The following is a 56,793-nucleotide window of genomic DNA, read 5'->3' as shown; positions in this document are numbered from 1 at the left end:
GCCGAACATCTGGCCGGGGCCGAGGATCGCCAGCAGGTTCTCGCGGCCGTCGGCGGAGGTGCGGCCGAGCTTCACCTTGCCGTCGAGGCAGATGTAGAGCCGGTCGCCGGAGTCGCCCTCGTGGAAGAGCACGTCACCGCGGCGCAGCCGGGTCTCGCTCATCGACGCCCGCAGGGCCGTGGCCGCCTCGTCGTCCAGCGCACTGAAGAGCGGTGCTTGGCGCAGCACGTCGTTGTCCACGGATCCTCCTCGTCGTTGCCTGACGCTCGTCAGACACTCGCAATCCTACTCAGTGCGATTGGTCACAGCGAAAAGGAGGGCTCGACACGGGGGTGTGTCGCCCAGCACACTGTGCGGTTCGTCCGGCCGTCTAGTCTGACTCCGTGCCCGCCCCCGAGACCCGCACCGGCCTGGTCCGCCGTGCCCGCAAGATCGACCGGGTGCTCGCGCAGACCTACCCCGAGGCCCGGTGCGAGCTCGACTTCGACGACCCGTTCCAGCTGCTCGTGGTCACGGTTCTCTCCGCGCAGACCACCGACAAGCGGGTCAACGCGGTGCGTCCCACGCTGTTCGCGGCCTACCCCGACCCCGCCGCCATGGCGGCCGCCGAGCGCGGACACCTGGAGCAGATCGTCGGCCCGCTGGGGTTCTTCCGGGCCAAGACCGAGGCGCTGCTCAAGCTCAGCCAGGCCCTCGTCGAGCGGTACGACGGCCAGGTGCCGCCGCGGCTGGCCGACCTGGTGACGCTCCCCGGCGTGGGCCGCAAGACCGCCAACGTGGTGCTCGGCAACGCTTTCGACGTCCCCGGCATCACCGTCGACACCCACTTCGGGCGGCTCGTGCGCCGCTTCGGCTGGACCGACGAGACCGACCCGGTCAAGGTCGAGCACGCGGTCGGCGAGCTGTTCCCCAAGCGCGACTGGACGATGCTCAGCCACCACCTGATCTGGCACGGCCGGCGCATCTGCCACGCCCGCAAGCCCGCCTGCGGCGCCTGTCCGGTCGCGCGCTGGTGCCCGGCGTACGGCGAGGGACCGACCGACCCCGACGAGGCCGCGAAGCTGGTCAAGACCGAGGGCCGGGCGTGAGGGGCCGTGTCGTTGCCGCGCTCGCCGCGGCGCTGCTGCTCTCCGCGCCGGTGTTGGCCGCCTGTGGCGACGACGGCGTCGCCCCACCGGGGGAGGCGAAGGTCGACGTCGACACCCCCGAGCTGCGCGAGCTCAAGGCCGCGGCCGGCGTCGAGGACTGCGCGCCCGGCACCGGGCAGCCGGTCGAGCAAGGGCTGCCGGAGGTGACGCTGGCCTGCTTCGGCGGCGGGCCCGACGTCGACCTGGCCGCCCTGCGTGGGCCGCTGGTGCTGAACTTCTGGGCGGCCTGGTGCGGCCCGTGCCGCGAGGAGATGCCGGTGATCCAGGCGTTCCACGAGCGGTTCGGCGACCGGGTCACGGTGATGGGCGTCGACTACAACGACCCGCAGCCGGAGCGGGCGATGCAGCTGGTGGGCGAGACCGGGGTCACCTACCCGCTGCTGGCCGACCCGCAGGAGCGGGTCGGCGGCTCGGGTTCCTTCGCGTTCCGCGGGCTTCCGCTGACGGCGTTCGTCGACGCCGACGGCCAAGTCGCCGGCATCGACGCGGGGGAGATCGAGTCGGTCGACGAGTTGGTCGACCTGGTGGAGCGGCACCTGGGCGTGGCCCTGTGACCGGCTCCACCGGAGGGCACCCCGGTCTGCCCGACTGGCTGCAGCCGGTGGCCGAGGCCGTCGACCGGATCGAGGCCGAGCACCTGACCCGGTTCGTGCCGCCCGAGGGCGCCGACGTGCGCCGCGGTGCGGTGCTGATGCTGTTCGGCGAGGGTGAGCGCGGCGGCGAGCTGCTGCTCACCGAGCGGGCCCACGACATGCGCTCCCACCCCGGCCAGGTGTCGTTCCCCGGCGGTGCGCTCGACCCGGGCGAGGGAGTGGTCGAGGCGGCGCTGCGCGAGGCCGAGGAGGAGGTCGGCGTGGTGCCGTCCTCGGTCGAGGTGTTCGGAGAGCTGCCCGAGCTGTGGCTGCCACCGAGCAACTTCGCGGTCACCCCGGTGCTCGGCTGGTGGCGCGAGCCGGGCCGGGTCGACGTGGTCAGCCGAGCCGAGGTGCACGCGATCCACCACGCGCCGATCGAGGAGCTGCTCGACCCGGAGCACCGGGTCACCGTGCGGCATCCCCGCGGCTACCGCAGCCCTGGCTTCCTGATCGGGCCCGAGAACGACGTCATCCTGTGGGGCTTCACCGGCGGCATCATCGCCCGGCTCTTCGACTTCCTCGGCTGGACCCGCCCCTGGGACGACACCCGGGTGCGCGACCTGCCGGAGTACATGCTCGCCGGCGACTCCCCGGCGCAGCGGGCCGCACGCTCCGGCATGCTCGACATCGAGGAGCCCGAGGGCCGCCAGGGGGGACCTTCGTGAACCTTCTCGACTGGCTGCTGCTCGTGCTGGTCTCCGCGTATGCCCTCTCCGGCTACTGGCAGGGCTTCGTCACGGGCGCCTTCGCGACCGCCGGGCTGCTGCTCGGTGGGCTCTTCGGGGTGTGGCTGGCGCCGCTGGCGCTCGGCGACGCCGCCCCGTCGCTGCTGGTCTCGCTCGGGGCGCTGTTCATCGTGATCCTCTCGGCCTCGCTCGGCCAGGCGGTCCTCCAGTACACCGGCGCCCGCATCCGCGACCGGATCACCTGGCATCCCGCCCGGGCGCTCGACGCCGTCGGCGGTGCGGCCCTGAGCGCCGCCGCCGTGCTGCTGGTCGCGTGGGCGCTCGGCGTGGCGATCTCCGGGTCGCGCATCGACGGCGTGACCCCGCTGGTGCGCGGGTCGAAGGTGCTCGAGCGGGTCGACGACGTGCTGCCCGCGGAGGCCGGTGGGGTGCTGCAGGCGTTCAACAACGTGGTCGGCGCGAGCTTCTTCCCCCGCTACCTCGAGCCGTTCGCGCCCGAGCGGATCGTCGAGGTGCGTCCCGGCGACGAGAAGATGCTGCGCGACCCCGACGTCGCGGCGGCGCAGGAGAGCGTGCTGAAGATCCGCGGCACCAACAGCTGCGGCCGGGGCATCGAGGGCAGCGGCTTCCTCTACGCCGACGACACGTTGATGACCAACGCCCACGTGGTGGCCGGGGTGAGCGACCCCCAGGTCGAGATCGACGGCAGCCTGGTGGCCGCGCAGGTGGTGCTCTACGACGAGGACCTCGACGTGGCGGTGCTCAAGCTCGAGGCGGGCGACGCGCCGTTCCTGCCGTTCGACCAGACCGCCGAGGCCGGTGACCCGGTCGCGGTGCTGGGCTATCCCGAGGACGGCCCGTTCTCCGCGGTCGCGGGGCGGGTCCGCGCCGAGCAACGGCTGCGCTCGCCCAACATCTACGGCGAGGACACCATCGTGCGCGAGGTGTTCTCGCTGCGCGGGGTGGTGCGGCCGGGCAACTCCGGTGGCCCGGTGGTCTCCGCCGACGGTGACGTGGTCGGCGTGGTCTTCGCGGCGTCGGTGACCGACTCCGAGACCGGCTACGCGCTCACCGCCGAGCAGGTGGCGCAGAGCGCCGAGACCGGCCGGCTCAGCGACGCCGAGGTGTCGACCGGAGGGTGCGCGGGTTAGTGACCCTTCAGCGCCGAGGGGATCTCCTTGCCCTGCCGGATCGCGGCCTCGGGGGCGCGTACCTGCTTGACCTTCTTCACCCCGAGGTAGCCCAGCAGCGCGGTGATCAGCAGGTAGAGGGCGAAGACGATCAGGAACGCCCAGTGGAGCGAGAGACCCGAGCCGTTCCAGTGGATGAAGTAGGCCAGCGAGACCGACAGCATGATGATCGCCAGCACTGCGACGAACCCGGCGGCGGCGAACAGGCCGATGCCGGTGCCGCCGGCCTTGAAGCTCACCTTGAGCTCTGACTTGGCGAGCTCGATCTCCTTCGACACCAGCGTGGAGATGTCGCGGCTCGCGTCGGCGACGAGACGTCCGATGGTGGGATCGGTGTCCTTGACCGGTTCGGTGGCCATGAGGCTCCTCGGTGCTGGTTCGAGTGCGGCTTCGAGTGCGGGTGGTGCTGCGGTGCTGACCCTACAGAACCGTGTCGGGCCCGGCGCCCGCTACCATCGGACCCGGTGAGCCGGGAAGTCTGGTCGGCACGTCGTCGATGCTGCCCACCGAGAGGTTCCCACCCGCCGTGACTTCCACGCCCCCCCAATCGAACGGCTCCCGTCGGGTGCTGTCTCGCCCCAGCTGGGGCGAGTACCAGCGCGTCGCCGACATCCTCCGCACCGAGACCATCGGCGGGGCGCTGCTCATCGCCGGCGCCGTGGTTGCGCTGCTGTGGGCCAACCTGCCCTTCGGCGACAGCTACTTCGAGCTGCGCGACTGGCACGTCGGCGGCGACGTGCTGGGTCTGCACCTCGACCTGAGCCTCGGTCACTGGGCCGCCGACGGGCTTCTCGCGGTCTTCTTCTTCCTGGTCGGCCTGGAGCTGAAGAAGGAGTTCGTCGCGGGCGACCTGCGCAGCTTCGACCGGGCGATCGTGCCGGTGGCCGCGGCGTTCGGCGGGGTCATGGTGCCCGCGCTCATCTACACGGTGATCAACCTGGCCGCCGGCGGCGAGACGTTGCGGGGCTGGGCCATCCCGGCGGCCACGGACATCGCGTTCGCGGTGGCGGTGCTCGCGGTGATCGGCTCCCGGCTGCCCTCGCCGCTGCGGCTGTTCCTGCTCACGCTGGCGGTCGTCGACGACCTGATCGCGATCGCGATCATCGCGATCTTCTACACCAGCGAGCTCAAGCCCGAGATGCTGCTGTTGTCCGTCGTGCCGATCGCGGCGTTCGCGCTCGTGGTGCAGAAGGCGTCCGCGTTCGTCGGCACCCGGCGCTGGGTCGCCTACGTGCTGCTGCTCCCGCTCGCGGCCGTCGCGTGGGCGCTGTTCCTCGAGTCGGGGGTGCACGCGACCATCGCCGGCGTGGTGCTCGGCTTCACGGTCCCGGTGCTGCGCAAGCAGCACCCGGTCGACTCCGGACCCGGCCTGGCCGAGGTGCTCGAGCACCGGGTGCGCCCGATCTCGGCCGGGTTCTGCGTGCCGGTCTTCGCGTTCTTCTCCGCCGGGGTCTCGCTCAGCGAGGGCGGCGGGTTCGGTGCCCTGGTCGAGGACTCGGTCGTCTGGGGCGTGGTGCTGGGCCTGGTGCTCGGCAAGCCGATCGGCATCATGGCCTCGACCTGGCTGATCACCCGCACCCGCCACGCCAACCTCGACCCTGACATCACCTGGCGCGACCTGCTCGGCATGACCCTGCTCGCCGGCATCGGCTTCACGGTCTCGCTGCTGATCTCCGAGCTCAGCTTCGGCACCGAGTCGGCGCACTACGACCACGCGAAGATCGCGATCCTGGCCGCCTCGGTGATCGCGGCCGGCCTGGCGAGCCTCGTGCTCGTGCCGCGCAACCGCTACTACCGCGACCTGGCCGAGCGGGAGAGCGTCGACACCGACCACGACAGCGTGCCGGACCTGTTCGACAGCTTCCCCACCGACCCGAACCGCCAGTAGGACGCCCAAACGCCGAGTCGGCGCCCCTGCGTCTGCAGAAGCGCCGACTCGGCGTCAGGTGAACCGCTGGGAGAGGGGGCGGGTCAGGCCTCGTCGGAGCGGCCCGAGGTGAGCCGGCCCGAGATCAAGTCCATCACCGTGGAGTCGGCCAGCGTGGTGACGTCGCCGACCTCGCGGTTCTCGGCGACGTCGCGCAGCAACCGGCGCATGATCTTGCCGGAGCGGGTCTTCGGCAGCTCGGGCACCACCATGATCTGGCGCGGGGTGGCGATCGGGCCGATCTCCTTGCGCACGTGACCCCGGAGCTCGGCGACGATGTCGTCGCCCCCGTCGCCGGCCTCGTCGCGCAGGATCACGAACGCGCAGACCGCCTGCCCGGTGTCCTCGTCCTTCGCGCCCACCACCGCGGCCTCGGCGACCTTCGGGTGCGAGACCAGCGCCGACTCGATCTCGGTGGTCGAGAGCCGGTGGCCGGAGACGTTCATGACGTCGTCGACCCGGCCGAGCACCCAGATGTCGCCGTCCTCGTCCTTCTTCGCGCCGTCACCGGCGAAGTAGTAGGCGCCGCGCTCCGCGGTGGCCGGGAACCGCGACCAGTAGGTGTCCTTGAACCGCTGGTCGTCACCCCAGATCGTGCGCAGCATCGAGGGCCACGGCTTGCTGAGCACCAGGTAGCCCCCGGAGCCGTCGGGCACCGGGTGGCCCTCGTCGTTGACCACCTCGGCGGCGACACCGGGGATCGCGGTCATCGCCGAGCCCGGCTTGCCGGCGGTGACGCCGGGCAGCGGGGAGATCATGATCGCGCCGGTCTCGGTCTGCCACCAGGTGTCGACCACCGGCGTGCGGTTGCCGCCGATGACCTCGCGGTACCACACGTAGGCCTCGGGGTTGATCGGCTCGCCCACCGACCCGAGGATGCGCAACGACGACATGTCGTGACGGTCGGGGATCTCGCGGCCCTGCTTCATGAACGAGCGGATCGCGGTCGGTGCGGTGTAGAAGATCGTCACGCCGTACTGCTCGATGATCTTCCACCAGCGGCCGCGCTCGGGGCTGTCGGGCGTGCCCTCGTAGAGCACCTGGGTGGCCCCGTTGGCCAGCGGCCCGTAGACGATGTAGCTGTGGCCGGTGACCCACCCGATGTCGGCGGTGCACCAGTAGACGTCGGTCTCGGGCTTGAGGTCGAAGACCGCCCAGTGGGTGTAGGCGCAGCCGGTCAGGTAGCCGCCGGTCGTGTGCAGGATGCCCTTCGGCTTGCCGGTGGTTCCGGAGGTGTACATGACGTAGAGCGGGTGCTCGGAGTCGAAGAACTCGCACTCGTGCTCGGCCGAGGCGCCGTCGACGGCGTCGTGCCACCACACGTCGACGCCGTCCTCCCAGCTGCCCTCCGCGAGCTCCTGGCCGGTACGCCGCACCACGAGGACCTTCTCGACGCGGTGCCCGTTGTCGGCGGCCTTGACGCGTGCCTCGTCGACCGCGGGCTTCAGCGCCGACGCGGAGCCGCGCCGGTAGCCGCCGTCGGCGGTGACGACGACCTTGGCCTGGCAGTCGGCGAGCCGGGAGGCGAGCGCGTCGGAGGAGAAGCCGCCGAACACGACCGTGTGGGGGGCGCCGAGACGCGCGCAGGCGAGCATCGTCACGATCGCCTCGGGGATCATCGGCAGATAGATCGCGACCCGGTCGCCGGCGCGCACGCCCAGCTCGGTGAGCGCGTTCGCGGCCTTGTTGACCTCCTGCTGCAGGTCGGCGTAGGTCAGCGAGCGGGTGTCGTCCTCGGGCTCACCCACCCAGTGGATGGCCACCTTGTCGCCGCGGCCGGCCTCGACGTGCCGGTCGACGCAGTTGTAGGCGGCGTTGAGCTTGCCGCCGACGAACCACTTGGCGAACGGCGGGTCGTCCCAGTCCAGGACCCGGTCCCACTTCTGGTGCCAGTCGAGGCGCTCGGCCTGCTCGGCCCAGAAGGCCTCCGGGTCGGCGGCGGCCCGCTCGTAGGCCTCCGCGGTGAGGTTCGCGCTGGCCGCGAGCTCGGCCGGCGGCTCGAACCGCCGCTCCTCGTGGCTCAGGTTCGACAGCGTCTCTTCGGTCACGATCACTCCTCGTATCTGGAACCGCCGCGACACCCCGGAGGGTGCCGCGGCGGGCGGGCCGGAAGCCCGGCGTGGTGTGGAATGCCGCCTCGCGGCCAGCCTAGGACCCTGTGGGGCAGGTCACCACAGGGCCCCAGGGACTGTGGGTCAGGCGATCTCCTCGCCTGCCGCGTGCTTGGCCACCAGGTCGGTGCGGCCGGGGTAGCGGATCTCCTCGACCAGCTCCTGCATCACCGGGCTGGGCTTCTTGGTGAACTGGGAGACGATGATCGTCACCGCGAAGTTGATCAGCATGCCGATGGTGCCGAACCCGGTCTCCGGGATGCTCCAGAGGCCGTCGCTGTTGCCCCAGATGTCGACGGTCCAGATCATGTAGGCCATCGTCACCGAGAGCCCGACGACCATGCCGGCCGTGGCGCCTGCGGCGGTGCACTTCTTCCAGAAGATGCCGAGCACCAGGATCGGGAAGAAGCTCGCACACGCCAGCCCGAAGGCCAAGGCGACCACCTGGGCCACGAATCCGGGAGGGTTGATGCCGAGGTAGCCGGCGACCAGGATCGCGCCGGCCATCGCGATGCGGCCGACCATCAGCTGCTTCGCCTCGGTGGCGGCGGGGTTGATCTTCTTGTAGTAGACGTCGTTGGCGACCGAGGAGGAGATCACCAGCAGCAGCCCGGAGGCGGTGGACAGCGCGGCGGCGAGGGCCCCCGCGGCGACCAGGCCCACGATCGGGGCCGGGAGGCCGCCGATCTCGGGTGCGGCCAGCACCATGATGTCGTTGTTGATGACGACCTCGGTGGTGTAGTCGATCACCCCGTTGTTGTTGGCGTCGGCGACGGCGCCGCCGTCGGCGCCGGTGATCAGCCCGACGTCGGCCCAGGTGTTGAACCAGCCCGGCACGTCGGCCAGCGCCGTCCCGTCGAGGTCCTTGATGACCTGCAGCTTGCTGAACGCCGCGATCGAGGGGGCGGTGGTGTAGAGCAGCGAGATGAAGAACAGCGCCCAGAGCGCGGAGTAGCGCGCCGCGCGCACGCTCTTGGCGGTGTAGAAGCGCACGATCACGTGCGGCAGGCCCGCGGTGCCGAACATCAGCGCCGCGGTGATCAGCACCATGTTCGTCATCGAGGTCTGGGTGAACGCCTCGGTGTACGCCGCGATGCCGAGGTCCTGCTGCAGACCGTCGAGCTCGCCGAGGATCTGGCCGAAGCCGATCTGCGGGACCGGGATGTCGCTGAGCTCGGCGGAGATCGCCACCGCGGGGATCAGGTAGGCCACGATCAGGACGCTGTACTGGGCGACCTGGGTCCAGGTGATGCCCTTCATGCCGCCGAGCACGGCGTAGAAGAAGACGATCGCCATGCCGATGACGACGCCGGTGGTGGTGCCGACGCCCAGGAACCGCTGGAAGACCAGGCCGACGCCGGCCATCTGGCCCGCGACGTAGACGAACGACACGACGATCGCGCAGACCACCGCGACCAGGCGGGCGCTCTCGGAGTACCGGTCACCCACGAAGTCGGGGATCGTGTACTTGCCGAACTTGCGCAGGTACGGCGCGAGCAGCAGCGCCAGCAGCACGTAGCCGCCGGTCCAGCCCATCAGGTAGACCGACCCGGCGTAGCCGTTGCCCGCGAGGGCGATGATGCCGGCCATCGAGATGAACGACGCCGCGCTCATCCAGTCCGCCGCGATCGCGGCGCCGTTGGCCGGGGCCGGGATGCCGCCGCCGGCGACGTAGAAGCCGGAGGTGCTGCTCACCCGGCTCGCGTAGGCGATGTAGATGTAGATGCCGAACGTGATGAGGACGAAGACGAGCGTCCAGGTCTGGATGTCGGTCACGAGTGGTGCACCTCCTCGCCGTAGCCGTCGATGTCGATCCCGTGCTTCTGGTCGAGCTTGTCCATGCGCCACACGTAGATGGCGATGAGCACGACGAAGGTGATGATCGAGCCCTGCTGGGCGAACCAGAACCCGAGCGGGAAGCCGGCGATCTCGATCTCGTTGAGCGGCTCGACGAAGATGATCCCGGCGCCGAAGGACACCAGCGCCCAGACCGTGAGCAAGACGGCCATCAACCGTAGGTTGGAGCGCCAGTACGACTGGCGCGCTGCTTCGTCCATGGGGTTCTCTCCTCCAGGGGCGGGTGGATGTGCGGATGGATGAGCGGATGGAGCTGGGGCACCGACACCCGGAATCGGCTCGGGTGAGGCAAGCAACCCGCCGTGTCGCCGGTCAAGGCCGAGATGTGACTCAGGTCACCTGCTGCGGTCAGTGGCGTGGATCACGCGGCGAACGGTCGCCGCGCGGCCCGGCGGGCGCTCGCAGGGGCCATAGACGCCTCGACGTGACCGTTGGTCGCGCCGGACCGACCGTTCGTCGTGTCCGGCCCGCTGCGAACGGTCATCTCGCGGGTCGTGGGCATGGCGTGACCGCGGTCACGGTTCGTAGAGTCGCCGCATGGCAGCCTCAGGTGACCTCGCAGCGACCTCCGTGCCGACCTCCCGGAACGGGCGCGTCCGCACCCGACGGGCACCGGACCCCGCGCGGCGCCGGCTCGCGCTCGCGGTCGGGATGGTCGTGCTCGGCTCGTTCCTGCCGTGGATCTACACCTCCCTGGGCTCGCTGTCCGGGGTGCGCGGCGGCGGGCTGTGGACCTTCTACTTCGCGATGCTCGGCCTGGCCGGGGCGCTGATCCCCTCCCGTCGGGCGGCCGCGGTGCAGGCCGGGCTGATGGCGGCGCCGGCGCTGGTGCTGCCGGTCTGGCAGGTGCTGCACGTGGCCGGACTGGTCGGCTTCAGCGGCTGGCTCCCCGGGCCCGGCCTGCTGATGGTCTTCGCCGGCGGCGTCGTCGCAGCCGGTGCCGCCCGCGCCCTGTGGCGCGGCGCGGTCGCTCCCGCCTGATCACGCTCCGGCGGGAGGCGTCCGGCCGTGAGGCCGTGAGCCCCGTGAGGCTGTGAGGACAAGTTGACGTCGCGGAGACTCCGGCGCGCGCCGGGGTGTTACGTCGACTGCCGACGATGGCTGGGTCGTCCCCTCTCGAGGAGCACCCATGACCGTCACGAGCCAGCCCGGCACGCCGGCCACCACGTCCCCCGCCGGCCCTCCCGCCCCCGTCCGCGCCCGGCGTACCGGCCGCTGGATCGACCGCTGGGAGCCTGAGGACGAGCAGTTCTGGGAGGCGACCGGCCGCCGCGTCGCCCGCCGCAACCTGCTCTGGTCGATCTTCGCCGAGCACCTCGGCTTCTCGGTGTGGCTGATCTGGAGCGTGAGCTCGGCGTTCCTGGTGGCGCTCGGCTTCGACTACAGCCCCCAGCAGCTCTTTCTGCTGGTCGCCCTGCCCAACCTGGTCGGCTCGCTGCTCCGGCTGCCCTACACGTTCGCGGTGCCGAAGTTCGGCGGCCGCAACTGGACCATGGTGAGCGCGGGCCTGCTGCTGGTGCCGACGCTGGGCTTCGCGTACGCCGTGCAGCACCCCGGCACCCCGTTCTGGGTGTTCTGCCTTATCGCGGCGACCGCGGGGCTGGGCGGCGGCAACTTCGCCAGCTCGATGGCCAACATCAACTTCTTCTACCCCGCGGCCAAGAAGGGCGCCGCGCTCGGGCTCAACGCCGCGGGCGGCAACCTGGGCGTCTCGCTGATCCAGCTCTTCCTGCCCGTCATCGTCGGCGGTGCCGGCATCTTCGGCATGGTCAAGGCCAGCGAGGGTGGCATCCACCTGGAGCGCGCGGCCTGGGTCTACGCCGGGCTCGCGGTCGTGGCGACCCTCGCGGCGTACCTCTTCATGGACAACCTCGGCACCGCCGTCTCCCGCCCCCGCGAGCAGCTGCAGGTGCTGCGCCACCGCCAGACCTGGCTGATGTCGTTCCTCTACATCGGCACGTTCGGCTCGTTCATCGGCTACTCCGCGGCGATGCCGCTGCTGATCAAGCTGAACTTCTGGGTGCCCGACCCGGCCCCGCTGGGCACCGGGATCTACTTCGCCTACTACGCGTTCCTCGGCGCGCTGGTCGGCTCCGCCACCCGGCCGTTCGGCGGCTGGCTGGCCGACCGGTTCGGTGGCGCGCGGATCACGCTCGCCGCGTTCGGGCTGATGATCGTCAGCACGCTGGCGGTGCTGTGGACGCTGACCCAGCTGACCCCGAACCCCACCCAGGACCCGGCCATCGCGACCGACAACCAGTCCTGGTTCCCGTGGTTCCTGGCGTTCTTCCTGGTCGTGTTCGCCGCCACCGGTGTCGGCAACGGCTCGACCTACAAGATGATCCCCGCGATCTGGCGGGGCGAGGCGGAGCGGGAGACCACCCCGGGCACCCCCGAGCGCGCCTCCGCGCTGGCGCTGGCGACCAAGCAGGCCTCCGCGGCGATCGGCGTGATCGGCGCGGTGGGCGCCGTCGGCGGCTTCCTGATCCCGCTCGCGTTCAGCTCGCCGTGGGTGGACAACCCGATGGAGGCCACCAAGGGCGCGTTCACGGTCTTCACCGCCTTCTACGTGGTGTGCGCGCTGGTCACCTACGCCGTCTACCTGCGGGCCCCCGCCCGGGCCCGGGCCCGCGGCCTGGTCGCCGCCGAGGTCTGAGCCCCCCGATGACCCAGACCCACTGTCCCTACTGCTCGCTGCAGTGTGGCATGACGCTCGCCCGCAGCGGGCGCACCCTCCAGGTGCAGCCGTGGCCGGAGTTCCCGGTCAACGAGGGCGCGCTGTGCCGCAAGGGCTGGACCGCGACCGGGCTCCGCGGGCACCGCGAACGGCTCACCACGCCGCTGGTGCGCGACCGCGCCACCGGCGAGCTGCGCGCGGCCGGCTGGGACGAGGCACTCGACCTGGTCGCGCAGCGGCTCATCGCGCTGCGGGAGCAGCACGGACCGGACGCGGTCGGGGTCTTCGGCGGCGGCGGGCTCACCAACGAGAAGGCCTACTCGCTCGGCAAGCTCGCCCGGGTCGCGCTCGGCACCAGCCAGATCGACTACAACGGCCGGTGGTGCATGTCGTCGGCCGCGTCGGCCGGCAACCGGGCGTTCGGCGTGGACCGGGGGCTGCCGTTCCCGCTGGCCGACATCGAGCAGACCGACGTGGTCGTGCTGGTCGGCTCCAACCTCGCCGAGACCATGCCGCCCGCCGCCCGGCACCTCGACCGGCTGCGCGAGCGCGGCGGCACGGTCGTGGTCGTCGATCCCCGGCGCACCCCCACCGCCGAGCGCGCCGACCTGTTCCTGCAGCCGGTGCCCGGCACCGACCTGGCCCTCGCGCTCGGACTGCTGCACCTGGTCGACGCGATCGGCGCGGTCGACGAGGAGTACGTCGCCGCCCGCACCAACGGCTTCGAGCAGGTACGCCGCTCGGTCGCCGCCTGGTGGCCCGAGCGGGTCGAGCGGGTCACCGGCGTCGCCACCGACGAGCTGCGGGCGCTGGCCCGGCTGCTCGCGGGGTCCGATGGCCGGCGGCCGCGGGCGATGGTGCTGACCGCTCGCGGCGCCGAGCAGCACAGCCAGGGCAGCGACACGGTGCTGGCCTGGATCAACCTCGCGCTGGCGCTCGGGCTGCCCGGCCGGCCGTTCGCCGGCTACGGCTGCCTCACCGGGCAGGGCAACGGCCAGGGCGGCCGCGAGCACGGCCAGAAGGCCGACCAGCTGCCCGGCTACCGGATGATCGACGACCCCGCGGCCCGCGACCACGTGGCCGCCGTGTGGGGGGTTCCCGCCGCGTCGCTGCCCGGCCCCGGCCGCTCGGCGTACGAGATGCTCGACGCGCTGGGCACCGACGGCGGGCCCCGCGCGCTGCTGGTCTTCGCCAGCAACATCGCGGTCTCCGCGCCCAACGCCACCCACGTCGCCGACCGGCTGGCGGCCCTGGACCTGCTGGTCGTGGCGGACCTGGTGATGTCGGAGACCGCCGCCCTGGCCGACGTCGTGCTGCCGGTGACCCAGTGGGCCGAGGAGACCGGCACGATGACCAACCTCGAGGGCCGGGTGATCCTGCGCGAGCGGGCGGTCGCCCCGCCCGAGGGCGTGCGCGACGAGCTGGAGGTGATCGCCGACCTGGCGGCGCGGGTGGGCTCGCCGGTGCCGTTCAGCGCCGACCCGGCCGAGGTCTTCGCCGAGCTGGGCCGGGCGTCGGCGGGTGGGCCGGCGGACTACGCGGGCATCGACTACGAGCGCATCCGCGCCGAGCACGGGGTGTTCTGGCCGTGCCCGGCCCCGCTGGACGGGCGCAGCCACCCCGGCACGCCGCGGCTGTTCGCCGACACCTTCCCCACGCCCGACGGCCGCGCCCGCTGCCACGTCGTCGAGCACCGGGGCGCCGCCGAGCAGCCCTGCCCGGAGTTCCCGGTGCACCTGACCACCGGCCGGGTGCTCGCGCAGTACCAGTCCGGTGCCCAGACGCGGCGCGTCCGCGACCTGCCCGACGAGGGGGTGTTCGTCGAGCTGCACCCGATGCTCGCGACCCGCGTCGGCGCCTACGACGGCGAGCCGCTCACGGTGACCACCCGCCGCGGCACGCTGACCGCGCCCGCCCGGGTGGTCGACTGGATCCGGCCCGACACCGTGTTCGTCCCGTTCCACTGGGTCGGGGCCAACCGGCTCACCAACGACGCGCTCGACCCGGCCAGCCGGATGCCCGAGTTCAAGGTCTGTGCGGCCTCCGTCGCGCCGCTGGCGGCGGGCCGGCGCCGGAGCCCCGAGACCGTGGGGGCGGCCCGATGAGGTCGCCGGGGCGCGTCGTCGTGATCGGGGCCGGGATGGCGGCGGTGCGGCTGGCCGAGCAGCTGGTCTCGGCCGGGGCCCGCTCGATCACGGTGCTCGGCGACGAGGACCACCTGCCCTACAACCGGATCCTGCTGTCCGCGGTGCTCGAGGGCACCCACCGGGCCGAGACGCTGACCCTGCGCGACGCCGAGTGGTACGCCGCCCACGGCGTCGACCTGCGGCTCGGCGTCCGCGTGCTCGACGTGGACCGGGCGGCCCGCGAGGTGCTGCTCGCCGACGGCGACCGGGTGCCCTACGACCGGGTGGTGCTGGCCACCGGCAGCATCCCCACGCTGCCTCCGATCCGGGGGCTGGTGCGCATGGACGGCCGGCTGCACGAGCGGGTGCACGCGTTCCGCAGCCTCGACGACTGCCGGCGCCTCTGCGCGGTGCTCGACCGGTGGGACGCGCTCGGCGTCACCACCGAGCGGCGCGCGGTCGTGGTCGGCGGCGGCCTGCTGGGGCTCCAGGTGGCCCGCGCCCTCGGCGTCCGCGGGGTGCGGACCGAGCTGGTCGAGGGCGGCGAGCACCTGCTGCGCAGCCAGGTCGGCCCGCAGGCCGGCGGGGTCATCGCGCGCGAGCTGCGCCGGCTCGGCACCACCGTCTACACCGGCGCCCGCGCGGTCCGGCTCGGTGAGACCGACGGGCCGGAAGGGGGGCGCGGTGCGCTGCGGCTCGACAACGGTTACGTCCTCGACACCGACCTGGTCGTGCTCACCGCCGGCGGTCGGCCCTCCACCGCGCTGGCCCGCCGCGCCGGCCTCACCGTGCGCCGCGGCGTCGTCGTCGACGACCGGCTGCGCTCGGTCGACGACGAGCGGGTGCACGCGATCGGCGACTGCGCGGAGCCCCCGGGTCTGGCACAGGGCCGCACCAGCGGGTTCGTGCCACCGGCCTGGGAGCAGGCCGGCGAGCTCGCCGTCCACCTCACCGGAGGCGAGGCCGGCTACACCGGCACCAGGTCGGTGGCCCGGCTGCGCGCCAGCGACCTCGACGTCGCCGTCCTCGGCGACCCCGAGCACGCCGAGGGCCAGGTCGTCGAGGTCACCAACCCGCTCGCCGGCTCGCACCGCCAGCTCGTGGTGCACGAGGGCCGCATCGTCGCGGCCACCCTCGTCGGCGACCTCTCCCGGATCGGCCTGATCACCCAGTACTACGACCGCGGCAGCGTGCTCGGGCCGGGAGAGCCCGGTGCGCTGCTGATGGCCGACCGGCCCACCCGGCCCGCGGCCCTCCCCGACGACGCGGAGGTCTGCGCCTGCGCCGGGGTCGCTGCGGGCGCCATCCGCGCCTGCTCCTCCCTCGAGGAGGTGCGCGACCGCACCCGGGCCACCACCGGCTGCGGCGGCTGCGCCGCCTCGGTCCGCCAACTGCTCGCCACCCGCCCCTCGCTCGTCCCTGCGAAAGGTTCACCCTCGTGATGGCACATCTGCGCAAGACGCTCGTCGTCGTCGGCCACGGCATGGTCGGCCACCGGTTCACCCAGGCCGCGATCGAACGCGGCCTGACCGAGACCTACGACGTGGTGGTGGTCGGTGCCGAGCCGCGACCGGCCTACGACCGGGTCGCGCTCACCTCGTTCTTCGAGGTCGGCGCCGACGCGCTCTCCCTGCTGCCCGAGGGCGAGTACGACGACCCGCGGGTGCGGCTGGTGACCGGTGTCGAGGCCGTCGGGCTGGACCGCGACGCCCGCACGGTCTCGCTCTCCGACGGCTCCGAGCTCGCCTACGACGAGCTGGTGCTGGCCACCGGGGCGGCGCCGTTCGTGCCGCCGGTGCCGGGCCACGACCTGCCGGGCTGCTTCGTCTACCGCACGATCGAGGACCTCGAGGCGATCCGCGAGGCCGCCGGTTCGGCCAGGGTCGGGGCGGTCGTCGGCGGGGGCCTGCTCGGGCTCGAGGCGGCCAACGCGTTGGCCCAGCTCGGCCTCGAGACCCACGTGGTCGAGATGGCGCCCCGGCTGATGGCGGTGCAGGTCGACGACGCCGGCGGTGCCACGCTGCGCCGGCACATCGAGAGCCTGGGACTCACCGTGCACACGGGGGCGATGACCAGCGCCGTCGTCGAGCGCGACGGCCGCGCGGCGGGGCTGGAACTGAAGGACGCGGACCCGGTCGAGGCCGAGGTCGTCGTGTTCTCGGCCGGCATCCGCCCGCGCGACCAGCTGGCCCGCACCGCCGGGCTCGAGGTCGCCGAGCGCGGCGGCGTCCTGGTCGACGAGCAGTGCCGCTCCAGCGACCGGCACGTGTGGGCGATCGGCGAGTGCGCCGCGCCGGCCGGGCGGATGTACGGCCTGGTCGCCCCCGGCTACACGATGGCCGAGGTCGTCGTCGACGCCCTGCTCGGCGGCCCCGGCGCCTTCACCGGCGCCGACATGTCGACGAAGCTGAAGCTGCTCGGCGTCGACGTCGCCAGCTTCGGTGACGCGTTCGCCGCCACCGAGGGCGCCCTCGAGCTGGTCTTCGCCGACGCCGTCGCCGGGGTCTACAAGAAGCTCGTGGTCAGCGACGACGGCAAGCGCCTGCTCGGCGGCGTGCTGGTCGGCGACGCCTCGGCGTACGGCCTGCTCCGGCCGATGGTGAGCAGCGGCATCGAGCTGCCGGAGAACCCCGAGGGGCTGATCCTGCCCGCCGCCCGGGCCTCGGCAGGCTCGGCGACCGACGCGATGCCCGACGAGGCGGTGGTCTGCTCCTGCAACAACGTCACCAAGGGCGACATCCTCGACCGGGTCGCCCGTGACGACGAGCCCTGCGCCGACGCGGCCTGCGTCACGAAGTGCTCCCGCGCCGGCAGCACCTGCGGGTCGTGCAAGCCCGTGGTGAAGAAGCTGGTCGAGGACCACTTCGCCGCGGTCGGCAAGGTCGTCGACAAGAGCCTGTGCGAGCACTTCCCGCTGACCCGGCAGGAGCTGTTCGAGGTCGTCGCCGTGCACGGCTACACCCGCTTCGACGACATCGTCGCCGGACACGGCCGCGGCCGCGGCTGCGACATCTGCAAGCCGGCGGTCGCCTCGATCCTGGCCAGCCAGCTGAACGGGCACGTGCTCGACAAGGACACCCGCACGCTGCAGGACACCAACGACGCGTTCCTGGCCAACATCCAGAAGAACGGCACCTACTCGGTCGTCCCGCGGATCCCCGGCGGCGAGATCACCCCGGAGAAGCTGATCGTGATCGGCGAGGTGGCCCGCGACTTCGACCTCTACACCAAGATCACCGGCGGTCAGCGGATCGACCTGTTCGGTGCCCGGGTCGAGCAGCTGCCGGCGATCTGGCGGCGGCTGGTCGACGCCGGCTTCGAGTCCGGGCACGCCTACGGCAAGTCGCTGCGTACCGTGAAGTCCTGCGTCGGCTCCACCTGGTGCCGCTACGGCGTGCAGGACTCCGTGCAGCTGGCGATCGACCTCGAGCTGCGCTACCGGGGGCTGCGGTCGCCGCACAAGCTCAAGGGCGGCGTCTCCGGCTGTGCCCGCGAGTGCGCCGAGGCCCGCGCGAAGGACTTCGGGGTGATCGCCACCGAGAAGGGCTGGAACCTCTACGTCGCCGGCAACGGCGGCGCGAACCCTGCGCACGCCCGGCTGCTGGCCGGCGACCTCGACACCGAGACCCTGGTGCGCTATCTGGACCGGTTCCTCATGTACTACATCCGCACCGCGGACCGGCTGCAGCGCACCGCCGCCTGGGTGGACAGTCTCGACGGCGGCCTGGACCGGGTGCGCGAGGTCGTCGTCGACGACGCGCTGGGGCTCGGGACGGAGCTGGAGGAGGCGATGGCCCGCCACGTCGACACCTACTTCGACGAGTGGAAGGCCACCCTCGACGACCCCGACAAGCTGGCCCGGTTCGTCTCGTTCCTCAACGCCCCCGACGTGCCCGACCCGCACATCAGCTTCACCACCGAGCGCGACCAGGTGCGACCCGCGGAGCCCGACGGTCCGGTGGTGCTCGGCACCACCATCGGTGTGGGTGCCCCCGTCGGCTCGGGGGTGGCCCGATGAGCGCGGGCGAGGCGACCGCGGTGGACCTGCTCGGCGCGCCGGAGGACGCCCGCACCTGGGAGCCGGTGTGCCGGCTCCACGACCTCGAGGTCGAGGGCGGGGCGGCGGTGCTGGTCCGGGGAGAGGCGGTGGCGGTGTTCCGCACCCACGACGACCGCGTGTTCGCGCTGAGCAACTACGATCCGTATGCCCGGGCGTCGGTGCTGTCCCGTGGCATCGTGGGCACCAAGGGCGGGGCCGGCAACGGGGCCGGCGAGGAGCGACCGTTCGTGGCGTCCCCGATGCACAAGCAGGCCTTCGACCTGCGCACCGGGCAGTGCCTCGACGACGCGACGGTCCGGGTCCCGGCCTACGCCGTGCGCGTGGCCGACGGAACGGTCCTCGTGGGGCCGCTTCGCGAGCACACCGATGGAGCAGCACAAGGAGCCTCGGCCGAGGCCGCGGACGAGGGAGGCTGAGTGACGCACCCGCCGGTGGCACCCGCGACCCCGCCCGGCGGCCCCGCCACGCCGACCCCGGGGCCGCTGTCCGGCTACCGGATCGGGGTGACGGCCGCCCGCAAGGTCGAGGAGCAGATCGCGCTGCTGGAGCGGCGCGGCGCCGCCGTCGAGTGGGCTCCGGCGCTGTCGGTCGACCCGAACCAGGTCGACGACGCCTCGCTGCGGGCCGCCACCGAGGAGGTGCTCAGCCGTCCGGTCGACATGTTCGTCGCCACCACCGGCATCGGCATGAAGGCCTGGCTGGACGCCGCCGAGTCGTGGGGGATGCTCGAGGACCTGCTGGGCGCGATCCGCGCCGCCGAGATCCTGGCCCGCGGGCCGAAGTCGGTCGGCGCGCTGCGCCGCCGCGGCCTGCGCGAGCTGTGGGCGCCGGAGTCGGAGTGCTTCGAGGACGTGCTCGAGCACCTGCGCGGCCGTGACCTGCAGGGTCGCCGGATCGTCGTCCAGGAGCACGGCCAGTCGCTGTCGATGGTGGCCCACGCGCTCCGTCGCCAGGGCGCCGACGTCACCACGGTCACCGTCTATCGGGTCGCCTCGGCCGACGACCCCGAGCCGATGTTCGCGATGATCGACCTGATCGCCGACCGGCACCTCGACGCGGTCACCTTCACCTCCGCGCCCGCGGTCGCCGCGCTGATGGAGGCCGCCGGGGTGGTCGGCCGCCGCGACGAGGTGGTCACCGCCTTCCAGGCCGACGTGGTCGCGGCCTGTGTCGGGCCGGTGACCTCCGCGGCCTTCGAGCTGTGGGGGGTGCCGACCGTCTTCCCCGAGCGCTCGCGGCTCGCGGCGATGGTCAAGCTGCTCGAGACCGAGCTGCCCTCGCGCGGCCGCGGCATCCAGGTCGAGGTCGCCGGCCACGTGCTGCTGCTGCACGGCGGCCTCGACGGGCCCGACGGCACCGTGCTGCTCGACGGCGTCGAGGTCAGGTTGTCGCCGGCTCCGCTCGCGGTCCTCCAGGCGCTGCTGGTCAACCCCGGCACCGTCGTCTCGCGGCGCGAGCTGCTCGCGGCGCTGCCCAGTGGCACCGCCGGCTCCGAGCACGCCGTCGAGATGGCCGTGGCCCGGCTGCGCGCCGCGCTCGGCACCCGCGTGGTGCAGACGGTGGTCAAGCGCGGCTACCGGCTCGCGGTGACGGTGTGACCGCCGAGACCCGGCTGGTCACCGTCGCCCACGGCACCCGGCTGGCCGCCGGCAACGAGGTCGCCCGCCAGGTGACCGCCGCCGCCGGGGAGAGCCTCGGGATGGCGGCGGTCTGCTCGTACGTCGAGTTGAGCGAGCCGCTCTTCGCCGACGTGCTCGCCGGGTCCTCCGCCCCGACCGTGGCGGTGCCGCTGCTGCTCTCGACCGGCTTCCACCTGCGCACCGACCTGCCGGCCGCCGTCGCCGGGGCCGGCGGTCCGGTCACGCTCGGCCCCTCGCTCGGGCCCGACCCGCTGTTGGCCCAGGCCCAGGTCGCGCGGCTGGTGCAGGCCGGCGCGCGTCCGGGGCAGCCGCTGGTGCTGGTCGCGGCCGGCTCCAGCGACCCGCTGGCCACCGACGACCTGCGGGCGGCCGCCTCGATGCTCGCCGAGGCCTGGGGCGGCGAGGTCCGGCTGGCCACGCTGAGCGGCCTGGGGGAGCGCCCCGCGCAGGTCGTGCGCGCCGGCGACGCGGTGTCGCCGTACCTGCTGGCGGACGGGTTCTTCGCCGAGCGCTGCCGCGACGGCGCGCTGGCCGCGGGCGCCGCCATGGTCGCCGAGGTGCTGGGGCCGCACCCGCTGGTGGTCGACCTGGTGGTGCGCAGGGCCCGCTCGCTCCTCGCGTGACGAGGGTGTGAACGCGCGCTCACGCCATCGCGCCGACCCGTGTGAGCACAAGTTCACCGACCCGGGACACGAGGGTGCTTCCGGCGTCACCGGCGCGACCGAGGGTCGAGGCATGGACAAGCACCTTCTCGAGACCAGCCTCACCCTCGTCGACGGCGCCGACGCCTCGCTGACGCCGCGCTTCTACGCGATCCTCTTCGAGCGGTATCCCCAGGTGCGGCCGATGTTCGGCGCCGACACCGGGCCGCAGGCCGCCATGCTGCGCAGCGCGATCGTCGCGGTGCTCGAGCACCTGGAGGACGCCGACTGGCTCTCCGACACGCTCGGCCGGCTCGGCGCCAAGCACGCGGCGTACGGCGTCACCGCACCGATGTACGACGCGGTGGCCGAGTGCATGCTCGCCGCCATGGCCGAGCTGGGCGGGGACGCCTGGACACCGCAGATGAGCATGGCCTGGGCGGAGGCACTGGGGGCCGTGGCCGGGCTGATGCTGGCGGGCTATCCGGCGGAGGCGGCCGCCGGCTGAGCAGTCTGCTGGGTCACCGCGCGCCCGTTCGCCCGCGTGCCGAGCGCCGTGTCGATATCGTTATCCACGTGCAGTCGACCCTGAGTGCGGTCATCGTCCCGATCCCCGGGGCGGAGCGCACGGTCGCCGCACACCGGGCCCGTCACGACCGGGCGTCCTCGTGGGGGGTGCCGGCGCACGTCACCGTGCTGTATCCGTTCGTGCCGCCGGCGGCCATCGACCAGGACGTGCTCACCCGGGTCGCCCGCGCGGTCGAGGCCGTGCCGCGCTTCGACGTCGCCTTCGAGCGCTCGGAGTGGTTCGGCGACAGCGTGCTGTGGCTGGCCCCGGAGCCGTCGGCTCCGTTCGAGGAGCTCACGGCGGTGCTCAGCGACGCCTTCCCCGAGCACCCGCCCTACGGCGGCGCGTTCGAGGAGGTCGTTCCGCACCTGACCGTCGGCCACGACGCCGAGCTCGCCGAGCTGCTCCGGGCCGAGGCCGCCGTGCGGGCGGGCCTGCCGGTGCGCGGCCGGGTCGACGCGGTGCAGGTGTGGGCCGGCAGCCAGGCTCCCGGCACCTGGGCCTGCCTGGCCCACGCCCCGTTGGGCTGAGCCCGCCCCCGCCGATCAGCCCGGGGTCGCGGCCTCACGCACGGCGTCGGCCACCGCGGGCGCGACGCGGGCGTCGAAGACCGAGGGCACGATGTAGCTGGCGTTGAGCTCCGAGGGCGAGACTGCGTCGGCGATCGCGGACGCGGCCGCGAGCATCACCTCCTGGGTGATGTCGTGGGTGCCGGCGTCGAGCATCCCGCGGAAGAACCCCGGGAAGGCCAGCACGTTGTTGATCTGGTTGGGGTAGTCGGAGCGGCCGGTCGCGACCACTGCCGCGTGCTGCCCGGCGGCGACCGGGTCGACCTCCGGGTCGGGGTTGGCCAGCGCGAAGACGATCGCGTCGTCGGCCATCGTGGCGATGTCGTCGCCGGTGAGCAGGTTCGGCGCCGACACGCCGATGAAGACGTCCGCTCCGGTCATGGCCTGCTCGAGCGGGCCGGCGTAGCAGTCCTGGTTGGTGTGGTCGGCGATCCACTGCCGCGCGGGGTCGAGGTTCTCCTGCCCTCGGTGCACCGAGCCGCTGCGGCCACACGCCACGATGTCCCGCGCGCCCTGGGCGTGCAGCAGCTCGATGATCGCGTGCCCGGCCGCCCCCACTCCGCTGACGACGATGCGCACCTCGCTCAGCTTCTTGCCCACGACCCGCAGGGCGTTGGTGAGGGCGGCGAGCACCACGATCGCCGTACCGTGCTGGTCGTCGTGGAAGACCGGGATGTCCAGCTCCGCACGCAGCCGCGCCTCGATCTCGAAGCAGCGGGGCGCGGCGATGTCCTCGAGGTTGATGCCGCCGTAGCCGGGAGCGATCGCCTTGACGATCTCGATGATCTTCTCGGTGTCCTGGGTGTCGAGGCAGACCGGCCACGCGTCGACCCCGGCGAACTGCTTGAAGAGCGCCGCCTTGCCCTCCATGACCGGCAGCGCCGCTGCGGGGCCCAGGTTGCCGAGCCCCAGGACGGCCGAGCCGTCGGTCACCACGGCGACCGTGTTGCGCTTGATCGTGAGCCGGCGGGCGTCCTCCGGGTTCTTGGCGATGGCCAGGCACACCCTGGCGACTCCCGGCGTGTAGGCGCGCGAGAGGTCGTCGCGGTGCTTGAGCGGCACCTTCGGCACGACCTCGAGCTTGCCGCCGAGGTGCAGCAGGAAGGTGCGGTCGCTGACGTTCCGGACCGTCGCCCCGTCCACGCGGTTGAGGGCCTCGGTGATCACGTCGGCGTGGTCGAGGTCCGAGGCGTCGCAGGTGACGTCGACGACGAGTCGGTCCGCGACGGACTCGGCCACGTCGAGGGCGGTCACCGAGCCTCCCGCTCCGGTCACCGCGGCGACCACGTCTCCGGTGGCCCGTGACGACGAGGGCACCTCCATCCGGACGGTGATCGAGTAGCCGGGACTGGGAGTGGCCATGACGCCCCTTCGGTCGGGTAGGTGCCGCTCCGGCGCCGAGGCGCCGGGCCGAGCTCAGGCAGGTGCCGGCCGAGCGTAGCGCCGGTCCTCGCCCTTGCCGCCAAGTCTCTCCTCGACGCGGGGTCGGCGGGCGAAGTCCAGCTCAGTCGGTCTGCGCGCCCCAACCCGGGCTCGGCGCCGGCCCGCCCCACGGGAGGCGCGCGGCGTTCAGCCGTTGGGAGCGCACCAGCCTGCCGGTGAAGAACCTAGCTTCGCGAGGAGCCGGGCTCGGAGTCATCCTCGACCAGTTTCTCGAGAGACCGGACCTCCTCGTCGGCGGCGCGGCGCTCCTGCGGCGACATTGCCTGGCGTTGGTCGACGTAGCGGCGCGTTGCGCCCATGGTGAGCTCGTGGAACTGGGGGTCGTCGGCCAAGGCACGCATGTCGAGCGTCCCCTGGAGCGTCTGCTCGATCCGTCGGCCCAAGGGTGTGCCAGCGTACTGTCTGGCAAGGACCTCGAGGCCCCGGCGCAACTGTGCTGCCCCAGCCCGGTCATGGGTGAAGGACTCGAAGCTCGAACTGGGGTCGGTCAATCGATGCTCCACACGGTGAGCTCGCCGCCGGGGCCAGAGACGATCCGCTCCTTGCTGGGCCCCACAAGCGACCAGGACTCGAACGCTGCCGATGGTGCGGCGGTGACCCGGGCGTCGCGCACCACGCAGACCAGCCCACCGTCGGGTGTGGGCTCGAACTCCGTGATGGGGAGCCCGATGAGCGTCTGCAGCTGAGCCGCGATCTGCTCCTGATCGCCGTTCGCGGTGCTCCACCGTTGGTCGCCGACACTGAGGGCGTACTCGTCCTCCATGCGCAGCACCGCGCCCTCCTCGGTGATGAGGTCGAGATAGTAGGAGAGCTCGACCCGGGCCAGCGTCTGGCCGACCAACGTGGGCGTCATGGGTTCCAGCCTTCCGGTATGGGATACGTGCCGTCAGGGTTGCGCGGGATGTGCGTGTGGGAGTTCGGGCCGGGCTTCCCGTCCAGTCCGATGGGCTGTCCGTGCTCGTTGTATGCACGAGGAAGAGAGGTCGCCGCACGCGTCGGCGAGGTCGCGGCATACCTGCTTGAGGTCCTTGAGCGCATCCTCTGCCACCGGGATCTCGGGACTGCGCTGGCCGGCCAGCAGCCCGAGGGCCGTGTCGACGTAGCTGGGCAGGCGATCGAGGCTCCGCTCCGCGTTCGCCCAGGTCGTGCTGGCCTCACGAAGTCGTGCGGTGTCCGCATTGGGCCAGGCGAAGCCCTCCAGGTGCGTGACGATCTCGTCCCAGAAGTCCGGGGTGTCGCTCGGGTTGCCGCCGAGGGCGCTGGGTGGGGTGTACGCCGGAACGTCCACCGGCCCGTCGCCCGCGCGGGCGGCGGGGCTGTCGTACATCGGCCGTGGCCTGTTGTAGACCGATGCAGCGTTGGCTCTGCGATGGTTCTCGATGGAGGCGGCGGTCAGCATGCCCACGGTGGCAAGGGCGTCGACGAGATCGTCGATGGCGCCGACGACCTCGGCCGCGGCCTCGTCGTACTGCTCGGCGAACTCGATCGAGGTGCTGTCGTCGCCGGCCATGCCGGCGTACCCGGCCAAGTCTGCGGTGAGCGTGTCGTAGGAGAGTGCGGCGAGACGGTTGCCGCTGTAGAGCGCCTCGCTGGCCGAGTCGTACCCGCCGCCCTCGACGTCAATCCTCACCGCAGCTGCTCCCACATCTTCAGGTTCGTGGTGGCGGCGCTTGTGTAGTTGTCGTGGGCCTGACGGGCGGCAGCGCGAAGGTCGGCGAGCGCCTGACGCATCGCCCGCATCCCGTCGTCCCACTCGCGTTGAGCCTCGGCCTGGGCGTCCGCGGCAAGGCCCTCCCACACCTCGTGGAGCTGCCGCATCTGGCCCTCGATCCGATCGGTCAAGGCCGCGAGGTTGCGCTCACAACGCTCCAGGTCGGCGATGACCGCGTCCAGTTCGTCGCTGTCGATCTGAAACCGGCCCACATCACCCACTGCGGCTCACCCGACGTCAGCCCCGGCCGAGCTCCAGCGTCTCGGGGGTGTGCAGCCGCACCATGAACCGGCCGGTGTGCGGCGGCACCCGCCGGGCCGTCATCAGGCTGACCACCACCATCGTGGTCAACGCCAGCGGCACGCTCCACGCGGCCGGCTGCTCCACCAACACCCCGGCCCAGCCGTGGTCGCCGGACCAGGCGAGGGTGATCCCGGCCGCGACGCCCGACCCGAGCCCGCCGACCGCCAGGCCGGCCACCGCGCCGGCGTCGGTCAGTCGCCGCCACCAGATGCCGAGCAGCAGCAGCGGGCAGAAAGTGGACGCCGCCACCGCGAACGCCAGCCCGACGGTCTTCGCCACCCCGACGTGGGGGGCGCTCACGGCCACCAGGCACGGCAGTAGCACCGCCAGCACCGCCCCCACCCGGAACGCGGTGATGCCGTCGAGCCGACGGCCTCCGAAGGCGCGGCCGGTCACGTCCTGGCTGAGAACCCCGGCGACCGCGATCACCAGGCCCGACGAGGTCGACAGGAAGGCCGCGAACGCGCCCGCGGTCACCAGCCCGGTGAGCACGTCGCCGGTGATGCCGCCGACCATCAGCCTGGGCAGCTCGAGCACCAGCACGTCGGTGCGGCCCGAGGCGGCCAGCTCCGCGGCGTACACCCGCCCCAGCGCGCCGTAGATCGGCGGCAGCAGGTAGAACGCGCCGAGCAGGGCGAGCACCACCAGCGTCGTGCGGCGCGCCCCCGCACCGTCGGGGTTGGTGTAGAAGCGCACCACCACGTGCGGCAGCCCCATCGTGCCCAGGAACGTCGCCAGGATCAGCGAGTAGGTGACGTAGAGCCCCTGGCCCCCGGCCGGAGCCAGCGGCACCGACCAGTCGCCGGCGGCGCCCGCCGAGCCCGTGCCCGGGGAGCCGTCGCCCAGCCAGATCGCCACGAGCACCGCCGCCGGGATCAGCAGCGCCGTCAGCTTCAGCCAGTACTGGAAGGCCTGCACGAACGTGATGCTGCGCATCCCGCCGGACGCCGTGTTGACCAGCACCACCAGCCCGACGATCACGGGCCCCACCCAGGTCGGCGCACCGATCGCCGAGCGCAGCGTCAACCCCGCACCCTGGAACTGCGGCAGCAGGTAGAGCCAGCCGATCGCCACGACCAGCAGCGAACACACCGCCCGCACCGCCCGCGACCCCAGCCTGGCCTCGGCGAAGTCCGGCAGCGTGTAGGCGCCCGAACGCCGCAGCGGCGCCGCCACCAGCACCAGCAGCACGAGATAGCCGGCGGTCCAGCCGATCGGGTACCAGAGCATGTCGGCGCCGAAGGTCAGCACCAACCCCGCCACACCCAGGAACGACGCCGCCGAGAGGTACTCGCCACCGATTGCCGAGGCGTTCAGCCGCGGCGCCACCGTGCGTGAGGCCACCAGGAAGTCGCTGGTGGTCCGGGAGAACCGCAGCCCCCACGTGCCGATCAGCAAGGTGGCCAACGTGACCAGGACGATCGCGACGATGCCCGGGGCCGCGTCGCCGGCGCTCACCGCTCACCACCTTCGAGCAGCTCGGCGAAGTGCTGCTCGTTGCGCTCGGCGCGCCGCACGTAGTACCACCCCAGCGCCAGCAGGAACGGATAGACCGCGACCCCGAGCACCAGCCAGGGAAGGGGGACGCCGAAGAGCCGCCAGTCGGTCACCTCCGGGGCCAGGTGGAACAGCAACGGCAGCGATCCCAGCCCCAGCGTCAGGGCCAGCAACACTCGGATCGCCAGCCGCAGCTGCTCGCGCAGCAGCGATCCCATGTAGACCCCCCCGAGCCGGGTCTCGGCGTCGATGTCCCCGGACCGAGCCGCCGGCGGAGTGCGCCGGGACGGACCGGTGACCCGGACCCGCTCCCTCACGAGTCGCCGGCCCGGCGCAGCAGCAGCTCGCGCAGTTGCCGGGTGTGCCGCCGGCTGACGCCCAGCTCGGTGCGGTGCGGCCCGACCACGACCGTGCACCGGCCGGCGTCCATCCGCACCTCCACCACGTGCGCCAGCGACACCAGCAGCGACCGGTGGATGCGCACGAACCCGGCCGGACCCCACTCCTCCTCGAGCGTCGACAGCGGCGTGCGCAGCAGGTGCGAGCCCGACGGGGTGTGCAGCCGCGCGTAGTCGCCCTGCGCCTCGACGTGGGTGATGTCGGAGCGGTTCACGAACCGGGTGACGCCGCCCAGCTCCACCGGGATCTGGGTGTCATGGGAGACCGCCGCCCGGTCGCCGCCGTCGACCACCCGGCGTACCGCCTCGGCGAGGCGGTCCGCGCGCACCGGCTTGAGCACGTAGTCGACCGCCTGCAGCTCGAACGCCTCCACGGCGTGCGCCTCGTGGGCGGTGACGAAGACGATCGGCGGCGGATGCCGGAACCGCGAGAGCACCTGCGCCAGCTCGAGCCCGGTGAGCCCGGGCATCTGGATGTCGAGGAAGACCGCGTCGACATCGATCTCGTGCAACACCCGCAGCGCCTCGGTGGCCGAGTCGCAGGTGAGCACGTCGCCGATCCGCGGGTCGCGGCCCAGCAGCCACGACAGCTCGTCGAGCGCGGGCCTCTCGTCGTCGATGACCAGCACCTTCAGGCCGCTGACCACACCGCCGGCGGCACTGCCGACCGAGCCGTTCACGTGTGCACCCCCGCAGCGAACTTCGGCACCCTGACCACGACCTTAGTGCCCGCGCCGGGGGCGGTCTCGACGACGAGGCCGTAGTCGTCGCCGAAAGCGTTGCGCAGCCGGGCGTCGACGTTGCCCAGGCCGACCGAGTCGAGCTCGGTGTCGCCCGCGAGCGCACGGCGCACCTTCTCGGGGTCCTCGCCCGCGCCGTCGTCCTCCACCTCGATCACGCACTCCTGCCCTCGGTCGAGGGCGACGATGCGGATCCGGCCGCCACCCTCCGCCGCCTCGAGGCCGTGCCGGACGGCGTTCTCGACGAGCGGCTGGATGCACAGGAAGGGTACGGCGACCGGCAGCACCTCGGGGGCGATGCTGAGCATCACGCGCAGCCGATCGCCGAACCGGGCCTGCTCGAGCAGCAGGTAGCGCTCGACCGAGCGCAGCTCCTCGGCCAGCGTCGTGTACTCCCCGTGCCGGCGGAACGAGTAGCGGGTGAAGTCGGCGAACTCCAGCAGCAGCTCCCTGGCCCGGTCGGGGTCGGTGCGCACGAACGAGGCGATCGCGCCCAGGGAGTTGTAGATGAAGTGCGGGCTGATCTGGGCCCGCAGCGCCCGGACCTCCGCCTCCATCAGCCGGGTGCGGGAGGCGTCGAGCTCGGCCAGCTCCAGCTGGCCGGAGATCCACCGCGCGACCTCGTCGGAGGCGCGCGCCAGTCCGGCGGTGGGCGAAGGGGTGAAGACCTGCAGGGTGCCGACGATGCGCTCCTCGACCAGCAACGGCGAGGCGATCGCCGACCGCACCGGGCAGCCGGCCACCGCGCACGGCAGGTCGTCGCGGTCGAAGACCCGGGTACCGCCGCGGTCCAGCGTCAGCGCGGCCAGCCGGCCGGCCGCCGGCGCGTGGTGCTGTCCGGTGCCGTCCCACGCCAGCGCGGTCTCGGTGTCGGTGAGCGCCATCGCGGGCGTGCCCAGCAGCGCGCGCAGGTGGCGGATCGAGCGCTCGGCGCTCTCGCGGGTCAGCCCCGACCTCAGCGAGGGCGCCGCCAGCGAGGCAGTGTGCAAGGTGCGGAACGTCGCCCGCTCGGCCTCACTGCCCAGATGGGTACGCCGGCGCTGCCGCCACCACAGCGGGCTCACCGCACACCTCCCTCCATGCCGCGGACCCAACCACGCGCCGCCCCCGATGTCGAGGATGCGGCCGATCGGCCCCGCTCACCCTGCGTGGTCGTGCTCCAGGCTCCGGCCGTTCCCGGGCTGCGCGGGCCGGGCGTTGCCGGCGAACCGGTCGGTCACCGCCGCCACCTGCTGGGCCGACCAGGTCACCGGCTCGGTGGCGACCAGCCACCGCACCCCCTCGGTGCACGGCGGGGTGGTCAGCGACCCGGCGTAACGGACCGTGCCCAGGGCCCGAGGCAGCAGACCCCGCAGCCGCACCGGGTCGGTGACGGAGCTGGTGTCCCCTTCGGCGGTGGGCAGGGCGTCGAGCACCGGCTGCACCGCCGCGGAGGCCGCACCCTCCTCGACCAGGACCCCCAGCACCGCCAGGTCGCCGCCCGCCTCCTGGTGCACCAGGTGGATCTCGGCGGCAGCCGGCTCCCCGTCGACCAGGTGCTCGCTGGGGGTGTGCACGTGCCACTGCAACAGCTGCCAGGTGCGCCCCTCGAACCGCATCGTCGCGGCCCCGTCGGCCATCGGCGTCACCTGATAGGTGTGACCGTTGTCGAGGACCTCGACGGCCGAGGCCGGGTAGTCGAGCGCCGGGTCGGGCAGCGTCACCGGTTCGGTGCCGGTGAGGTCGACCGGCGACTGGGCGCGCCCGCTGGCGCACGCGGCGTACGCCGGGTCGAGCTCGCCCCAGGCGGCCGGGTCGGCGTAGTCCCAGTGGGCGGGGGAGTCCTCGTGCCCGGCGGGTTCCGGCGCCGCCTCGCCGGCGTCCCCCGAGCCGCCGCAGCCGGCGGCGGCGAGGACGAGCGCGACGACGAGGCAGGAGAGTCGGCGGGGCACCCCCGTGACGCTAGTGGCCGGCCGGGCCCCGGGCAGCGGACCCGAGGGAAACGCCGCTGGTGGTGCGGACCGGTCAGCCTGGATGCCGGCTCAGCGGAAGTCGATGAGCAGCAGCCCGGAGTCGCCGTCGGTCGGGGGCTCGATGGCCGGGTCGTGTGGCCGCTGCCGCTCGATCTGGAGACCCTCCGGCTCCGGCAGGTCGACGACCCGGGCCCGGTAGCAGCGCACCAGGTAGGGCAGCTGCATGCCGTCCATGCCGCGGCCGTACTCGTCGTAGAACTGCACGGTGCGGGCCAGCACGTCGGCCCGCCCCTCTTCGTCGAGGACCGCGACGTGGCTGCGCGAGAGGGCCAGGTCGGCGATGGTGTCGCGGGTGACGGTCTGCCAGGTGCGGAACGAGGCGTCCTCGACGAACCCGAACAGCCCGGAGACGACCAGCGGTTCCGCCGGATCGTCGCGAAGGTCCTGCTGACCGACGACGGCGCCGAGCCGGCGGACCCACGGGATGCGGGTGTCGCGCTGGTTCCAGACCAGCGACAGCGCGCCGCCGGGCTTCAGCACCCGGGCGATCTCGGGCAACGCGCGAGCGTGGTCGAACCAGTGGAACGACTGGGCGGCGACGACCACGTCGAAGGAGCGGTCACCAGCGGGGATGTCCTCCGCCGACGACACCGAGGTGCGCACCCCGGGCAGGTCGCGGGTGAGGATCTCGAGCATGGCGGGGTCGGGGTCGGTGGCGTGCACGTCGTGGCCGAGCTCGACGAGCGAGCGGGTCAGCTTGCCGGTGCCGGCGCCCAGCTCGAGGACGGTCAGCGGGCTGCGCCCGGTCAGCCATGCCGCGGCCTCGGCCGGATAGGAGGGGCGGCCGCGGTCGTAGGCGTCGGCGACCGCGCCGAACGCGCGCGCTGGGACGGGATGCTGCTCGCTCATCGTGCCCGAGGCTACCCGCCACGAGTGCCCAGCGGGGGAGGCTCGTAGCCTTGCCCTCCATGAGCGGCCCCGACACCCAGACCGGTCCAGAAAACGGTCGGGGCGCCGTCGACCCGTTGGCCCGGCTGACCGCCCTCGAGGGGGTGCCGTCGGCCTACGCGGCCGTCCGCGACGGCATCGACGTGATGCTCCGCGACCGGGGGCTGCGGCGCACCTCCCCCGAGACCACCGCCGAGTCGCTGCTGCGCGGCGCCCACGCCAGCGCGGTGCTGGAGGGCTCGGGCTCCACCCTGGCCGAGGTGCGCGACGGGAGCGGCGACGAGATCGCCGCCGACGCGGTGCGGCTCTCGACGGTGCTGCTCTCCCTGGTACCGCTGCTGGACTCCGCGCCACTCCAGGCGCTGGCCCGGCTGCACACGGTGGCCGCCACCGGACGGCTGCCCGAGGAGCGGCTCGGCCGCCCGCGGGACGCCGAGGCGGCGGAGCGGCTGCGCGGCCTCGGGTCGCTGCTGACCGCCCGGACCACCGCCCCGGCGCTGCTGGTCGCCGCGATCGTGCACGCCGAGCTGCACACCATCGCTCCGTTCGGCTCGCACAACGGCATCGTCGCTCGCGCGGCCGAGCGGCTCGTGCTGGTGGCCCGCGGGGTCGACGAGAAGTCGCTGGTCGTGCCGGAGGCCGGGCACCTCGCCCTGCGCGCGGCGTACGAGTCGAACCTGCGCGGCTACGCGAGCGGCGGTCGGGCCGGGGTGCACGCGTGGGTGCTGTACGCGGCGGAGGCGTACGCGGCCGGGGCCGAGGCGAGCCCGCTGCGACGGGCCGCGGAGTAGGGAGTCGCGCCGAAGAGGTGCAGACAAGCGAGCGGCACTCGAGTCGGTGGGATTCGAGTGCCGCCGCTGACACGTGAACCGCTGGTTACCAAGCGTGCATCTCGTCTGCTGCCCCGGGGAGTTCCCGTGTGGCTCGCGCCCAGCTGATGGGTGGATCGCCGCGTGGGTACCCGATTCACGTGCGCGTCTGAAGTTGTCGTACCCCTGTTGTACGCCCGTTTCGGCCCGGGTTCAACCCCTTCGCACGAAGCGGCCCGGGCGTGTCTTCTCAGGCCTCGACCCGGCGTCGGCGCACGTTCGCCCACACCACGCCGCCGACGGCGACGACGCCACCGACCGCAAGCGCGGCGAGGGTCGGCCGGGCCGGCGGCATCGGCACCCGGCTGCGCAGGGCGACCGGCTTGGTGAAGACCAGGACCGGCCAGCCGCGGGCCGCGGCGGCCTTGCGCAGCTCGCGGTCGGGGTTGACCGCGAACGGGTGGCCGACCTCCTCGAGCATCGGGACGTCGGTGGAGGAGTCGCTGTAGGCGTAGCAGTCGTCGAGGTCGTAGCCGCGCAGCTGGGCCAGCTCCCGGATCGCCCGGGCCTTCTCCTCGGCGTAGGCGTAGTAGGCGATGCCGCCGGTGTACTTGTCGTCCTCGATCTCCATCTGGGTGGCGATCACGTGGTCGGCACCGAGCATCTCCCCGATCGGCTCGACCACCTCGGCGCCGGAGGCGGAGACGATGACGACGTCGCGCCCGGCCAGCCGGTGCTCCTCGATCAGCGAGACCGCCTCGTCGTAGACCAGCGGGTCGACGATGTGGTGGAGGGTCTCGGCGACGATCTCGCGGACCGTGGCGACGTCCCAGCCGGCGCACAGCTGCGACATGAACTGCCGCATCTTCTCCATCTGGTCGTGGTCGGCGCCGCCGACGAGGTAGACGAACTGGGCGTACGCCGAGCGCAGCACCGCCCGCCGCGAGATCAGCCCCCCGGCCTGGAAGGGCTTGCTGAAGGCCAGCGTGCTGGACTTGGCGATGATCGTCTTGTCCAGGTCGAAGAAGGCCGCGGTGGGGCGGGGCGCCATGGCCTCATGGTAGGGGCCGCGCCGTAGCGACGTCGTTCCACCGCTCTTCCACAGCGACGGTGTGCCGCGGCCTCTCCACAGGCGACCCGGCCGGCTCCTTCCCTGCGTGCCGGGTGGCCGGGCACGGTCGGTCCATGGCCCGTACCTCCTCCGTCTCCGCCCCCCGGCCCGGCCCGCAGTCCGGCGAGCAACCCGAGCCGTCGGCGCGGGCCCGGCTCCGGCCGGGCCCCGCCGGGGCTCCCCTGGTCGTCACTCGCGACGAGTCGCTGCTCGACGAGCTGCTCCGGCTGGCCGCCGCGGCCGGGGTGACTCCCGAGCTGGTGTCCGACGGTGGTGCCGCGCTCCGGCCGTGGGCGTCGGCGCCGCTGGTGCTGGTCGGCGCCGACCTCGCCGGTGAGGTCGGCGCCCTGGCCCCGGCCCGACGGTCCGGGGTGTTCGTGGTCGGCTGGGCCCCGGTGCCGCAAGAGACGTTCCGACACGCGCTGGAGGTCGGGGCCGAGAGCATCGTCGACCTGCCCGGGTCCACGGTGTGGCTCTCCGAGCGGCTCACCGACCTCGACGACGACCTGCGAAGACCGGGCCGGATGGTCGGTGTGGTGGGCGGCTCGGGTGGGGCCGGCGCCTCGACCTTCGCCTGCGCGCTGGGCCAGGTGGCGGCCCGCGAGGGTGCGACGCTCGTCGTGGACGCCGACCCGTGGGGCCCCGGCCTCGACCGGATGCTCGGCCTGGAGGACCTCGACGGCATCCGCTGGGACGCCTTGCACCATGCGACCGGCCGGGTCAGCGCCCGCTCGCTGCGCGAAGCCCTGCCGCGGCGCGGTTCGCTCGGGGTGCTCACCTTCCAGGCCGGCGCGGCGTCCACGCTGTCCACGGTCGCGGCGCGCGACACCCTGGCCGCGGCGCGACGCGGCCACGACGTGGTGGTCGTCGACCTGCCGAGATCACCCGATCCCCTGGTGCGTGAGGTGGTCGACCGCTGCGACGCGCTGCTGGTCGTCGTCGCGCCGACGCTGGTCGGGGTCGCGTCCGCGGCGAGGCTGTCCTCTCGGCTCGGCGACGCCCCGGGCGCCAGGCTGGTGCTGCGTGGCCGCGGGGTCGCCGAGCACGAGGTCGCCGCGGTGACCGGGCTGCCGGTCGCCGCGACGATGCCCGACCAACGCGGCCTCGCTGAGGCGCTCGACCTGGGGTTGGGGCCGGTGCGATCCCGCAGAGGCCCGCTCGCCCGTGCGGCGGCCACCGTGCTCGCCGGGCTCGGGCCCGTCGCGGCATGAGTGGTCCGGTGAGCGGGCCGGCTCCCCGGCCCGTCGAGGGTCTGCCGCGGAGTGTCCTGGACCAGGTGCGCGACCGGCTGGCCAGCCACCCCGGCGACCTGACCCCGCACCGGGTGGCCGAGGCGCTGCGCGCCACCGGACGCCCCGTGGCCGACACCGAGGTGCTCGCGGTCCACGAGGCCCTGCGCCGCGACGTGCTGGGGGCGGGCCCGCTGGAGCCGCTGCTGCGGCTGCCCGGCGTGACCGACGTGCTCGTCAACGGAGCCGACCAGGTGTTCCTCGACCGCGGCGAGGGCCTCGAGCCGGCCGCGGCGGGGTTCAGCGACGACGACGCGGTGCGTCGGCTGGCCCAGCGGCTCGCGGCGCTGGCCGGGCGCCGGCTCGACGACGCCAGCCCCTATGTCGACGTCCGCCTCCCCGACGGGTCGCGGCTGCACGCCGTGCTCGCTCCGCTGGCCCGGCCCGGCACGCTGCTCTCGCTGCGGGTGCCGCACCGCACGGTGTTCACGCTCGACGACCTCGTCGCCGCCGGAGGACTGACCTCGCGGGGGGCCGAACTGCTCAAGGGAGTGGTCGAGCGCCGCCTGGCGTTCCTGGTGACCGGGGGCACCGGCACCGGCAAGACGACCCTGCTCGCCGCGCTGCTCTCGCTGGTGGCGCCCCAGGAGCGCCTGGTCCTGGTCGAGGACAGCTCCGAGCTGCGACCGAGCCATCCCCACGTGGTCGCCCTCGAGGCTCGTCCGGCCAACCTCGAGGGGGCCGGCGCGGTCGACGTCCGCACCCTGGTGCGGCAGGCGCTGCGGATGCGTCCCGACCGGCTGGTGGTCGGCGAGGTGCGCGGAGCCGAGGTGGTCGACCTGATGGCGGCGATGAACACCGGTCACGAGGGCGGCTGCGGCACCCTCCACGCCAACTCCGCCGCCGACGTCCCGGCCCGGGTCGAGGCCCTGGCGCTGGCGGCCGGACTCGGGCGGGCCGCCGCGCACAGTCAGCTCGCGGCGGCGGTCGACGTCGTCGTGCACCTGGCTCGCGGGCGCGACGGGCGTCGTCGTCTCGCGCAGGTCGGGGTGCCGGTCCGCGAGCCCGACGGGCTGGTGCGCATCGACCCGGCGGCGACCTTCGGAGCCGACGGCCGGGTCCACCCCGGCCCGGGCCTGGACCGTCTCGACCGGCTCCTGTGTGGCGAGGAGGGGGCGTGATCGCTCTCGCGGCTGCCTGCGCGGCCCTGGCCGGGTGGCTCCTGGTGCCGCCGGCGCCGGTGCTCCGGTCGGGGTCGGGGCGCTCGGTGCGGGCGCCGGTGCTGGTCGCGGCCGCTCCGGTGCTGGCGATGGCTGCCGTGGGTGGGTCGGCCCGGCTGTTGCTGCTCGCCGGGGTGCTGGGGGCGGCTGCGGCGTCCGGCCTGCTGCTCGTGCGGCAGCGACGGGCCCGGCTCCGTGCGGCGGCCACGTCGGCCCGGGTCCTCGAGTCGTGTGAGGAGCTGGCGGCCGAGCTGGCGGCCGGGCGTCCACCGGGCGCGGCGCTCTCCCGGGCCGCCGAGGGCTGGTCGGCGCTGACGCCGGCGGCGGCCGCGTTCGCGGTCGGCTCCGACGTGCCCGCTGCGCTCCGCTCGCTCGCCGCGGCACCCGGTGCCCACGACCTGCGGGTCGTCGCGGCCGCGTGGCAGGTGTCGCAGCGCACCGGTCAGGGTCTCGGGCAGACGATCCGCGGTGTCGCCGACGACCTGAGGGCTGCCGCGGCCACCCGGCGGGTGGTCGACGCCGAGCTCGCCTCGGCCCGGGCGACGGCCCGCCTGGTCGCGGCACTGCCGGTCGCGGCGCTGACGATGGGGTCGGGTTCGGGCGGCGACCCCTGGGCCTTCCTGCTCGGACACCCGGTGGGCCTGGCATGCCTGGCCGCGGGGCTGGCCTTCGGGGTCGCCGGCCTGGCCTGGATCGAGGCGCTGGCTCGCGGCGTGGACCGGCCGGGGTGAGCGCGGTGCTCGCCTGGGCCGCCGGGGCGTCGGCCGCCGTGGCCGTGGCCCTCGCGCTGCCCGCACCACCGGTCGTGCGGCGGTGGACCGATCGGCCGGTGCCGCGGGCCCGCCCGGTCGCCGCCGACGGGCTGTTGCATCGGCTGCGGTGGTGCTGGGCGGGCCTCGGCGGCGTGGCCGGCGCCTCGTTCGTGGGCGGAACCGCCGGGCTGCTGGCAGGGGCGGCGCTGGCTGTCGCGGTCTGGGTGGTCGTCGGTCGCGCCGAGCCGCCCGAGGTCCGGCGGCGCCGGGAGCGCGTCGCCGCCGACCTGCCACATGTGGTGCGGCTGCTCGCGGCGGCCCTGCGCGCCGGCGCCGCGCCGGGAGAGGCGGTGCACGCGGTGGCCGTGGCCCTGCCCGGCCCTGCGGCCGACCTGCTCGCGGCCAGCGCGGCGCGGCTGGCGTTGGGGGTCGATCCGGTGCGGGTGTGGGAGTCGCTGGCCGCCGAGCCGGGGCTGGCCCCGCTCGGCCGGGCGCTGGCCAGGGCGCAGGCCACGGGTGCGCCGGTGACCGCGACCGTCGACCGGTTGGCCGACGACCTCGCCCGCCATGCCCGGGCCGGCGTCGAGGACCGAGCCCGGGCCGTGGGCGTCAAGGCTGCGGTGCCGCTGGGGCTGTGCCTGCTCCCGGCGTTCCTGCTGCTGGGCATCGTCCCGCTGGTCGCCGGGCTGGCCGGGAGCCTCGGCGGTTGAGCCGGGGCTGAGCCTCTCCACACTGCCCCGCCGGGCAGGGTTGTGCACAGCCGCCTTCGGCTGCCCTGCCACCGCCGGGCGGTCCGGCGCAGGCTCGAGCGCAGTCGGCCGCAGCCCGTGGCCCGAACCAGGAGGATCGCTCGTGACCTCACTTCGCACCCTGCCCGCACCGGCCTCCCGCCCCGCACGCCGCGCCGCCCTGCGCGAGCGTCAGGACGGCATCACCACCGCCGAGTACGCCGTCGGCACCGCGGCCGGCGCCGGCCTGGCGGGCCTGCTCTACAAGCTGCTGACCGGTGGCTTCGGAGACCAGTTGCTCAAGACCCTGTTCGACCACGTGCTCGGGCTGCTCGGCATCGGGTGAGCGTCGGTGTCCTCCGAGCCTGAGCGGGTGGGTCGACCCGCCCGCAGACCCGACCAGAGGGGGGCCGCGACCGCCGAGCTGGCCATGGTGCTGCCGCTGCTGGTCGCCGTCACGGTCGGCCTGGTCTGGCTGCTCGCGGTCGGCGCCGCGCAGGTGCGGGTCGTCGACGCGGCGCGCGAGACCGCCCGGGCGGCGGCTCGAGGAGACACCGATGCGGCCGCGGTCGCCCGGGGGCGCGAGGTGGCGCCCCCGGGCGGGCGGATCGCGCTGACCCGCGGTGACGGCGAGGTCCGTGCCGTGGTCACCGCCACCGTGGCCGGCCCGGGTGGCCTGTTCGACTTCCTGCCGGGAGTCGAGGTCGATGCCGAGGCGGTCGCCGCCGACGAGGACCAGACGTGAGCAGGGCCGGCGAGCGGGGGTCGGCGACCCTGTTCGCCGTGTCCTGCCTCGCGCTGCTGTTGCTGCTGGGCGCTGCGCTGTCGGTGGTGGCTGCGCTGTTCGTGGCGCACCGCTCCGCTCAGTCGGCGGCCGACCTGGCGGCACTCGCCGCGGCAGCCGCGGCCGGGCGGGGTGGCGACGCCTGCGCGGCGGGGGCCGCGGTGGCGAGGGCCAACGAGGCGAGCCTGGTCTCGTGCGCACCGGCGGGGCGCGAGGTCACGGTCGAGGTGGAGGTCGACGGTCCGCGCTGGCTGGGGCAGTCCTCGGATCTTCGGGCGCTCGCGCGGGCCGGCCCGGCGGGCTGAGCCGACTCCGGCGCCGGTTCAGGAGTCGGTCTGCCGGTCGCTGTTGTCGCGCTCCACCTCGTCGAGCTTGCGGGAGAGCTCGCCCAGTCGGGCCCGCTCCCGCCGCTGGGCCAGGGTGCGCTTGGCGCCGAACTTCGCCAGCGCCAGACCGAGCATCACCGCCAGCCCGGCGGCCACGCCGAGGAAGAACGTCGTGAGCGCCGCGATGTCGGTGCCCAGGAACTCGACGCTGCCGCTGGCGGTGCCGACCGCGCCCACGATCAGCAGCGCGCCGGCGACGACCAGGACCAGGCCGATGATCAACATGGGGGGACAGTATCGCGAGGCCCGGCGGGGGGAGCCCCCTCGAGCAGCACGTCGAGCAGGCGCACCGCTGCGGCCTTGTCGAGCGGGTTGTTCTGGTTGCCGCATTTGGGGGACTGGATGCAGGAGGGGCAGCCCTCGTCGCACCCGCAGGCCGCGATCGCCTCTCGGGTGGCGGTGAGCCAGGCGGCCGCGGCCGCGAACCCGCGCTCGGCGAAGCCGGCGCCGCCGGGGTGGCCGTCGTGCACGAAGACCGTGAGCCGGCCCGTGTCGGGGTGCAGCGCGGTCGAGACGCCTCCGATGTCCCACCGGTCGCAGGTGGCGAACAGTGGCAGCAGTCCGATGGAGCAGTGCTCGGCGGCGTGGGCGGCTCCGGGCAGGTCGGCCTGGGCGAGCCCGCCCTCCTCCAGGGCGTGCTGGGGCACGGTCCACCAGACCGCCGTGGTGCGCAGGGACCGGACGGGCAGGTCGAGGGGCTCCTCGCCGATCACCTCGCCACCCGGTTGGCGACGCTTGAGGAACGAGACCACCTGGTGGGAGACCTCGACGTCGCCGAACGCCAGCCGGCACCCGCCCCAGTCGCGGTGCTCACGCTCGGCGACGATGGTGATCTCGGTCGTCTCCCGCGCGGAGGTGGAGTAGTCGGGATCGCTGCGCTCCATCACGGCGACGTGCTGCTCGAGGTCGAGCGAGTGCACCAGCCAGCTCTCGCCGCGGTGCACGTAGACGGCGCCGGGGTGGGCGGTGCCGTGGGCGCGGGCGGCGTCGACGGTGCCGATCACCCGGCCGGTGGCGTCCTCGACCAGCTGCACCGGGGCGCCGCCCGCCGAGCGGATGTCTGTGAGGTCGGCGGCTCGTCGCCGATCGGTCCAGAACCAGCCACGGGGACGACGCCGCAGCAGGCCGGCACCGGCCAGCTGCTCGACCACCTCGGCTGCCGTCGGGCCGAACAGCTCCAGGTCGGCAGGGGTCAACGGTGCCTCCTGGGCGGCGGCGCACAGATGCGGGCCCAGGACGTAGGGGTTGCCGGGGTCGAAGACCGAGGCCTCCACCGGGCGGCCGAGCAGCGCCTCGGGGTGGTGCACCAGGTAGGTGTCGAGCGGGTCGTCGCGGGCGACCAGCACGCCGACGGCGTCCTGGGCGCCGCGTCCGGCCCGGCCCAGCTGCTGCCACAGGGCGGCCCTGGTGCCGGGGAAGCCGGCCATCAGCACCGCGTCGAGGCCGCTGATGTCGATGCCGAGCTCGAGGGCGTTCGTGGCCGCGAGGCCGGTGAGCTCCCCGCCGCGCAGCGCGGCCTCGATGGCCCGCCGCTCCTCGGGGAGGTAGCCGCCCCGGTAGGAGGCCACCTGGCCGGGGAGGGACGGGTCGACCTCTGCCAGGAGGGAGGCGGCGGTGAGCGCGACCTGCTCGGCCCCGCGCCTGGAGCGCACGAACGCGAGCGTTCGCACCCCCTCGGCCACCAGATCGGCCAGCAGATCGGCGGTCTCGGAGGAGGCGGCTCGGCGCACCGGGGCACCGTTCTCGCCTGTGTGTGCGGTGAACGGGGGCTCCCACAGCGCGAGCGCCACCCGCCCACGAGGGGAGGAGTCACCGGTGACCGCGAGCACGTCGAGCCCGGTGAGCCGGCCAGCGGCGACCTCGGGGTCGGCCACGGTGGCGGAGGCCAGCACGAAGGTCGGGTCGGCGCCGTAGGAGGCGCAGACCCGGCGCAGACGACGGAGCACGTGGGAGACATGGGCGCCGAAGACTCCGCGGTAGTGGTGGCACTCGTCGACGACGACGTAGCGCAACGACCCCAGGAACCGCGACCACCGGTCGTGGGCCGGCAGCAGCGAGCGGTGCAGCATGTCGGGGTTGGTGAGGACGTATTCGGCGTGGTCGCGGGTCCAGTCACGCTCCTCGCGGCTGGAGTCACCGTCGTGGGTCGCCGCCCGGACGTCGAGGCCGAGCCCGCGGACGGCCGCGAGCTGATCGTGCGCGAGCGCCTTGGTGGGAGCGAGGTAGAGCACGCCTCCGCCACGCTGGCCGCGCGCCCCCCGGGCGTCGAGCACGTCGCTGAGGGCGGGCAGCTGGTAGGCCAGCGACTTGCCCGAGGCGGTGCCCGTGGCGAGCACGACGTGCTGCCCCGCGTGAGCGGCATCGGCGGCCGCGGCCTGGTGTCGCCAGGGCCGGGTCACCCCTCGGGCGCCGAACGCGGCGACCACGTCGGGCCGAGCCCACCGGGGCCAGTCGGCGCAGGCACCGTCACGAGCGGGGAGGACCTCGAGGTGGGTGAGCCGGCCCTCGCGCCCCGGCACCGCGGCCAGCCGGTCGACCAGACCGCTGCCGTGGTCGGCCACCGGCCGGATCAGCACCTCACTCACCGGTCCAGTCTGGCAGGGGCGACCGACAGCGACTTTTCTGCAGCCTCCTGCAAGCGGTGCTCCACACCGGCTGACGGGTCCTTGTGCGCGGTTTCGCTTCGCGTGATTACATATTCCAGGTCGAGTGTCGAGATCCAACCGGGCCCGGCACCGGCAGATGCCTCAACCGCAGCTCTGGGGAGACCACGTGGACCTGACTCTTGCGACGCGCGACGTCGATGGGACGACCATCGTTGCCGTCGGCGGCGAGATCGACGTCTACACCGCGCCCAAGTTGCGCGACAAGATCACCGAGCTGGTGGCCGACGGCGTCTACCACCTCGTCATCGACATGGAGAACGTCGAGTTCCTCGACTCCACCGGGCTGGGCGTCCTGGTCGGTGGGCTGAAGAAGGTGCGGGCCCACGACGGCTCGCTGCACCTGGTGTGCACCCAGGACCGACTGCTCAAGATCTTCCGCATCACCGGCCTGGCGAAGGTGTTCGTGATCCACGACTCCGCCGAGGCGGCGCTCGCCCACAGCTGACGCCGGCGAGGAGCTCACGATGGCCGCCGGCGACTGGAAGGACATGTTCCTGGCGGCCTGCGCCGGTGACGTGCCGCTGGTCCGGCACCACCTCGAGCACGGCGTCGATCCCGACCACGTGCACCCGGAGTTCCAGTCGACGGCGCTGGTCGCCTGCCTCCTGGCCGGGCAGGCCGGTGCCGCCGAGGCGCTGCTGGACCACGGCGCCGACCCGCTGCTGGTCTCGCCGCTCGAGGCGTTGACCCCGGTGCAGGCCGCACACCAGGCAGGAGCCGCCGCCGTCGTGGCGCGACTGGTCGCTGCGGGAGCCCCGACCCCGACCCCGTCGACGACGACGAGTCGGCGAGGCGGCCGGTTCGCCCGGATCCGCCGAGCCTCCTAGCGCCACCGGCCGGCCGGGCCAAGGGGCTTTCGTCCCGGCCGGTCACCGGTTCCGGGGTCCGGGGTCCCGATCCGGTCGGTTCCCTTCTGCTGACGCCGCGCCGTGTGGTACCACGAGCACGCGTCCGGCCCCCGAAGCGTGCGTAGAATCCGGGCCGAACGTGTCCGGAATCACAATGTCGATTCGGCAGGAGGCAGTACATGACCGGGATCCATCCCGCGGTCGTGGATCTCTCGGGTGGTGACATCGTCCTCGTCCTCGTCGTCGCGCTGATCAGCCTCGGCGCGCTCGCGATGGCAGTGATGTTCCGCCAAGAGGTCCTCGCGGCCGATGAGGGCACCGAGAACATGAAGAACATCGCGCATGCGGTGCAGGAGGGGGCGAACGCCTACCTGACCCGGCAGTTCCGGACGCTGGGAGTCTTCGCCGCGATCGCGTTCTTCGCGCTGCTGGCGCTCCCGGCCGACGACGCCCTGCTGCGCATCTTCCGTTCGGTGTTCTTCCTGGTGGGTGCCGGCTTCTCGGCCTCCATCGGCTACCTCGGCATGTGGCTGGCGGTCCGTGCCAATCTGCGGGTGGCCGCGGCGGCGACCTCCACCGGTCGCGACCCGGCGATGAACGTCGCCTTCCGCACCGGTGCGTTCGTGGGCATGGCGACCGTGGGTCTGGGCCTGCTCGGCGCGTCGATGGTGGTGCTGTTCTTCCAGGGCGACGCGCCCGTCGTGCTCGAGGGCTTCGGCTTCGGCGCGGCGCTGCTGGCGATGTTCATGAGGGTCGGCGGCGGCATCTTCACCAAGGCTGCCGACGTCGGTGCCGACCTGGTCGGCAAGGTCGAGCAGGGCATCCCCGAGGACGACCCCCGCAACGCCGCCACCATCGCCGACAACGTCGGTGACAACGTCGGTGACTGTGCCGGCATGGCCGCCGACCTCTTCGAGTCCTACGCCGTGACGCTGGTCGCCGCGCTGATCCTCGGCTCCCAGGCCTTCGGCGAGGCCGGCCTGGTCTTCCCGCTGCTCGTCCCGGCCATCGGCGCGCTCACGGCGGTCGCCGGTGTCTACCTCACCCGGCCCCGGCCCGGCGAGAACGGCCTGAAGACCATCAACCGAGCGTTCTACATCTCCGCCGGCGTCGGGGCGGTCGCCACCACGATCCTCTCCTTCGTCTACCTGCCGACCAGCTTCGACGAGCTCGAGGGTGCCGGCCGGAGCGCTCTCGACAGCGCGTTCGGCTACTCCGCCCCCGACGGCAACCCGGCGCTGATCGCCGCGGTCGCGGTGATCATCGGCATCGTGCTGGCCGCGGCCATCCTGGCGCTCACCGGCTACTACACCGGCACCGAGCACGAGCCGGTCAAGGGGGTGGGGCGCACCTCGCTCACCGGTGCCGCGACCGTGATCCTCTCCGGTCTCTCGGTCGGCTTCGAGTCCGCGGTCTACACCACCCTGGTGATCGGCGCGGCGGTCTTCGGCGCGTTCCTGCTCGGCGGCGGCTCGCTGTCGATCGCCCTGTTCGCCGTGGCCCTGGCCGGCTGCGGACTGCTGACCACCGTCGGCGTGATCGTCGCGATGGACACCTTCGGCCCGGTCTCCGACAACGCCCAGGGCATCGCCGAGATGTCCGGCGACATCAGCCCCGAGGGCGCGCAGATCCTCACCGAGCTCGACGCGGTCGGCAACACCACCAAGGCGGTCACCAAGGGCATTGCGATCGCCACCGCGGTGCTGGCCGCGAGCGCGCTGTTCGGCTCCTACATCGGCACCGCGCTGGACGAGATCACCGAGGCGCGGCCCGGCCGCGACGAGACCATCAGCTTCTTCGTGTTCAGCCCCGACGTCCTGGTCGGGCTGCTCATCGGCGTCGCGGTCGTGTTCCTCTTCTCGGGGCTGGCGATCAACGCGGTCGGCCGCGCCGCCGGTGCCGTCGTCTACGAGGTCCGCCGGCAGTTCCGGGAGATCCCCGGCATCATGGACGGCACCGGCCGTCCGGAGTACGGCAAGGTCGTCGACATCGTCACCCGCGACTCTCTGCGCGAGCTCTCCACGCCGGGCATCCTGGCGATCCTCTCCCCGATCGCGGTCGGCTTCGGCCTCGGGGTCGGTCCGCTCGCCGGCTTCCTGGCCGGTGCCATCGGCGCCGGCACGCTGATGGCGGTCTTCCTCGCCAACTCCGGTGGCGCCTGGGACAACGCCAAGAAGCTGGTCGAGGACGGCAACCACGGCGGCAAGGGCTCCGAGGCGCACGCCGCCACGGTCATCGGTGACACCGTCGGCGACCCGTTCAAGGACACCGCCGGCCCGGCCATCAACCCGCTGCTCAAGGTGATGAACCTGGTCTCGCTGCTGATCGTCGGAGCCGTGGTCAGCCTCACCGTCGGCGAGGACAGCAACCGGCCGGTGTCGATCCTGATCGCGCTGCTGGCGTTCGCCGGCATCGTGATCGCGGTGATCATCTCCAAGCGGCGCGAGCACGTGCTCCACGACGAGCCGGGCGACCCGGCCTCGCCGCCGCCCGTGCCGCCGGCGTCCGACCCGACGCCGTTCCACACGCCGAGCGACGGGCCGGTCGACGAGCGGGGCGCGCAGCACACGCCCTGACCGAGCAGCACGCGCACGACGGCCCGCCCGGTCGAACCGGGCGGGCCGTCTTGTTCTCTCGGGACCGGGTCAGCGGCGCACGGTGAGCACCACGGCCTTCGCCTTCGAGCCGCGCAGCGTGGTCGACCCCGCGTAGGTCACCTTGAGCCGGTGCTTGCCCGGCTTCAACCGCGGCAGGGTCACCGAGGCGCGGCCCTCGTGCGATGCCTTCATCGTCATCGCCTTGAGCTTCTTGCCGCCCTCGAGCACAGTCACCTTGCCCGTGGGGGCAGCGCCGCCGCCGCGCGGGCTCACGATCACCTTCAGCACCGCCCGCTGCCCCCGGGCCACGACCTTGCGGGCGAGGACGGCGCGGGTGGTCGTGGGCGACTGCTGCACCGTGACCGGCGCGCTCGTGCTGGTGCCCGGTGCGTAGCCGGTCCGTGTGCCCGTCGCCCGCACGGCCAGGTCGCTGCCGACGTCCTGGGCCGCCACCCGGTAGGAGCGTCCGGTGGCACCCGGGATCGCCAGGCCGTCGCGCAGCCACTGGAACGACGTGGTGATCGTGCCGCTGCCCGACCATGCGGGGTCGAGGGCCTCGAGCAGGCTGCCGACCCTGCCCTTGCCCGTGGTGCGCACCGGGGTGGTCGCGGTGGGGGCGTCACCCGGCTCGACCGAGACCGGTGAGCTGGTCGCGATGCCCGTCGCCGACCCCTTCTTGCCGGTGACCTTGAACGCGACCTGCTTGCCGGCGTCCTCGACGGTGAGCAGGTAGGTCTTCGTGGTGGCGCCCGTGATCGGGGCGCCGTTGCGGAGCCACTGGTAGGCGTTCTCGACGCCGTCGGCGTCCCACGTCGGGTCGCTGCCGGTGAGCTGCTGGCCGACCTTGGCGGTGCCCGTCACGGTGGGCTGGGCCGTGGCCTGGGGGGTCTGGTCCTCCTGGCCGATGAACGGGATCGGCAGCGCGTTGGTGATGTACTCCAGCGGCAGCAGACCGAGCAGGGTGCCGGTGACCCTGGCCGCTACCGCGCAGCCCTGCTGCATCTCGGTCGGCACGTACTCCCACATGCCCTCGGTGCCGGCGATCGGCGACCCGTTGCACAGCCACTCGATGTCGGTGCTGACCCCGGGCAGGCTCCACTCCGGTTGGCTGACGCTGAGCAGCTGGCCCACCTGGCCGAGACCGCTGAGCAGGGGGGCGACCAGCAGCTGCAATTGGTCGAGGAACAGCGCGTCCGCGGCCGGCGCGGCAGCCGGTGGTCGCTCGGGTTCGGCCGCCGTGGCGCCGGTGGTGCCGGCCGCGAGGGCGGTGCTGAGCACGGCCCCGGCGGCCAGGCCGGTGGTCAGTCGTCGAGCGGTGTGCAGGTGGTTCATGTTTCCCTCCCCATCGGGTGCCGCCTCAGCGGCGCTTCCTCTCTTCACGATCGTGAGCGTCACCGGCTTCGAGGTGGACCCGGCGATCGCGGTGTCGCCGGTGAACGCCGCGGTGAGGCGGTGCTTGCCGGGCTTGAGCTTGGGCACGACCGCGACCGCGCTCAGGGCGCGCTGGACCATGTGCATGTATAGACCTCCCCATGGCTTCCCTCGGGCCTGCCCGAGGTCTTCCTGCGCTCCGCAGTGCGCTCGCAGGCTCCTCCCCAGCGGAATGTAAGGGCCGAAAGTCCCGGTTTGTCCGGGTTCGGTGTACTGCCCGTCACTGGTCCAGACAGCCCGTGGCGCGCCCCGCGCGGCGATGCTGCGGCCGGCCTCTACGCTCGAAACGTGACACCCACCCCCACTGTCGAGCTGCCGACGCGCCTGCGCGCCGCGTTGATCGCTGCCGGCTTCACCTATCGCCAGGTCGCCGAGGTGCTGGGTGGCTCCGCACACGACGCGCTGGGCCGCAACGAGACCACCCCCGCCTTGCGCCGCACGACCGGAGGGTCGCCTGTCGAGACCCTGATCCGGCTGTTCCTCCTGCAGACCGCCGTCTCCCTGGACGCGGCCGAGGCCGCCCTGCCGGGGCTCGTCGACCGGATGGCCGTGGAGGGGCTGCTCGACCAGAGCGTCGGCGAGGTCGCCGCCCGCCTCGACGTGCGCCCGTACGCCGTCGGGGACGGCGACGGGGACGACGACCTGTGGGTGCTCAGCGACCTGACCCCCGGCCTGGACGGCGGCCCGCAACGGGTGGGCGCCGACCACGTGCTCGGCATCAGCCCGGCGTCCACGTCACTGGCGCAGCTCACGATCCGTGACCGCGCCGCCACCGCGCTCGACCTCGGCACCGGTTGCGGGGTGCAGGCGCTGCACCTCGCCCGGCACTGCGACCGCGTGGTCGCCACCGACGTGAACCCCCGCGCGCTGTGGATGACCCGGTTCAACCTGCAGCTCAACGACCTCGGCCGCGGCGTCGAGGTTCGGGACGGGTCGTTCTTCGAGCCGGTGCGCGAGGAGCGGTTCGACCTGCTCGTCACCAATCCGCCGTTCGTGATCTCCCCCGGCGACGGCGAGCGGCTGGTCTACCGCGACTCGGGCCTGCCCGGCGACCGGGTCGTCGAGGACATCGTCCGCGCCGCCCCCGACCACCTCACCGAGGGCGGCTGGTGCCAGGTGCTGGCCAACTGGGTGATCGCCGACGGGCAGCCCTGGGAGGACCGGCTCGGCCGCTGGATCGCCGCCGACTGCGACGCCTTCGTGGTGCAGCGCGAGGTGCTCGACCCCGCGGCGTACGTCGAGCTGTGGCTCAAGGACGCCGGCCAGCACGGCGCGTCGGACTACCTGGTGCGCTACGACACCTGGCTGTCGTGGCTGGAGGAGCAGCGGGTGGCCGGCATCGGGTTCGGCTGGATCAACCTGCGCCGCCGGCCCGCCTCCGCTGCCGGCAGCGGCGCCTGCACCTTCCTCGACTGGCCCTACGAGGTCGAGCAGCCCGTCGCGCCCGCCGTGCGGGAGTGGGGGGACGCCGTGGGCCTCGCCGTCGACGCCGACCTGCGCCTGCGCGCCCGGCCCGACGTGCGCCAGGAGACGGTCGGCCCTGTGGGGGCCGAGGACCCCGAGGTGATCGTGCTGCGCCAGCAGCGCGGGCTGCGGCGGGCCCGCCAGGTCGACACCGTCGAGGCGGCGCTCGTCGGCGCGTGCGACGGTGAGCTGACCGTCGGGCAGATCCTCGACGCCGTGGCCCAGCTCCTCGGCCGGGACCCGGCGGCCACCCGCGACACCTACCTCCCGGTGGTGCGGGAGCTGGTCGTCGAGGGCTTCCTCACGGCCGCCGCCGGTTGAGCCGGGTCGTCCTCACAGGCGGGAGCGCGCTGGCCGGCTGTGCCGACGCGCTACCGTGAGCGGCCGTGAGCCCCAGCGGCCCACCCACCCCAGCAGCCCACCACCGCCGACAGCCGTGCGCGGTGGTCCCAGCAAGGAAGAGCACCTCGTGGCACACAAGTTGGTGATCGTCGAGTCCCCGGCGAAGGCCCGCACCATCGGCGGGTACCTCGGCTCGGGGTACGTCGTCGAGTCCTCCATCGGCCACATCCGCGACCTCCCGCAGAGCGCCGCGGACACCCCGGCCAAGATCAAGGACAAGCCGTGGGGGCGGCTTGCCGTCGACGTCGACAACGGGTTCGAGCCCTACTACGTCGTGCCACGCGACAAGAAGGCGCACATCTCGAAGCTGAAGTCGCTGCTCAAGGACGCCGACGAGCTCTACCTCGCCACCGATGAGGACCGCGAGGGCGAGGCGATCGCCTGGCATCTCCTCGACGAGCTGAAGCCGAAGAACATCCCGGTCAAGCGGATGGTCTTCCACGAGATCACCAAGCCCGCCATCCAGGCCGCCGCCGAGAACCCGCGCGAGCTGGCGATGGACCTCGTCGAGGCGCAGGAGACCCGCCGCATCCTGGACCGCCTCTACGGCTACGAGGTCTCCCCGGTGCTGTGGAAGAAGGTCATGTCCGGCCTCTCCGCCGGCCGGGTGCAGTCGGTCGCGACCCGCCTGGTCGTCGACCGGGAGCGCGAGCGGATGAAGTTCCGGGTCGCCTCCTACTGGGACCTCGAGGGCACCTTCGACGCCGGCTCCAAGCACGACCAGCGGATGTTCCCCGCGAAGCTGCACTCCGTCGACGGCGCGCGGGTCGCCCGCGGCTCCGACTTCGGCCCCGACGGCCTGCTGAAGGCCTCGGCCGACGGCAAGGTCGTGCACCTGGACCGGCAGCGGGCCGAGGGGCTGGCCGCGGCGCTGCAGGAGTCGACGTACGACGTGCGCTCGGTGGAGTCCAAGCCCTACCGCCGCTCGCCCTACGCGCCGTTCCGCACGACGACGCTGCAGCAGGAGGCCAGCCGCAAGCTCGGCATGAGCGCCAGCGTGACCATGTCGGTCGCGCAGCGCCTCTACGAGAACGGCTTCATCACCTACATGCGGACCGACTCCACCACGCTGTCCGACGCCGCCGTCGGCGCGGCGCGGGCGCAGGTGCGCGAGCTCTACGGCGCGGAGTACCTCCCCGACGCGCCGCGCACCTACGCGTCGAAGGTGAAGAACGCTCAGGAGGCGCACGAGGCGATCCGCCCCGCCGGCGAGACGTTCCGCACGCCCGCGCAGACCGGGCTGACCGGCGAGCAGTTCCGTCTCTACGAGCTGATCTGGATGCGCACGGTCGCCTCCCAGATGAAGGACGCGGTCGGCCAGTCGGTGACGATCCGCCTCGGTGGCACCGCCGGCACCGGCGAGGACGTCGTGTTCTCCGCGTCCGGCCGGGTGATCACCTTCCACGGCTTCCTCAAGGCCTACGTCGAGGGCACCGACGAGGGCGCGGCCAAGGACGACGCCGAGACCCGGCTGCCCGCGCTGGCCGAGGGCGACCCGGTCACCGCGGCCAAGGTCGCGGCGTCCGGCCACGAGACCAAGCCGCCGTCGCGCTACACCGAGGCGACCCTGATCAAGGAGCTCGAGGACCGCGAGATCGGGCGGCCGTCGACCTACGCCTCGATCATCGGCACGATCCTCAACCGCGGCTACGTCTACAAGAAGGGCACCGCGCTGGTGCCGGCGTGGCTGGCGTTCTCGGTGGTGCGGTTGCTCGAGGAGCACTTCTCGCGGCAGATCTCCTACGAGTTCACCGCGGTGCTCGAGGACGTCCTCGACGAGATCGCCGCCGGCCGCGCCGACCGCGTGACCGAGCTGGCGGAGTTCTACTGGGGCTCCGACAAGGTGGTCGGCCTGAAGCGGCTGGTCGACGAGCTCGGCGAGATCGACGCCCGCGAGCTGGCGACGTTCCCGGTCGGTGGCGAGGACTCCGGCGTGGTGCTGCGGGTCGGCCGCTACGGCCCCTACCTCGAGGGACCCGGCGACGACGGCACCCCCGCGGGCAAGCGCGCCAACGTGCCCGACGACCTGCCGCCCGACGAGCTGACGCTGGAGAAGGCGACCGAGCTGTTCGCGAACCCGGCCGGCGAGGAGATCCACCTCGGCAAGCACCCCGAGACCGGGCTCGAGATCGTGGCGAAGAACGGCCGGTTCGGCCCCTACGTCACCGAGCTGCTGCCCGAGGACGCCCCGAAGTCGGCGAAGCCGCGCACCGGCTCGCTGTTCAAGTCGATGTCGCTCGACACGGTCTCGCTCGACGACGCCGTCAAGCTGCTCTCGCTGCCTCGAGTGGTCGGCGCCGATCCCGAGACCGGCGACGAGATCACCGCGCAGAACGGCCGTTACGGGCCCTACCTGAAGAAGGGCACCGACTCGCGGTCGCTGACCTCGGAGGAGCAGCTGTTCACGGTCACCCTCGACGAGGCGCTGCGCATCTACGCCCAGCCGAAGCAGCGCGGCCGGGCCGCCGCGGCGCCGCCGCTGAAGGAGCTCGGCAACGACCCGGTCTCCGGGCAGCCGATCGTGGTGAAGTCGGGCCGCTTCGGCGAGTACGTCACCGACGGCGAGTACAACGCCACGCTCCGCAAGGACGACGCGGTCGAGACGCTCACCCTCGAGCGGGCCGCCGAGCTGCTCGCCGAGCGGCGCGAGCGCGGCCCGGCGAAGAAGGCGGCCAAGAAGGGCGCGAAGAAGGCGCCCGCGAAGAAGGCCGCCAAGAAGAGCACCACGAAGAAGACGGCCGCGAAGAAGACCACCAAGAAGGCCGCCGCGAAGAAGGCCTGACGGCTGCGCGCAGGCCCGGCGTTGGCCGCTGTCGGACCCACCTCGTAGGTTCGTCGCGTGCACTCCTCGCCCGTCTACGCCGCCTCCGGCGCCTTCGTGTGCTTCGAGGGCGGGGAGGGCGCCGGCAAGTCCACCCAGTCCCGGCTGCTGCGCGACTGGCTGGTCGAGCAGGGCCACCCGGTGCTGCTGACCTTCGAGCCGGGTGACACCGAGGTCGGACGCCGGGTGCGGCAGATCGTCCTCGACCCGGCCACTGGCGAGCTCTCGCACCGCACCGAGGCGCTGCTCTACGCCGCCGACAAGTCCGAGCACGTCGACACGGTCGTGCTGCCCGCGCTGGCCCGGGGCGAGGTGGTCGTCACCGACCGTTACGTCGACTCCACGCTCGCCTACCAGGGGGCCGGCCGTGACCTCGACGCCGGCGAGCTCGAGTCGGTGGCCCGGTGGGCCACCGGCGACCTGCGGCCCCACCTGACCGTGGTCCTCGACCTGGCGCCCGAGGCGGGCCTGTCCCGGTTCACCGAGCGCGACCGCATCGAGGGCGAGTCGCTGGAGTTCCACACCCGGGTGCGCGAGGCGTTCCTGCGGCTCGCGGCCGCCGACCCCGGCCACTACCTGGTGCTCGACGCCCGGGCGCCGGTCGAGGAGATCGCGGAGGCGGTGCGCGACCGCGTGCGGCCGCTGCTCGGCCAGGCGGCCCACGTCGACCACGGAGCCGCGCGATGACCACGCTGCCGCGGCCGGCCACGGTCTGGGACTCCCTGGTCGGCCAGCAGCGCCCCGTCGAAGCCCTGCGCGGCGCCGCGTCCGGACAGGGGATGAGCCATGCCTGGCTGTTCACCGGACCGCCGGGGTCCGGCCGCTCCAACGCGGCGATCGCGTTCGCGGCGGCGCTCCAGTGTCCCGACCAGGGCTGCGGCGACTGCCACGACTGCCGCACCGTGCTCGGCGGCTCGCACGGCGACGTCACGGTGGTCCGCACCGAGAAGCTCTCCATCGGCGTCGACGAGGTGCGCGAGCTGGTCCGCCGCTCGGCGCTGGCCCCGGTCGGCCGCCGCTGGCAGGTGCTGGTCGTCGAGGACGCCGACCGGCTGACCGACCAAGCCTGCAACGCGCTGCTCAAGGCCATCGAGGAGCCCACCGACCGCACGGTCTGGATGCTCTGCGCGCCCACCGTCGAGGACGTGCTGCCCACGATCCGCTCGCGGTGCCGACTGGTCACGCTCGCCACGCCGGCGCCGGCCGACGTGGCGGCGTTCCTCTCCCGCATCGACGACGTGCCCGACGCGCTCGCCTCGTACGCCGCCCGCGCCAGCCAGGGCCACATCGGCCGGGCCCGCGCTCTGGCCCGCGACGAGGCGACCCGCAACCGGCGCCGCGAGGTGGTCTCGCTGCCGGCCCGGCTGACCACGCTCGGAGCGTGCATGACCGCCGCGGCCAACCTGCACGACGTCACCAAGGAGGAGGCCGACCAGCTCACCGGCGAGCTCGACGCGCGCGAGAAGGTCGACCTCGACAGCGCCTACGGAGTCGTCGAGCGCGGTCGCCGCCCCCGGGAGTACGCACCCGCGTTGCGCGACCTCGAGAAGGGCCAGAAGACGCGTGCCAAGCGGCGCCACCTCGACGTGGTCGACCGCGCCCTGATGGACCTCGTCTCGGTCTATCGCGACGCGATCGCGGTGGCGACCGGCGCCCACGGACTGCTGGTCAACGAGGAGATCCGCGGCGACGTCGACCTGCTGGTCCGCACCTCCACCCCCGAGCTGAACCTGCGCCGCATCGACGCGATCTTCGCCGCGCGCGAGCAGATGCTGGAGTTCAACGTGCCGGTCGCGCTGGCGCTCGAGTCGATGATGGTGGCGCTGCAGGTGCCCGAGGGGAGCCGGCGATGATGCGACGTCCGGTCGTGGTCGCGGTCGTGGTGCTCATCGTGGTGGCCATGGTGCTGGCCGCCGGTGCCGTGGCGATCACCGGTCTGCTGGCCGACGACGGCGGTGGGCCCGACCGCCCCGACCAGCCGGTGCGCACCACCCCGGCGGCCGACGCGACGGTGGCGCCCGAGCCCGGCCTCGAGCCGTTCTACTCCCAGAGCCTCGAGTGGAGCGAGTGCGAGGCGTTCTGGTGCAGCCAGGTGCGGGTGCCGCTCGACTACGCCGACCCCGGCGGCGAGACCATCGACCTGGCGGTGCTGATGGTGCCCGCGCGCGACCCCGAGGCCCGGATCGCCTCGCTCGTGGTCAACCCCGGCGGACCCGGTGCTCCCGGCACCAGCTACGCCGCGCAGGCCGCTCTCGCGTTCCGGGCGCCGCTGCTCGACCGCTTCGACGTCGTCGGCTTCGACCCGCGCGGCACCGGCAGCAGCGCGCCGGTCGACTGCCTCACCGACGAGCAGCTCGACGACTACCTCGCCGGCGACCCCGACCCCGACACCGCCGAGGAGCAGCAGGAGTTCGTCGCCTGGTCGGTCGAGCTCGGCCGCGGCTGCGCCGAGCGCTCCGGCGACCTGGCGGCCCACGTCTCGACCGTCGAGGCGGCCCGCGACCTCGACGTGCTGCGCGCGGTGCTGGGGGAGTCCACGCTGACCTACTTCGGCGCGTCGTACGGCACCAAGCTCGGCGCGACCTACGCCGACCTGTTCCCCGACCGGGTGGGCCGGCTGGTGCTCGACGGCGCGGTCGACCCGGCGCTGCCCGCGCGCGAGCTGAGCCTCGGCCAGGCCGAGGGGTTCGAGACCGCGCTGCGCGCCTATGTCGGCGACTGCGTCGAGAGCGACGACGACTGCTTCCTCGGTGACTCCGTCGACGAGGGCGTGGGCAGGATCCGCGAGTTCCTCGACTCGGTCGACGACGAGCCGCTCGAGACGGGCGGCGAGCGCGACCTCGCGGTCGGCAACGCCTTCTACGGCATCGTGGCGCCGCTCTACAACCGTGACTACTGGTTCCTGCTCTCCCAGGCTCTGCAGCGCGGCCTCGACGGCGACGGCTCGATGCTGCTTGAGCTCTCCGACCTCTACAGCTCGCGGGGGCCGGGGGGCTACCTCGACAACAGCTCCGAGGCGATCTACGCGATCAACTGCCTCGACGACCCGTGGTCGATCCCGGCGGCCGAGGTGCCGGCGCAGTACGCCGACTTCGAGCGGGCCTCGCCCACGTTCGGGCGGGTCTTCGCCTGGGGCCTCACCGGGTGCGAGGGCATCGAGGTCGAGGCGGCCGAGGAGCCGCCGGTGATCGATGCGCCGGGGACCGACCCGATCCTGGTGATCGGCACCACCCGCGACCCGGCGACCCCGATGGCCTGGGCCGAGGCGCTGGCCGATCAGCTCGAGTCGGGCGTGCTGGTGCGGCGCGACGGCGACGGCCACACCGGCTACAACATGGGCAACGCCTGCGTCGACGATGCGGTCGAGTCCTACCTCGTCGACGGTGGCGTGCCCGAGGACGGGCTCAGCTGCTGAGCGGCGCCGGAGTGCCTCTCACCTGGGGGCGACGGGCTCCGCGATGTCCTGGATCCGCCGGGTGGCCAGCTCGATCATCAGCGCGGCCGCGGGCGAGAGCGCCGCGTCGGCGCGGTGCACGATCGCGAACGTGTCGTACTGCCGCGGCCGCAGCGAGACCCACCCCGCCCGCGGGGCCAGGCGGGGGAGGAGCTGCTCGGCGGCGCCCTTGGGGACGACCGAGTCGGCCAGCCCCTTGCCGACCAGCTCGACCGCGGTCTCGACGTCCTCGACCTCGATCCGGGTCTGCGGGTTGCGGCCGGTCTCGTGCAGCATCCGGCGCAGCACCATCCGGGTGGAGTCGGTGGCCCGCCAGGTGGTCTCCGACATCACCAGCGAGGCCAGCGACAGCCGGTGTGCGGTGACCGGGGTCTCCAGCCGGGCCGGGTCGGCGCTGATGTAGACCAGCTCGTCGCGGGCCACCGGGGTCACGCTCATGCCTTCGCTGGTGACCGACGGCACCGCGAGCATCGCGGCCTCGATCCGCCCGCGCCGCAGCTCCTCCTGCACGTCGGTGGAGTTCTGGCCGACCAGCTCCACGCGCACGCCGGGGTAGCGCGCGAGCACGTCGGCGACCAGATCGGCCCCGGCGTAGAGCCGGGCGGTGCCGAACATGCCGAACCGGATGGTGCCGGTCTCGAAGGAGCGCACCGAGGCGACCGCGCGCCTGGCCTCGTCGACGGCGGCCAGTGCGTTCTCGGCGTACGGGCGCAGGGTGTCGCCGACGGTGGTCGGCACCACGCCCCGGCCGACCCTCCGGAACAGCTGGACGCCGAGCGACTTCTCCAGGGCGCGGATCTGCTCGGAGACCGAGGGCTGGGCATAGCCGAGCTGCTCGGCGGCGGCGGTGAGCGACCCGTGTTCGTAGGCGGCCAGGAAGCAGCGCAGCTGATGCAGCGAAAGCATAGGAACAACCTAGAGCAGGGGCTGGCAAGTGAGGCTAGGCCTATGTGCCGGAGTCGGTCATGCTGGAGGTCACGCCCTGTGACCCGATCCCCGAGAGGACCCGCCGTGTTCGTCCACGAGTGCACCGCCTGCCAGAAGCGGCAGCTCATCTTCCCGACCCAGTTCCTGCGGGTCGACGGCGGACAGGGTGGCCCGGTCGCCACCTTCCAGTGCTGGTGCGGGTCCGAGCAGCACGCTCCGATCGGCTGGACCCCCGCCCCGAAGACCGACGTGACGCTGGCCGCCTGAGCCACCCCTCACGGGTGCGGCGTTGTCGCGATCGCCGCACCCTGCCGGTGAAGGTCGGCGCCGGTTTCGCCCCCCCGAGGCGGCGTCCGTATACTTCCCCGGGTTGCCCGGCACCGGTCAGTGACCAGCCGGGCAGCGCGCCGCCTTAGCTCAGTCGGTAGAGCGATTCACTCGTAATGAATAGGTCGTCGGTTCGATTCCGACAGGCGGCTCCAGCAGAAACGGCCCCTGACCTGGGGAAACTCAAGTCCGGGGCCGTTTCCGTTCCGCGCGGATCGCGCCGAAAAGCAACGGTTACTCTACGTTTTCGACGCGGATCGTGCATCCGGCGGGGTCTCCGGGCCCTGGCCGAGAAGCGCTCCGACGTAGGGACGCACATCGATGACCGGCCGTCTGGACCGGTCGATGTAGTGCCGGTGAGTGACCCCGCCCTGGGCGTGCCCGAGGGCCGAAGCCGCCAGGTCCGTGCCGACTTCGTAGTAGAGGACCGTCGCCAGACCGCGTCGCAGCGTGTGTGGCGTGACGCCCACCCACTCGGTCTCCGCAACGTCGCCGCGGAGTCGCGTCCTGATGTTGTTGGGCCACAGCCAAGTCCCGGCCTGCTCGGATGCGAAGACGGGGTCCATCTGTCGCCGCCACTTGGTCCGCTTCCGGCGCTCCAGGAGCATGTCGACGATCGCCGGGTGGAGGGCCAGGTTGCGATACGAGTTGGGTGTCTTCGGGATCGGGGACCATTCGAGCGTCGGGTGCCCCTCGTACGGCTCGACGAGTGTCCCCTCGACGCTCAGATAGGGGATTTCTGCGGCAAGGTTGAGGTCGATGTTCCGCAGGCCGAGCGCCTCGCCGATCCGCAGCCCGGTCCCGGCGATGAGCAGGCTCATCTCGTAGACGTCACGAGAGCGCGGCCGTCCGCCGCGGCCGGTCGGGGCGCACCTCTGCTCCACCGTGGTGGGCCGGTAGCCGGTGAGCGTGGCGGCCGTAGTGGCTCTGGTGGACACGGATGCTCCTTCGGTGGTCTTCGATGGCACGCCCCACTGCGTGGACCTGGTCAATGCCGTGAGGGACGGTTTGCGGTCACCCAGTTGGTGTGCGCGTGCTGGTACTTGCCGCACCGGCACCGCTGACGGCTGAAGGCGAGGGCGATGTGGACTGGATGGCGCCTGACCGGTCGACCGGGGGCGAGATAGGCCCCACCTCTTGGCACCGCAGGTCGGAGAATCCGCGTAGCGCCCAAGCCTTCGCCACGCTTCTCCGCACCGCCGATGTTCCGTGGTCTGGGGCGTCGCTTGCGCTTGAACGGGTCGTGCAAGACCACGTCGCCACCGCAAGAGGTCGCAAGTGGGTGTGTGTTGCGCACCGCTTCCTCAACACGACCATGCTCGAGCCGGTCGCCTCGCCACAGCAGCGTCTTCGCGGGGGCGTCAGAGCGACAACGACGTCGGCGGCGAACTCGCGGACGCCGGCGGCTGCAGCGAGAGTCGCTGGGGCGGAGTCCCTGCGTCCGAGGGGCGAGTGGCCCCTCGGTGGTTCGGAACAGGCCGTCCTAGGTCGACCTGCTCTTGAGATGGCCAAGGTGGTTGGGGCTGCGATCAGCGGTCGCATCACGCGGGATCCGCGATTGTCCGCCGGACGTCGGTCGCGGCATGTGCGCATTCGGAGGTCAGGGCCGCCAGGAAGAACGCGATTACCTCGTCGCGGCCGCCGTGCTCGTCGATCGCCTGTGCGACCAGGCTGAGGCAGTGCTCGTCGATCTCGCCTTCCACGACAGTCTCGTGAACCCGGCCGGAGGTGAGGCAGGCGATCCTCACGGTGCTGATGGGCGACCCGATGCACGACGTGCCGTACGCCGAGGTGGCCAGCCATCTGCCGCCGCGCACCGCGTGGTGCCCGGCTGCTCGGATGTCGTCCCTACCTTGCCTCTGACCGATGGCGTTGGTGGTTGTCATGCCTGGTCTCTGTGCGGGGACGTCAAGATGACGCACCACCGCCCCCGCACCGGCGCCCCAACACCCTCTGAGGTTCCCCCCGGACCGTAGAGGCATCGACAATGAGGATCGAGATGCCAGAGAA

At 73.1% G+C, this 56,793-nt stretch carries 55 protein-coding genes and 1 tRNA gene (1 of these 56 only partly in view); 33 read left to right on the top strand and 23 right to left on the bottom strand.

Translation table 11 applies throughout. From position 1 onward, the window contains the following. Positions 1 to 240: the start of a Crp/Fnr family transcriptional regulator gene (locus D6B71_RS16380; RefSeq protein WP_121257029.1), read on the bottom strand. 438 nt of this gene lie to the left of the window's left edge; 240 of the gene's 678 nt are visible here — the first part of the coding sequence; the start codon lies at positions 238 to 240; its stop codon lies off the left edge, out of view. Between the two features lie 143 nt (positions 241 to 383). On the opposite strand from D6B71_RS16380, the gene nth reads away from it, so the two are divergent. The 4 genes from nth to D6B71_RS16360 are packed head-to-tail and all read left to right on the top strand — an operon-like array spanning position 384 to position 3,620. After that, a complete protein-coding gene (nth, locus tag D6B71_RS16375; RefSeq protein WP_121257027.1) occupies positions 384 to 1,088 on the top strand; it encodes an endonuclease III in 705 nt (234 codons plus the stop codon). Continuing rightward, a complete protein-coding gene (locus D6B71_RS16370; protein ID WP_164519703.1) occupies positions 1,085 to 1,702 on the top strand; it encodes a TlpA family protein disulfide reductase in 618 nt (205 codons plus the stop codon). Before nth ends, D6B71_RS16370 begins: the two co-directional genes overlap by 4 nt. Next, positions 1,699 to 2,448, top strand: coding sequence for an NUDIX hydrolase (locus D6B71_RS16365; RefSeq protein WP_121257025.1), 750 nt, complete (start codon positions 1,699 to 1,701; stop codon positions 2,446 to 2,448). The genes D6B71_RS16370 and D6B71_RS16365 overlap by 4 nt, the downstream gene beginning before the upstream one ends. Further along, positions 2,445 to 3,620 carry a MarP family serine protease gene (locus D6B71_RS16360; RefSeq protein ID WP_121257023.1) on the top strand — a complete coding sequence of 392 codons (1,176 nt, stop codon included), beginning with the start codon at positions 2,445 to 2,447 and terminating at the stop codon, positions 3,618 to 3,620. Before D6B71_RS16365 ends, D6B71_RS16360 begins: the two co-directional genes overlap by 4 nt. Here the strand turns inward: D6B71_RS16360 and D6B71_RS16355 are convergent. Then, positions 3,617 to 4,018: a phage holin family protein gene (locus tag D6B71_RS16355; RefSeq protein WP_121257021.1), complete on the bottom strand. Its 402-nt coding sequence runs from the start codon at positions 4,016 to 4,018 to the stop codon at positions 3,617 to 3,619. The genes D6B71_RS16360 and D6B71_RS16355 overlap by 4 nt on opposite strands. A 206-nt stretch (positions 4,019 to 4,224) precedes the next feature. On the opposite strand from D6B71_RS16355, the gene nhaA reads away from it, so the two are divergent. Continuing rightward, the gene (gene nhaA, locus D6B71_RS16350) at positions 4,225 to 5,547 is read left to right on the top strand and encodes a Na+/H+ antiporter NhaA (protein WP_240641490.1); all 1,323 of its coding nucleotides are present in this window, start codon (positions 4,225 to 4,227) and stop codon (positions 5,545 to 5,547) included. 83 nt (positions 5,548 to 5,630) lie between these two features. On the opposite strand, the gene acs is transcribed toward nhaA, so the two are convergent. The 3 genes from acs to D6B71_RS16335 all read right to left on the bottom strand — a co-directional run bounded on the left by acs (position 5,631) and on the right by D6B71_RS16335 (position 9,754). Beyond that, complete coding sequence (gene acs / locus D6B71_RS16345; protein ID WP_121257155.1) at positions 5,631 to 7,634, bottom strand: acetate--CoA ligase; 2,004 nt, start codon at positions 7,632 to 7,634, stop codon at positions 5,631 to 5,633. Between the two features lie 147 nt (positions 7,635 to 7,781). Then, complete coding sequence (locus D6B71_RS16340; RefSeq protein ID WP_121257017.1) at positions 7,782 to 9,473, bottom strand: sodium:solute symporter family protein; 1,692 nt, start codon at positions 9,471 to 9,473, stop codon at positions 7,782 to 7,784. Continuing rightward, entirely contained in the window at positions 9,470 to 9,754 is a 285-nt protein-coding gene (locus tag D6B71_RS16335) for a DUF4212 domain-containing protein (protein ID WP_121257015.1), read from the bottom strand. Before D6B71_RS16335 ends, D6B71_RS16340 begins: the two co-directional genes overlap by 4 nt. A gap of 337 nt (positions 9,755 to 10,091) precedes the next feature. Here D6B71_RS16335 and D6B71_RS16330 point away from each other — a divergent pair, with 337 nt between their 5' ends. From D6B71_RS16330 to D6B71_RS16285, 10 genes are all read left to right on the top strand, one after another. Continuing rightward, positions 10,092 to 10,535, top strand: a complete 444-nt coding sequence (locus D6B71_RS16330) for a hypothetical protein (protein ID WP_240641488.1) — start codon at positions 10,092 to 10,094, stop codon at positions 10,533 to 10,535. Between the two features lie 148 nt (positions 10,536 to 10,683). After that, the gene (locus D6B71_RS16325) at positions 10,684 to 12,210 is read left to right on the top strand and encodes an MFS transporter (RefSeq protein WP_121257013.1); all 1,527 of its coding nucleotides are present in this window, start codon (positions 10,684 to 10,686) and stop codon (positions 12,208 to 12,210) included. A gap of 8 nt (positions 12,211 to 12,218) precedes the next feature. Next, positions 12,219 to 14,336, top strand: coding sequence for a molybdopterin oxidoreductase family protein (locus D6B71_RS16320; RefSeq protein WP_121257011.1), 2,118 nt, complete (start codon positions 12,219 to 12,221; stop codon positions 14,334 to 14,336). After that, positions 14,333 to 15,799, top strand: coding sequence for an FAD-dependent oxidoreductase (locus D6B71_RS16315; RefSeq protein WP_121257009.1), 1,467 nt, complete (start codon positions 14,333 to 14,335; stop codon positions 15,797 to 15,799). The genes D6B71_RS16320 and D6B71_RS16315 overlap by 4 nt, the downstream gene beginning before the upstream one ends. Further along, complete coding sequence (gene nirB, locus D6B71_RS16310) at positions 15,799 to 18,375, top strand: nitrite reductase large subunit NirB (protein WP_121257151.1); 2,577 nt, start codon at positions 15,799 to 15,801, stop codon at positions 18,373 to 18,375. Before D6B71_RS16315 ends, nirB begins: the two co-directional genes overlap by 1 nt. After that, a complete protein-coding gene (nirD, locus tag D6B71_RS16305) occupies positions 18,372 to 18,833 on the top strand; it encodes a nitrite reductase small subunit NirD (protein WP_121257007.1) in 462 nt (153 codons plus the stop codon). Before nirB ends, nirD begins: the two co-directional genes overlap by 4 nt. Then, a complete protein-coding gene (locus D6B71_RS16300; protein ID WP_240641486.1) occupies positions 18,834 to 20,015 on the top strand; it encodes a uroporphyrinogen-III synthase in 1,182 nt (393 codons plus the stop codon). Further along, positions 20,012 to 20,680 (top strand): sirohydrochlorin chelatase, encoded by a 669-nt coding sequence (locus D6B71_RS16295; protein WP_121257006.1) that lies wholly within the window; start codon positions 20,012 to 20,014, stop codon positions 20,678 to 20,680. Before D6B71_RS16300 ends, D6B71_RS16295 begins: the two co-directional genes overlap by 4 nt. Positions 20,681 to 20,792: 112 nt before the next feature. Continuing rightward, positions 20,793 to 21,206 (top strand): globin domain-containing protein, encoded by a 414-nt coding sequence (locus tag D6B71_RS16290; protein ID WP_121257147.1) that lies wholly within the window; start codon positions 20,793 to 20,795, stop codon positions 21,204 to 21,206. A 68-nt stretch (positions 21,207 to 21,274) separates the two neighbouring features. Continuing rightward, a complete protein-coding gene (locus tag D6B71_RS16285; protein ID WP_121257005.1) occupies positions 21,275 to 21,796 on the top strand; it encodes a 2'-5' RNA ligase family protein in 522 nt (173 codons plus the stop codon). A 15-nt stretch (positions 21,797 to 21,811) separates the two neighbouring features. On the opposite strand, the gene D6B71_RS16280 is transcribed toward D6B71_RS16285, so the two are convergent. From D6B71_RS16280 to D6B71_RS16230, 11 genes are all read right to left on the bottom strand, one after another. Then, a complete protein-coding gene (locus D6B71_RS16280; RefSeq protein ID WP_121257003.1) occupies positions 21,812 to 23,197 on the bottom strand; it encodes an NAD-dependent malic enzyme in 1,386 nt (461 codons plus the stop codon). 245 nt (positions 23,198 to 23,442) lie between these two features. Next, positions 23,443 to 23,661 (bottom strand): hypothetical protein, encoded by a 219-nt coding sequence (locus D6B71_RS16275; protein WP_126688297.1) that lies wholly within the window; start codon positions 23,659 to 23,661, stop codon positions 23,443 to 23,445. A gap of 104 nt (positions 23,662 to 23,765) precedes the next feature. Then, positions 23,766 to 24,131, bottom strand: a complete 366-nt coding sequence (locus D6B71_RS16270) for a DUF6188 family protein (RefSeq protein ID WP_121257000.1) — start codon at positions 24,129 to 24,131, stop codon at positions 23,766 to 23,768. 33 nt (positions 24,132 to 24,164) lie between these two features. Then, entirely contained in the window at positions 24,165 to 24,908 is a 744-nt protein-coding gene (locus D6B71_RS22880; protein WP_164519702.1) for a hypothetical protein, read from the bottom strand. Continuing rightward, positions 24,905 to 25,210, bottom strand: coding sequence for a WXG100 family type VII secretion target (locus D6B71_RS16260; RefSeq protein ID WP_121256996.1), 306 nt, complete (start codon positions 25,208 to 25,210; stop codon positions 24,905 to 24,907). Before D6B71_RS16260 ends, D6B71_RS22880 begins: the two co-directional genes overlap by 4 nt. Before the next feature lie 16 nt (positions 25,211 to 25,226). After that, positions 25,227 to 26,750 (bottom strand): sodium/solute symporter, encoded by a 1,524-nt coding sequence (locus D6B71_RS16255; RefSeq protein ID WP_121256994.1) that lies wholly within the window; start codon positions 26,748 to 26,750, stop codon positions 25,227 to 25,229. Continuing rightward, entirely contained in the window at positions 26,747 to 27,007 is a 261-nt protein-coding gene (locus D6B71_RS16250; protein WP_240641483.1) for a DUF485 domain-containing protein, read from the bottom strand. Before D6B71_RS16250 ends, D6B71_RS16255 begins: the two co-directional genes overlap by 4 nt. Positions 27,008 to 27,102: 95 nt before the next feature. Beyond that, complete coding sequence (locus D6B71_RS16245; protein WP_121256990.1) at positions 27,103 to 27,867, bottom strand: LytR/AlgR family response regulator transcription factor; 765 nt, start codon at positions 27,865 to 27,867, stop codon at positions 27,103 to 27,105. Beyond that, positions 27,864 to 28,991 carry a sensor histidine kinase gene (locus tag D6B71_RS16240; RefSeq protein ID WP_240641481.1) on the bottom strand — a complete coding sequence of 376 codons (1,128 nt, stop codon included), beginning with the start codon at positions 28,989 to 28,991 and terminating at the stop codon, positions 27,864 to 27,866. The genes D6B71_RS16245 and D6B71_RS16240 overlap by 4 nt, the downstream gene beginning before the upstream one ends. 75 nt (positions 28,992 to 29,066) lie before the next feature. Further along, entirely contained in the window at positions 29,067 to 29,858 is a 792-nt protein-coding gene (locus D6B71_RS16235; protein WP_164519701.1) for a carbonic anhydrase, read from the bottom strand. A gap of 90 nt (positions 29,859 to 29,948) precedes the next feature. Then, on the bottom strand, positions 29,949 to 30,788 hold the full coding sequence (locus D6B71_RS16230; RefSeq protein ID WP_121256985.1) for a class I SAM-dependent methyltransferase: 840 nt from the start codon (positions 30,786 to 30,788) through the stop codon (positions 29,949 to 29,951). A gap of 59 nt (positions 30,789 to 30,847) precedes the next feature. On the opposite strand from D6B71_RS16230, the gene D6B71_RS16225 reads away from it, so the two are divergent. Next, complete coding sequence (locus D6B71_RS16225; RefSeq protein WP_121256983.1) at positions 30,848 to 31,618, top strand: Fic family protein; 771 nt, start codon at positions 30,848 to 30,850, stop codon at positions 31,616 to 31,618. 268 nt (positions 31,619 to 31,886) lie between these two features. Here the strand turns inward: D6B71_RS16225 and D6B71_RS16220 are convergent, their stop codons facing one another. Next, the gene (locus tag D6B71_RS16220; RefSeq protein WP_121256981.1) at positions 31,887 to 32,687 is read right to left on the bottom strand and encodes an HAD family hydrolase; all 801 of its coding nucleotides are present in this window, start codon (positions 32,685 to 32,687) and stop codon (positions 31,887 to 31,889) included. A 134-nt stretch (positions 32,688 to 32,821) separates the two neighbouring features. Between D6B71_RS16220 and ssd the strand changes: the two genes are divergently transcribed. The 7 genes from ssd (at position 32,822) to D6B71_RS16185 (ending at position 37,765) form a co-directional block, all read left to right on the top strand. Continuing rightward, on the top strand, positions 32,822 to 33,958 hold the full coding sequence (ssd, locus tag D6B71_RS16215) for a septum site-determining protein Ssd (RefSeq protein WP_121256979.1): 1,137 nt from the start codon (positions 32,822 to 32,824) through the stop codon (positions 33,956 to 33,958). Positions 33,959 to 33,966: 8 nt separating this feature from the next. Next, on the top strand, positions 33,967 to 35,157 hold the full coding sequence (locus tag D6B71_RS16210) for a TadA family conjugal transfer-associated ATPase (RefSeq protein ID WP_240641479.1): 1,191 nt from the start codon (positions 33,967 to 33,969) through the stop codon (positions 35,155 to 35,157). Continuing rightward, positions 35,154 to 35,927 (top strand): type II secretion system F family protein, encoded by a 774-nt coding sequence (locus D6B71_RS16205; RefSeq protein ID WP_121256975.1) that lies wholly within the window; start codon positions 35,154 to 35,156, stop codon positions 35,925 to 35,927. The genes D6B71_RS16210 and D6B71_RS16205 overlap by 4 nt, the downstream gene beginning before the upstream one ends. Continuing rightward, positions 35,924 to 36,658, top strand: coding sequence for a type II secretion system F family protein (locus D6B71_RS16200; RefSeq protein WP_240641476.1), 735 nt, complete (start codon positions 35,924 to 35,926; stop codon positions 36,656 to 36,658). The genes D6B71_RS16205 and D6B71_RS16200 overlap by 4 nt, the downstream gene beginning before the upstream one ends. A gap of 142 nt (positions 36,659 to 36,800) precedes the next feature. After that, positions 36,801 to 37,022, top strand: coding sequence for a DUF4244 domain-containing protein (locus D6B71_RS16195; RefSeq protein WP_240641474.1), 222 nt, complete (start codon positions 36,801 to 36,803; stop codon positions 37,020 to 37,022). Positions 37,023 to 37,049: 27 nt separating this feature from the next. Beyond that, the gene (locus D6B71_RS16190; protein ID WP_240641473.1) at positions 37,050 to 37,421 is read left to right on the top strand and encodes a TadE family type IV pilus minor pilin; all 372 of its coding nucleotides are present in this window, start codon (positions 37,050 to 37,052) and stop codon (positions 37,419 to 37,421) included. Further along, the gene (locus tag D6B71_RS16185; protein WP_121256969.1) at positions 37,418 to 37,765 is read left to right on the top strand and encodes an Rv3654c family TadE-like protein; all 348 of its coding nucleotides are present in this window, start codon (positions 37,418 to 37,420) and stop codon (positions 37,763 to 37,765) included. Before D6B71_RS16190 ends, D6B71_RS16185 begins: the two co-directional genes overlap by 4 nt. A gap of 18 nt (positions 37,766 to 37,783) precedes the next feature. Here D6B71_RS16185 and D6B71_RS16180 read toward each other — a convergent pair whose 3' ends face one another. Continuing rightward, positions 37,784 to 38,071 (bottom strand): hypothetical protein, encoded by a 288-nt coding sequence (locus tag D6B71_RS16180; protein ID WP_121256967.1) that lies wholly within the window; start codon positions 38,069 to 38,071, stop codon positions 37,784 to 37,786. Then, on the bottom strand, positions 38,065 to 40,431 hold the full coding sequence (locus tag D6B71_RS16175) for a DEAD/DEAH box helicase (protein WP_240641471.1): 2,367 nt from the start codon (positions 40,429 to 40,431) through the stop codon (positions 38,065 to 38,067). Before D6B71_RS16175 ends, D6B71_RS16180 begins: the two co-directional genes overlap by 7 nt. A 187-nt stretch (positions 40,432 to 40,618) precedes the next feature. Here D6B71_RS16175 and D6B71_RS16170 point away from each other — a divergent pair, with 187 nt between their 5' ends. The 3 genes from D6B71_RS16170 to D6B71_RS16160 all read left to right on the top strand — a co-directional run bounded on the left by D6B71_RS16170 (position 40,619) and on the right by D6B71_RS16160 (position 43,936). Next, on the top strand, positions 40,619 to 40,957 hold the full coding sequence (locus tag D6B71_RS16170) for an anti-sigma factor antagonist (protein ID WP_121256965.1): 339 nt from the start codon (positions 40,619 to 40,621) through the stop codon (positions 40,955 to 40,957). 19 nt (positions 40,958 to 40,976) lie between these two features. Next, positions 40,977 to 41,339 (top strand): ankyrin repeat domain-containing protein, encoded by a 363-nt coding sequence (locus D6B71_RS16165; RefSeq protein WP_121256963.1) that lies wholly within the window; start codon positions 40,977 to 40,979, stop codon positions 41,337 to 41,339. Positions 41,340 to 41,539: 200 nt separating this feature from the next. Continuing rightward, positions 41,540 to 43,936 (top strand): sodium-translocating pyrophosphatase, encoded by a 2,397-nt coding sequence (locus D6B71_RS16160; protein ID WP_121256961.1) that lies wholly within the window; start codon positions 41,540 to 41,542, stop codon positions 43,934 to 43,936. A gap of 69 nt (positions 43,937 to 44,005) precedes the next feature. Here D6B71_RS16160 and D6B71_RS16155 read toward each other — a convergent pair whose 3' ends face one another. Further along, on the bottom strand, positions 44,006 to 45,475 hold the full coding sequence (locus tag D6B71_RS16155) for an Ig-like domain repeat protein (protein WP_121256959.1): 1,470 nt from the start codon (positions 45,473 to 45,475) through the stop codon (positions 44,006 to 44,008). Positions 45,476 to 45,676: 201 nt separating this feature from the next. Here D6B71_RS16155 and D6B71_RS16150 point away from each other — a divergent pair, with 201 nt between their 5' ends. From D6B71_RS16150 to D6B71_RS16130, 5 genes are all read left to right on the top strand, one after another. After that, a complete protein-coding gene (locus tag D6B71_RS16150; protein WP_121256957.1) occupies positions 45,677 to 47,173 on the top strand; it encodes a DUF7059 domain-containing protein in 1,497 nt (498 codons plus the stop codon). Between the two features lie 148 nt (positions 47,174 to 47,321). Then, complete coding sequence (gene topA / locus D6B71_RS16145; protein WP_121256955.1) at positions 47,322 to 50,036, top strand: type I DNA topoisomerase; 2,715 nt, start codon at positions 47,322 to 47,324, stop codon at positions 50,034 to 50,036. 57 nt (positions 50,037 to 50,093) lie between these two features. Next, positions 50,094 to 50,762: a dTMP kinase gene (tmk, locus tag D6B71_RS16140; protein ID WP_121256953.1), complete on the top strand. Its 669-nt coding sequence runs from the start codon at positions 50,094 to 50,096 to the stop codon at positions 50,760 to 50,762. Next, a complete protein-coding gene (locus D6B71_RS16135; RefSeq protein ID WP_121256951.1) occupies positions 50,759 to 51,928 on the top strand; it encodes a DNA polymerase III subunit delta' in 1,170 nt (389 codons plus the stop codon). The genes tmk and D6B71_RS16135 overlap by 4 nt, the downstream gene beginning before the upstream one ends. After that, positions 51,925 to 53,490: an alpha/beta hydrolase gene (locus D6B71_RS16130; RefSeq protein ID WP_240641470.1), complete on the top strand. Its 1,566-nt coding sequence runs from the start codon at positions 51,925 to 51,927 to the stop codon at positions 53,488 to 53,490. Before D6B71_RS16135 ends, D6B71_RS16130 begins: the two co-directional genes overlap by 4 nt. Before the next feature lie 18 nt (positions 53,491 to 53,508). Here D6B71_RS16130 and D6B71_RS16125 read toward each other — a convergent pair whose 3' ends face one another. Then, positions 53,509 to 54,435, bottom strand: coding sequence for a LysR family transcriptional regulator (locus D6B71_RS16125; protein ID WP_121256949.1), 927 nt, complete (start codon positions 54,433 to 54,435; stop codon positions 53,509 to 53,511). 105 nt (positions 54,436 to 54,540) lie between these two features. On the opposite strand from D6B71_RS16125, the gene D6B71_RS16120 reads away from it, so the two are divergent. Next, positions 54,541 to 54,723: a hypothetical protein gene (locus D6B71_RS16120; RefSeq protein WP_121256947.1), complete on the top strand. Its 183-nt coding sequence runs from the start codon at positions 54,541 to 54,543 to the stop codon at positions 54,721 to 54,723. 139 nt (positions 54,724 to 54,862) lie between these two features. Then, positions 54,863 to 54,938: transfer RNA gene (locus tag D6B71_RS16115), tRNA-Thr, on the top strand. An 84-nt stretch (positions 54,939 to 55,022) separates the two neighbouring features. Here D6B71_RS16115 and D6B71_RS16110 read toward each other — a convergent pair. Both D6B71_RS16110 and D6B71_RS16105 read right to left on the bottom strand, forming a co-directional pair. Further along, positions 55,023 to 55,604, bottom strand: coding sequence for a tyrosine-type recombinase/integrase (locus tag D6B71_RS16110; RefSeq protein ID WP_126688296.1), 582 nt, complete (start codon positions 55,602 to 55,604; stop codon positions 55,023 to 55,025). Between the two features lie 720 nt (positions 55,605 to 56,324). Beyond that, positions 56,325 to 56,669, bottom strand: coding sequence for a hypothetical protein (locus D6B71_RS16105; RefSeq protein WP_121256943.1), 345 nt, complete (start codon positions 56,667 to 56,669; stop codon positions 56,325 to 56,327). Positions 56,670 to 56,793 lie beyond the last annotated feature (124 nt).

It is taken from the genome of Nocardioides ferulae, assembly GCF_003660455.1.
Lineage (GTDB): Bacteria > Actinomycetota > Actinomycetes > Propionibacteriales > Nocardioidaceae > Nocardioides > Nocardioides ferulae.
The sequence above is the reverse complement of the archived record's forward strand: the minus strand, read 5'-3'. Positions and strand labels throughout refer to the sequence as shown.

Excerpts from the sequence above, each read along its gene's own strand:
- D6B71_RS16165 (WP_121256963.1), top strand. The coding sequence starts at position 40,977 with ATGGCCGCCGGCGACTGGAAGGACATGTTCCTGGCGGCCTGCGCCGGT.
- D6B71_RS16325 (WP_121257013.1), top strand. The coding sequence starts at position 10,684 with ATGACCGTCACGAGCCAGCCCGGCACGCCGGCCACCACGTCCCCCGCC.
- D6B71_RS16220 (WP_121256981.1), bottom strand. The coding sequence starts at position 32,687 with ATGGCGCCCCGCCCCACCGCGGCCTTCTTCGACCTGGACAAGACGATC.
- D6B71_RS16180 (WP_121256967.1), bottom strand. The coding sequence starts at position 38,071 with ATGTTGATCATCGGCCTGGTCCTGGTCGTCGCCGGCGCGCTGCTGATC.
- D6B71_RS16250 (WP_240641483.1), bottom strand. The coding sequence starts at position 27,007 with ATGGGATCGCTGCTGCGCGAGCAGCTGCGGCTGGCGATCCGAGTGTTG.
- nirB (WP_121257151.1), top strand. The coding sequence starts at position 15,799 with ATGGCACATCTGCGCAAGACGCTCGTCGTCGTCGGCCACGGCATGGTC.
- ssd (WP_121256979.1), top strand. The coding sequence starts at position 32,822 with ATGGCCCGTACCTCCTCCGTCTCCGCCCCCCGGCCCGGCCCGCAGTCC.
- D6B71_RS16160 (WP_121256961.1), top strand. The coding sequence starts at position 41,540 with ATGACCGGGATCCATCCCGCGGTCGTGGATCTCTCGGGTGGTGACATC.
- D6B71_RS16315 (WP_121257009.1), top strand. The coding sequence starts at position 14,333 with ATGAGGTCGCCGGGGCGCGTCGTCGTGATCGGGGCCGGGATGGCGGCG.
- D6B71_RS16270 (WP_121257000.1), bottom strand. The coding sequence starts at position 24,131 with ATGACGCCCACGTTGGTCGGCCAGACGCTGGCCCGGGTCGAGCTCTCC.
- D6B71_RS16290 (WP_121257147.1), top strand. The coding sequence starts at position 20,793 with ATGGACAAGCACCTTCTCGAGACCAGCCTCACCCTCGTCGACGGCGCC.
- D6B71_RS16135 (WP_121256951.1), top strand. The coding sequence starts at position 50,759 with ATGACCACGCTGCCGCGGCCGGCCACGGTCTGGGACTCCCTGGTCGGC.
- D6B71_RS16330 (WP_240641488.1), top strand. The coding sequence starts at position 10,092 with ATGGCAGCCTCAGGTGACCTCGCAGCGACCTCCGTGCCGACCTCCCGG.
- D6B71_RS16230 (WP_121256985.1), bottom strand. The coding sequence starts at position 30,788 with ATGAGCGAGCAGCATCCCGTCCCAGCGCGCGCGTTCGGCGCGGTCGCC.
- D6B71_RS16225 (WP_121256983.1), top strand. The coding sequence starts at position 30,848 with ATGAGCGGCCCCGACACCCAGACCGGTCCAGAAAACGGTCGGGGCGCC.
- D6B71_RS16110 (WP_126688296.1), bottom strand. The coding sequence starts at position 55,604 with ATGAGCCTGCTCATCGCCGGGACCGGGCTGCGGATCGGCGAGGCGCTC.
- D6B71_RS16125 (WP_121256949.1), bottom strand. The coding sequence starts at position 54,435 with ATGCTTTCGCTGCATCAGCTGCGCTGCTTCCTGGCCGCCTACGAACAC.
- D6B71_RS16130 (WP_240641470.1), top strand. The coding sequence starts at position 51,925 with ATGATGCGACGTCCGGTCGTGGTCGCGGTCGTGGTGCTCATCGTGGTG.
- D6B71_RS16280 (WP_121257003.1), bottom strand. The coding sequence starts at position 23,197 with ATGGCCACTCCCAGTCCCGGCTACTCGATCACCGTCCGGATGGAGGTG.
- D6B71_RS16105 (WP_121256943.1), bottom strand. The coding sequence starts at position 56,669 with ATGACAACCACCAACGCCATCGGTCAGAGGCAAGGTAGGGACGACATC.
- D6B71_RS16155 (WP_121256959.1), bottom strand. The coding sequence starts at position 45,475 with ATGCACATGGTCCAGCGCGCCCTGAGCGCGGTCGCGGTCGTGCCCAAG.
- D6B71_RS16355 (WP_121257021.1), bottom strand. The coding sequence starts at position 4,018 with ATGGCCACCGAACCGGTCAAGGACACCGATCCCACCATCGGACGTCTC.
- D6B71_RS16320 (WP_121257011.1), top strand. The coding sequence starts at position 12,219 with ATGACCCAGACCCACTGTCCCTACTGCTCGCTGCAGTGTGGCATGACG.
- nirD (WP_121257007.1), top strand. The coding sequence starts at position 18,372 with ATGAGCGCGGGCGAGGCGACCGCGGTGGACCTGCTCGGCGCGCCGGAG.
- D6B71_RS16335 (WP_121257015.1), bottom strand. The coding sequence starts at position 9,754 with ATGGACGAAGCAGCGCGCCAGTCGTACTGGCGCTCCAACCTACGGTTG.